At 39.3% G+C, this 57671-nt stretch carries 54 protein-coding genes (2 of these 54 only partly in view); 42 read left to right on the plus strand and 12 right to left on the minus strand.

Features of this window, described 5'->3' with window-relative positions; genetic code table 11:
- Positions 1-329: the 3' portion of a toxic anion resistance protein gene (locus IHV09_RS15100; RefSeq protein ID WP_197132441.1), read on the plus strand. The gene continues 844 nt to the left of window position 1, outside the view; 329 of the gene's 1173 nt are visible here — the last part of the coding sequence; its start codon lies beyond the left edge, outside the window; its stop codon occupies positions 327-329.
- A gap of 38 nt (positions 330-367) precedes the next feature.
- On the opposite strand, the gene IHV09_RS15105 is transcribed toward IHV09_RS15100, so the two are convergent.
- Entirely contained in the window at positions 368-937 is a 570-nt protein-coding gene (locus tag IHV09_RS15105; protein WP_231618341.1) for a GNAT family N-acetyltransferase, read from the minus strand.
- A 144-nt stretch (positions 938-1081) separates the two neighbouring features.
- Between IHV09_RS15105 and IHV09_RS15110 the strand changes: the two genes are divergently transcribed.
- Positions 1082-1828: a L,D-transpeptidase family protein gene (locus tag IHV09_RS15110; protein ID WP_197264869.1), complete on the plus strand. Its 747-nt coding sequence runs from the start codon at positions 1082-1084 to the stop codon at positions 1826-1828.
- Positions 1829-1971: 143 nt separating this feature from the next.
- Positions 1972-4779, plus strand: coding sequence for a DEAD/DEAH box helicase (locus IHV09_RS15115; RefSeq protein ID WP_197264870.1), 2808 nt, complete (start codon positions 1972-1974; stop codon positions 4777-4779).
- Between the two features lie 26 nt (positions 4780-4805).
- Here IHV09_RS15115 and IHV09_RS15120 read toward each other — a convergent pair whose 3' ends face one another.
- Positions 4806-5198 (minus strand): (deoxy)nucleoside triphosphate pyrophosphohydrolase, encoded by a 393-nt coding sequence (locus tag IHV09_RS15120; RefSeq protein WP_191754472.1) that lies wholly within the window; start codon positions 5196-5198, stop codon positions 4806-4808.
- A gap of 200 nt (positions 5199-5398) precedes the next feature.
- Here IHV09_RS15120 and IHV09_RS15125 point away from each other — a divergent pair, with 200 nt between their 5' ends.
- The 16 genes from IHV09_RS15125 (at position 5399) to IHV09_RS15200 (ending at position 19948) form a co-directional block, all read left to right on the plus strand.
- The gene (locus IHV09_RS15125; protein WP_197191891.1) at positions 5399-6211 is read left to right on the plus strand and encodes an ABC transporter ATP-binding protein; all 813 of its coding nucleotides are present in this window, start codon (positions 5399-5401) and stop codon (positions 6209-6211) included.
- A gap of 66 nt (positions 6212-6277) precedes the next feature.
- A complete protein-coding gene (locus tag IHV09_RS15130; RefSeq protein ID WP_197264871.1) occupies positions 6278-7228 on the plus strand; it encodes an iron-hydroxamate ABC transporter substrate-binding protein in 951 nt (316 codons plus the stop codon).
- A 29-nt stretch (positions 7229-7257) separates the two neighbouring features.
- A complete protein-coding gene (locus tag IHV09_RS15135) occupies positions 7258-8301 on the plus strand; it encodes a FecCD family ABC transporter permease (RefSeq protein ID WP_197264872.1) in 1044 nt (347 codons plus the stop codon).
- Positions 8298-9305, plus strand: coding sequence for a FecCD family ABC transporter permease (locus tag IHV09_RS15140; RefSeq protein ID WP_197132451.1), 1008 nt, complete (start codon positions 8298-8300; stop codon positions 9303-9305). Before IHV09_RS15135 ends, IHV09_RS15140 begins: the two co-directional genes overlap by 4 nt.
- 105 nt (positions 9306-9410) lie before the next feature.
- Positions 9411-9932, plus strand: a complete 522-nt coding sequence (locus IHV09_RS15145) for a sigma-70 family RNA polymerase sigma factor (RefSeq protein WP_197264873.1) — start codon at positions 9411-9413, stop codon at positions 9930-9932.
- Positions 9925-11235: a DUF4179 domain-containing protein gene (locus IHV09_RS15150; RefSeq protein ID WP_197264874.1), complete on the plus strand. Its 1311-nt coding sequence runs from the start codon at positions 9925-9927 to the stop codon at positions 11233-11235. Before IHV09_RS15145 ends, IHV09_RS15150 begins: the two co-directional genes overlap by 8 nt.
- An 89-nt stretch (positions 11236-11324) precedes the next feature.
- Positions 11325-11744 carry a VOC family protein gene (locus tag IHV09_RS15155; RefSeq protein ID WP_153238175.1) on the plus strand — a complete coding sequence of 140 codons (420 nt, stop codon included), beginning with the start codon at positions 11325-11327 and terminating at the stop codon, positions 11742-11744.
- A 91-nt stretch (positions 11745-11835) separates the two neighbouring features.
- Positions 11836-12792: a heme-dependent oxidative N-demethylase family protein gene (locus IHV09_RS15160; RefSeq protein ID WP_197264875.1), complete on the plus strand. Its 957-nt coding sequence runs from the start codon at positions 11836-11838 to the stop codon at positions 12790-12792.
- A complete protein-coding gene (locus IHV09_RS15165; RefSeq protein WP_197264876.1) occupies positions 12789-13244 on the plus strand; it encodes a hypothetical protein in 456 nt (151 codons plus the stop codon). Before IHV09_RS15160 ends, IHV09_RS15165 begins: the two co-directional genes overlap by 4 nt.
- A 12-nt stretch (positions 13245-13256) precedes the next feature.
- Positions 13257-14216 (plus strand): PDR/VanB family oxidoreductase, encoded by a 960-nt coding sequence (locus tag IHV09_RS15170; RefSeq protein WP_197264877.1) that lies wholly within the window; start codon positions 13257-13259, stop codon positions 14214-14216.
- A gap of 14 nt (positions 14217-14230) precedes the next feature.
- On the plus strand, positions 14231-15406 hold the full coding sequence (locus IHV09_RS15175) for a hypothetical protein (protein WP_197264878.1): 1176 nt from the start codon (positions 14231-14233) through the stop codon (positions 15404-15406).
- Between the two features lie 123 nt (positions 15407-15529).
- A complete protein-coding gene (locus IHV09_RS15180) occupies positions 15530-16702 on the plus strand; it encodes an MFS transporter (protein WP_197264879.1) in 1173 nt (390 codons plus the stop codon).
- Positions 16703-16792: 90 nt separating this feature from the next.
- Positions 16793-17023 carry an excisionase family DNA-binding protein gene (locus tag IHV09_RS15185; protein WP_197132473.1) on the plus strand — a complete coding sequence of 77 codons (231 nt, stop codon included), beginning with the start codon at positions 16793-16795 and terminating at the stop codon, positions 17021-17023.
- A gap of 41 nt (positions 17024-17064) precedes the next feature.
- Positions 17065-17898 carry an STAS domain-containing protein gene (locus tag IHV09_RS15190; protein ID WP_197132476.1) on the plus strand — a complete coding sequence of 278 codons (834 nt, stop codon included), beginning with the start codon at positions 17065-17067 and terminating at the stop codon, positions 17896-17898.
- 126 nt (positions 17899-18024) lie between these two features.
- A complete protein-coding gene (locus tag IHV09_RS15195) occupies positions 18025-19365 on the plus strand; it encodes an FAD-binding oxidoreductase (protein WP_197264880.1) in 1341 nt (446 codons plus the stop codon).
- Positions 19366-19411: 46 nt separating this feature from the next.
- A complete protein-coding gene (locus IHV09_RS15200) occupies positions 19412-19948 on the plus strand; it encodes a M15 family metallopeptidase (RefSeq protein ID WP_197264881.1) in 537 nt (178 codons plus the stop codon).
- A 204-nt stretch (positions 19949-20152) separates the two neighbouring features.
- Here IHV09_RS15200 and IHV09_RS15205 read toward each other — a convergent pair whose 3' ends face one another.
- The gene (locus IHV09_RS15205; protein ID WP_197264882.1) at positions 20153-21814 is read right to left on the minus strand and encodes a glutamine--tRNA ligase/YqeY domain fusion protein; all 1662 of its coding nucleotides are present in this window, start codon (positions 21812-21814) and stop codon (positions 20153-20155) included.
- A gap of 126 nt (positions 21815-21940) precedes the next feature.
- Between IHV09_RS15205 and IHV09_RS15210 the strand changes: the two genes are divergently transcribed.
- The 6 genes from IHV09_RS15210 to IHV09_RS15235 all read left to right on the plus strand — a co-directional run bounded on the left by IHV09_RS15210 (position 21941) and on the right by IHV09_RS15235 (position 26627).
- Positions 21941-22870 carry a dipeptidase gene (locus IHV09_RS15210; RefSeq protein WP_197264883.1) on the plus strand — a complete coding sequence of 310 codons (930 nt, stop codon included), beginning with the start codon at positions 21941-21943 and terminating at the stop codon, positions 22868-22870.
- Between the two features lie 200 nt (positions 22871-23070).
- The gene (locus tag IHV09_RS15215; RefSeq protein WP_197264884.1) at positions 23071-23751 is read left to right on the plus strand and encodes an SIMPL domain-containing protein; all 681 of its coding nucleotides are present in this window, start codon (positions 23071-23073) and stop codon (positions 23749-23751) included.
- A 29-nt stretch (positions 23752-23780) separates the two neighbouring features.
- The gene (locus IHV09_RS15220) at positions 23781-24134 is read left to right on the plus strand and encodes an ArsR/SmtB family transcription factor (RefSeq protein ID WP_231618351.1); all 354 of its coding nucleotides are present in this window, start codon (positions 23781-23783) and stop codon (positions 24132-24134) included.
- Between the two features lie 23 nt (positions 24135-24157).
- Positions 24158-25084, plus strand: a complete 927-nt coding sequence (locus tag IHV09_RS15225) for an ABC transporter ATP-binding protein (protein WP_197264885.1) — start codon at positions 24158-24160, stop codon at positions 25082-25084.
- On the plus strand, positions 25081-26178 hold the full coding sequence (locus IHV09_RS15230) for an ABC transporter permease (RefSeq protein WP_197264886.1): 1098 nt from the start codon (positions 25081-25083) through the stop codon (positions 26176-26178). The genes IHV09_RS15225 and IHV09_RS15230 overlap by 4 nt, the downstream gene beginning before the upstream one ends.
- A 26-nt stretch (positions 26179-26204) precedes the next feature.
- A complete protein-coding gene (locus IHV09_RS15235) occupies positions 26205-26627 on the plus strand; it encodes a DUF6526 family protein (RefSeq protein ID WP_197264887.1) in 423 nt (140 codons plus the stop codon).
- A 252-nt stretch (positions 26628-26879) separates the two neighbouring features.
- Here the strand turns inward: IHV09_RS15235 and IHV09_RS15240 are convergent, their stop codons facing one another.
- Positions 26880-27842 (minus strand): LacI family DNA-binding transcriptional regulator, encoded by a 963-nt coding sequence (locus IHV09_RS15240; protein ID WP_197264888.1) that lies wholly within the window; start codon positions 27840-27842, stop codon positions 26880-26882.
- A 91-nt stretch (positions 27843-27933) separates the two neighbouring features.
- On the opposite strand from IHV09_RS15240, the gene IHV09_RS15245 reads away from it, so the two are divergent.
- The 12 genes from IHV09_RS15245 to IHV09_RS15300 all read left to right on the plus strand — a co-directional run bounded on the left by IHV09_RS15245 (position 27934) and on the right by IHV09_RS15300 (position 41863).
- Positions 27934-28095 carry a hypothetical protein gene (locus IHV09_RS15245; RefSeq protein ID WP_197264889.1) on the plus strand — a complete coding sequence of 54 codons (162 nt, stop codon included), beginning with the start codon at positions 27934-27936 and terminating at the stop codon, positions 28093-28095.
- Between the two features lie 142 nt (positions 28096-28237).
- Positions 28238-28999 carry a threonine/serine exporter family protein gene (locus tag IHV09_RS15250; protein WP_191754508.1) on the plus strand — a complete coding sequence of 254 codons (762 nt, stop codon included), beginning with the start codon at positions 28238-28240 and terminating at the stop codon, positions 28997-28999.
- 15 nt (positions 29000-29014) lie between these two features.
- Complete coding sequence (locus IHV09_RS15255; RefSeq protein ID WP_137791495.1) at positions 29015-29470, plus strand: threonine/serine exporter family protein; 456 nt, start codon at positions 29015-29017, stop codon at positions 29468-29470.
- 365 nt (positions 29471-29835) lie between these two features.
- On the plus strand, positions 29836-31257 hold the full coding sequence (locus tag IHV09_RS15260) for an alanine/glycine:cation symporter family protein (protein WP_197264946.1): 1422 nt from the start codon (positions 29836-29838) through the stop codon (positions 31255-31257).
- Positions 31258-31547: 290 nt separating this feature from the next.
- Complete coding sequence (locus IHV09_RS15265) at positions 31548-32546, plus strand: cation diffusion facilitator family transporter (protein ID WP_197191872.1); 999 nt, start codon at positions 31548-31550, stop codon at positions 32544-32546.
- A gap of 134 nt (positions 32547-32680) precedes the next feature.
- A complete protein-coding gene (locus tag IHV09_RS15270; protein WP_197264890.1) occupies positions 32681-34438 on the plus strand; it encodes an ABC transporter ATP-binding protein in 1758 nt (585 codons plus the stop codon).
- Positions 34404-36203: an ABC transporter ATP-binding protein gene (locus IHV09_RS15275; RefSeq protein WP_197264891.1), complete on the plus strand. Its 1800-nt coding sequence runs from the start codon at positions 34404-34406 to the stop codon at positions 36201-36203. Before IHV09_RS15270 ends, IHV09_RS15275 begins: the two co-directional genes overlap by 35 nt.
- Positions 36204-36321: 118 nt before the next feature.
- Positions 36322-37590: an ATP-binding protein gene (locus tag IHV09_RS15280; RefSeq protein WP_197191869.1), complete on the plus strand. Its 1269-nt coding sequence runs from the start codon at positions 36322-36324 to the stop codon at positions 37588-37590.
- 43 nt (positions 37591-37633) lie between these two features.
- On the plus strand, positions 37634-37804 hold the full coding sequence (locus IHV09_RS15285; protein WP_186320649.1) for a hypothetical protein: 171 nt from the start codon (positions 37634-37636) through the stop codon (positions 37802-37804).
- A 278-nt stretch (positions 37805-38082) separates the two neighbouring features.
- Positions 38083-39579: a phytoene desaturase family protein gene (locus tag IHV09_RS15290; protein WP_197264892.1), complete on the plus strand. Its 1497-nt coding sequence runs from the start codon at positions 38083-38085 to the stop codon at positions 39577-39579.
- Positions 39576-41015 carry a phytoene desaturase family protein gene (locus IHV09_RS15295; RefSeq protein WP_197132550.1) on the plus strand — a complete coding sequence of 480 codons (1440 nt, stop codon included), beginning with the start codon at positions 39576-39578 and terminating at the stop codon, positions 41013-41015. Before IHV09_RS15290 ends, IHV09_RS15295 begins: the two co-directional genes overlap by 4 nt.
- 5 nt (positions 41016-41020) lie before the next feature.
- Positions 41021-41863, plus strand: coding sequence for a phytoene/squalene synthase family protein (locus IHV09_RS15300; RefSeq protein ID WP_197264893.1), 843 nt, complete (start codon positions 41021-41023; stop codon positions 41861-41863).
- Between the two features lie 398 nt (positions 41864-42261).
- On the opposite strand, the gene IHV09_RS15305 is transcribed toward IHV09_RS15300, so the two are convergent.
- The 5 genes from IHV09_RS15305 to IHV09_RS15325 all read right to left on the minus strand — a co-directional run bounded on the left by IHV09_RS15305 (position 42262) and on the right by IHV09_RS15325 (position 47831).
- Positions 42262-42765 (minus strand): GNAT family N-acetyltransferase, encoded by a 504-nt coding sequence (locus tag IHV09_RS15305; RefSeq protein ID WP_197264894.1) that lies wholly within the window; start codon positions 42763-42765, stop codon positions 42262-42264.
- Between the two features lie 110 nt (positions 42766-42875).
- Positions 42876-44375, minus strand: coding sequence for a phytoene desaturase family protein (locus tag IHV09_RS15310; RefSeq protein WP_197264895.1), 1500 nt, complete (start codon positions 44373-44375; stop codon positions 42876-42878).
- The gene (locus tag IHV09_RS15315; RefSeq protein WP_370568984.1) at positions 44372-45481 is read right to left on the minus strand and encodes a glycosyltransferase; all 1110 of its coding nucleotides are present in this window, start codon (positions 45479-45481) and stop codon (positions 44372-44374) included. Before IHV09_RS15315 ends, IHV09_RS15310 begins: the two co-directional genes overlap by 4 nt.
- 2 nt (positions 45482-45483) lie before the next feature.
- The gene (locus IHV09_RS15320) at positions 45484-46323 is read right to left on the minus strand and encodes a carotenoid biosynthesis protein (RefSeq protein ID WP_197264896.1); all 840 of its coding nucleotides are present in this window, start codon (positions 46321-46323) and stop codon (positions 45484-45486) included.
- 2 nt (positions 46324-46325) lie between these two features.
- Positions 46326-47831, minus strand: coding sequence for a phytoene desaturase family protein (locus IHV09_RS15325; RefSeq protein ID WP_197264897.1), 1506 nt, complete (start codon positions 47829-47831; stop codon positions 46326-46328).
- Positions 47832-48090: 259 nt separating this feature from the next.
- On the opposite strand from IHV09_RS15325, the gene IHV09_RS15330 reads away from it, so the two are divergent.
- From IHV09_RS15330 to fni, 3 genes are read left to right on the plus strand one after another with little or no spacing between them, the layout of a single operon-like run.
- Positions 48091-49194: a glycosyltransferase gene (locus tag IHV09_RS15330; RefSeq protein WP_197264898.1), complete on the plus strand. Its 1104-nt coding sequence runs from the start codon at positions 48091-48093 to the stop codon at positions 49192-49194.
- Positions 49195-49740 carry a glycosyl-4,4'-diaponeurosporenoate acyltransferase gene (locus IHV09_RS15335; protein WP_197132571.1) on the plus strand — a complete coding sequence of 182 codons (546 nt, stop codon included), beginning with the start codon at positions 49195-49197 and terminating at the stop codon, positions 49738-49740. It abuts the gene before it with no gap.
- Positions 49700-50743 (plus strand): type 2 isopentenyl-diphosphate Delta-isomerase, encoded by a 1044-nt coding sequence (gene fni, locus IHV09_RS15340; RefSeq protein WP_370568986.1) that lies wholly within the window; start codon positions 49700-49702, stop codon positions 50741-50743. Before IHV09_RS15335 ends, fni begins: the two co-directional genes overlap by 41 nt.
- Positions 50744-50783: 40 nt before the next feature.
- On the opposite strand, the gene putP is transcribed toward fni, so the two are convergent.
- Positions 50784-52259 (minus strand): sodium/proline symporter PutP, encoded by a 1476-nt coding sequence (gene putP / locus IHV09_RS15345; RefSeq protein ID WP_197132578.1) that lies wholly within the window; start codon positions 52257-52259, stop codon positions 50784-50786.
- 418 nt (positions 52260-52677) lie between these two features.
- Here putP and IHV09_RS15350 point away from each other — a divergent pair, with 418 nt between their 5' ends.
- Positions 52678-54585 carry an ABC-F family ATP-binding cassette domain-containing protein gene (locus tag IHV09_RS15350; protein WP_197264899.1) on the plus strand — a complete coding sequence of 636 codons (1908 nt, stop codon included), beginning with the start codon at positions 52678-52680 and terminating at the stop codon, positions 54583-54585.
- A gap of 270 nt (positions 54586-54855) precedes the next feature.
- Positions 54856-55833, plus strand: coding sequence for a nuclease-related domain-containing protein (locus IHV09_RS15355; RefSeq protein ID WP_197132584.1), 978 nt, complete (start codon positions 54856-54858; stop codon positions 55831-55833).
- A 41-nt stretch (positions 55834-55874) separates the two neighbouring features.
- Here the strand turns inward: IHV09_RS15355 and IHV09_RS15360 are convergent, their stop codons facing one another.
- Both IHV09_RS15360 and IHV09_RS15365 read right to left on the minus strand, forming a co-directional pair.
- Positions 55875-57431 carry an ABC-F family ATP-binding cassette domain-containing protein gene (locus tag IHV09_RS15360; RefSeq protein WP_197132586.1) on the minus strand — a complete coding sequence of 519 codons (1557 nt, stop codon included), beginning with the start codon at positions 57429-57431 and terminating at the stop codon, positions 55875-55877.
- A gap of 140 nt (positions 57432-57571) precedes the next feature.
- A protein-coding gene (locus IHV09_RS15365) for a hypothetical protein (RefSeq protein WP_186320646.1) crosses the window boundary here: on the minus strand, positions 57572-57671 show its 3' portion. The gene runs 62 nt beyond the window's last position; only the last 100 of its 162 coding nucleotides appear in the window; its start codon lies beyond the right edge, outside the window; it ends in the stop codon at positions 57572-57574.

Here is a 57671-nt window from a genome sequence, read left to right on the forward strand (position 1 = left end):
GGAAGAACCAAGTCGCTATTGCATTAACGTTAATCAGGCAGCGTAATGCAGTAGAAGCTCAAAAACAAGTTTCCAAAACGACGAACGAGCTTTTACTAAAAAATGCAGAGATGTTAAAAACCAATACGATTGAAACCGCAAAAGAAAACGAACGCGGCTTGATTGATATTGAAACGTTAAAGAAAACGCAGGAGAATCTTCTTTCAACATTAGAAGAGACACTCCGTATTCAAGAAGAGGGACGAGTAAAGCGACGTCTTGCAGAAGAAGAGCTAGCTACGATGGAAATCGGTTTAAGGCAGAAGCTGCTTGAGATTAAAGGTGAATAAACAAAAGAAGGTACCTGTTTAAATGCAGGTACCTTTTACTATAAAATCAACCCCATCATTACCGTGTTCTGATAGGTTCCATTAATAAAGTTATCTTGCTTCAGCAAACCTTCCTCGTCAAAACCGAACTTTTTATAAAGGTCGATTGCCTTCGTATTATGCTCGTTTGTTACGAGACTAATCTTTCTAGTGATTCCATTTTGTCTTGCCCACACTATAAGTTCATTCATCAATGCTTTGCCTAAACCCAACCCCGCATAGTTTTTAGAAACAACAATCCCCAATGTTCCAACATGTTTGGTTCTTTCCTTCTGCGATGAGTTAATGGTTGCAATCGCAATAATCTCTGAACCGATTGTCGCAAGCAGCATGATAGAGTTCGATTCATTTGAGACAGAGACAATGTAATTACTATAATCCTCTATTTCTCGTTTGAATTCACCAGCTCCAAAGGATAAAAAATCACTTTCACCGCCAACCACATTATAAAAATCGATGATGTTCACTGCATCATCACTTACAGCTTCGCGAATTTCCACTCTATGAGTGTTCTTTAACATAACATTTCGCATCATTCCATCTTCTTTCTGTTCATATGTATAAGACAAATATAACCTACCAGTCTATTCATCGTACAAGCTTATTATTCATGTTTTTTTGATTAAATTTTTAACAAAAGTAGTAATGCATCTCCTATACCCTCGCATAGAATATGAGGATTTGTTATTTCAATAAAGAATAGGAGAGAAGGAATGAAAACGAAAAAGATACTAAATGCATTACTGATGTTTGGTTTCATGTTCTTACTCGTTCAACCAGCAAAGGCAGCAGCTTCATCATTTATCGTCATAAATAAATCAACAAACCAGCTAGCGTATTTTGAAAATAATAAATTATCGAAGGTTTTCAAAGTGGCTACAGGTAAACTGCCATCTTACACACCAGAAGGTAAGTTTAAAATTGTAAACAAAATCACGAATCGGCCTTATTATACAGGTAATATCCCAGGTGGAGATCCGCGCAATCCCTTAGGAAACAGATGGTTAGGCTTAAACGCAAACGGAACATGGGGCACAACGTATGCCATCCATGGAAACAATAATGCAAGTTCCATAGGTAAGTATGTAAGTGCAGGCTGTATCCGTATGTACAACAACGAGGTGCAGTGGTTATATGCTAGGATTTCGGTTAATACCCCTGTTGTGATCACAACTTCAGGTAAATCATTCCCTGCTCTAGCAGCAGCGAATGGATACAAGGTAACAAACAGTTCGACGGTGCCTGTCTTCTCAGTCGTTAATCTAAAAAAGGGTAGCCGTGGTGCCGAAGTCATGGAGCTTCAACGTAGGCTTACGAATCTAGGGTACAGCACAAAAGGAATCGACGGTATATTTGGCGCCAACACTGATGCTGCCGTTCGTAAATTTCAAAAAGCTAAGAAGCTCACAGTTGATGGTGTGGTAGGTCCAGCGACTAAAAAAGCGCTCGGAATGTTTTAATAAGGTGTATTGATTAAAAGAGCTCTTTATAGAGTTCTTTTTTATGTAGAAATTACTGTTTGCAAAATGATCTTTTTATTAAGCAGTACTTATAGTAGTATGTCTAAGTAATAGAAAGAAAATTATGGTATTAGGGGATTATTATGGACTTTGAGAAGAAGTTAATCGTCAACTCAGATAAAGAAAATTTGCTAGGCGAGCTTGTTCGTTCAATGAATGAGTGTATCTCATTTTATTTTAGTGTGGCTTTTGTGAATTTTAGCGGTCTTCAGCTTTTGCTTGATCCTTTGAAAGAGGCGCAAGAAAAAGGCGTAAAAGGAAAGATTATTACTTCAACTTACCTAAACTTTACAGAGGCTAAGGCATTAGAAAAAATTAAAGAATTTGATAACATAGAACTAAAGGTTTTCGTTACAGATAAAGAAGTTGGATTTCATACAAAGGCTTATATATTTGAATACCAGGATTCATTCAAAGTTATTATCGGTTCATCAAATATTACTCAGAGTGCCCTCAAAAGTAATATTGAATGGAATGTTGAGGTTATTGCTAAAGAGGATGCAAATTTTATAAAAAAAGTATTAAAAGAATACAATTCGTTATGGGAATTTAGTGCTGAAGCTAATAATGATTTTATTCAAGATTATGAAGCATTCTTAAAGAGTATTAATAAAACACCAACACAACAAGTTATCTATGAAAATAAAGGCTATATTGTACCTAATCGGATGCAGAAGCGAGCCATAGAAAATCTAGAGAGACTCCGACATTTTGACGAGAAAAAAGCGCTCGTAATTGCTGCTACAGGAACGGGTAAAACATACATGTCAGCTTTTGATGTAAAACGGTACATGCCAAGAAAATTATTGTTCATCGTACACAGAGAAGAAATTCTTAAAAAAGCTAAAGAAACATTTGAAATACTTTTACCTAACGAAGGTCTTACGTTTGGTTTATTAACGGGTAATTACAAACAGAAAAATGTAGATTATGTTTTCGCTACCATTCAAACCCTATCTAAATGCTACCGGGAATTTGATAGAAATGAATTTGAATATCTAATTATTGATGAAGCCCACCACGCTACCAGTCCATCCTATCGAGCGGTCTTAAATTACTTTGACCCTAAATTCACTTTGGGCATGACTGCAACACCAGAGAGAAGTGACAGTGGAAATGTATTTGATCTTTTTGATAATAACGTGGCTTTAGAAGTGAGATTGCATGAGGCTTTAGAGGATGAACTTGTAATTCCTTTTCATTACTTTGGAATAACAGACATTGAAAGTGTAGATCTTAGTGATGTTCATATTGATGACATAGCTGAAATTACTAAAAGATTAAAGGTTAACGAACGTGTAGACTTCATAATTGAAAAGATGGACTTTTATGGTCATGATGGCGATAAAAGAAAGTGTTTAGGATTTTGTGCAAGTATAGAACATGCGCAATATATGGCGGCTGAATTCAATAAAAGAGGCTACAACAGTGTTTGTTTATTGGGAGAGCACTCTCCCTATCAACGAGAAATGTATATTAATAGATTAGAAGAGGACACAGATGAATTAGAATTTATATTTACCGTTGATATCTTCAATGAGGGTGTTGATATTCCTTCTGTTAACTCTGTTTTGATGTTAAGACCAACAAATTCTCCTATTGTTTTTATTCAACAGTTAGGGAGAGGACTTAGAAAGCATGCTAACAAAAGCTTTCTTACAGTGTTAGATTTTATAGGTAATCATAATAAAACATTTTTAATTGCTTTGGCTCTGAACGGAAGTCGGTATTACGATAAAGAGAGTTTAAAGATTGCGCTAGTTACTGGCTTTGCTAATATACCAGGATGTACGCATATCCAAATGGATAAAATCTCGCAAGAAAGAATACTAGAACAAATCGACAAAGAAAATTTCAACTCTATGAAGTATCTAAAAGAAGAATACTTTGAATTTAAGAATTTAAATCAAGGGCATATCCCATACTTATTAATCGATTATCTTAAATATGATGGTGCACCTGATCCTATCAAATTTATTAGTAAAGAAAAATCCTATTTGCAATTTGTAGCAAAAGTAGAAAAGGATGAAAAACTAAAGACACTTTTGTTAAATGATGTTTTTGAGTCTACTTTAAAAGAGCTATCTAGTCACCTTCCACTTAAGAGGGTTTATGAGTTTGTCATTATAAATTATTTATTAGATCATGAGGAAATTAATATTGGGAAGGCAAAAAATGAAATACTCAAATTGATTAAAAATGTAGATGGAGATAGTATTCTACATGCTTTTGAATGTCTAGATCAGAAATACTCCGACAGTGGACAAAAGAAAAGTAAGCCGCGATTATTTGTTTTAGAAGACGGTAAGTTGACTAAAACTGAACTTTTTACGAGAGTTTTAGAAAATAACGAATACAAAAAGTTCTTAGAAGATATTGTGACTTATGGTATTTTTAGATATGAAAAAGAATACAAAGAAGAATACTATGGTGTTCCGCATTTTAAACTATATGAGCAATATCAGATGATGGACGCTGCATTTCTTTCTAATTACAGAAAAACTCATAGTTCCTTTAGAGGCTCTGGTCTATTGGCAAATGGTAAAGAATACTTTTTGTTTATTGACTTACACAAAGAAGAAGATATTAAACAAAGTATTAAATATAAAGACAAATTTCTTAGCGAGCAACTCTTTCAATGGCAATCAGTTAACAGTACTACACAACTTTCTGAAAGAGGACAAAATATTATTAAGAATAAACAAAGAGGAGTTAACCTACATCTATTTGTCAGGAAGTATAGAAATTTAGATGGAAAAACGGAACCTTACATTTATATTGGCAAAGGGGACTCGATTGATTACAAAGGTGAAAAGCCGATAACTGTAAAGATTAAACTTGAGAATGAAGTACCTGCTAGTTTATATAATGAATTTACGATAAAAGTATAGACTTCTCAGATGAGAAGTCTATACTTTTATTCGTTTATGAGTTGTTCTACCGCTGGAATATCGGCTGGTGCCCAAATTAATGATGATAAATTTTCTCTCTTTAACCAAATTAGTTTTGAATGTTCTTTAGGGATTGGATTTCTATCAATAATTTTACTTTTGATTGTAATTAGGTTAATCGTAAAATTCTCATATTCATGGGTATGATCGTTAAAGAGAATCTTCGTCTCAATTAAACACCCTAATTCTTCACTAATTTCCCTTTTTAAAGCAGAATATAAGTCCTCTCCTTGCTCTACCTTTCCACCAGGGAACTCCCACATATTTGGTATTGCCATGTTAGGAGATCTTAAAGCACATAAGATTTCATCATTATCATTTTCAATTATAGCTGCAACTACTTTAACGAGCTTCTTCAATGTTCTCCTCCGTAAATTTTATAGTTAAGATTATCATAACATTTTAGGTTATCTAATTCTTCACTAATGAATTTCAAAAAAATCCCGTTGACACACTCCTCGATATCCAATAAAATGAGAACGAGATTGATAATCATTTTCAATTAAGTTCAGTGCTTTAAATATATTTCAAATTACTGTTATAGAGGAGGGCGAATAAAGTGTCTAGACTGTATGCTGAGCATTTGCAAATCTCATATGGTGAACGAGACATCGTAAAGGATCTTAACATTTCCATTCCAGACGGTAAAATCACGACAATCATTGGACCTAACGGGTGTGGGAAGTCAACGGTTTTGAAAACGTTGTCGCGCATTCTAAATCCTAAATCCGGTGTGGTTTATCTAGATGGTAAAGCCGTCAGCAAAGAATCTACGAAAAAGATTGCTCAAAAGATGGCGATTCTTCCTCAGTCACCAGATTCACCAGAAGGACTTACGGTCGGTGAACTTGTTTCTTACGGAAGATTTCCTTATCAAAAAGGCTTCGGAAAGCTTACGAAAAAAGATTTTGAAGTAATAGATTGGGCATTAGACGTTACAGGTGTCCTTGAGTTCAAAGATCGTTCTGTAGACGCGCTTTCAGGTGGGCAACGCCAGCGGGTATGGATCGCGATGGCATTGGCTCAGGAAACGGATATTATCTTGTTGGATGAACCGACTACATACTTGGATTTGTCTCATCAATTGGAAGTTCTAGAGTTGTTATACCAGTTGAACCGGGACGAGAAGAGAACGATCGTAATGGTCATTCATGATTTGAACCATGCCGCTCGCTTTGCTCATCATATGGTCGCGATGAAAGACGGATCTATTTTAAAAGAAGGTACGGCTGAAGAGGTAATGACACGTACGGTCCTACGCAATGTATTTCATATTGATGCAGAGATCGGTGTTGACCCGAGGACGAGAAAACCTGTTTGTCTTACGTATGATCTGATTAAGAATGTAAAGTTAGTTGAGAACTTGGCGTAAATTCGCCTTTCTTTTTTACAGTTAATTGAGAATGATTTTTATTGTCAAATATAGGGGGATAACAAAATGAAAAGAACATCAAAACAATTACTCGTTAGCTTTATGGCATTACTTTTAGTGTTTGTACTAGCCGCATGCGGAAACAAATCAGAAGAAGGCGCAAGCACTAGTGAGAAGGAATCGTCGAAAAAAGAAACGAGAATCTATAAAGACGAAAAAGGTAAAGAGATTGAAGTGCCAGCTGAACCGAAACGTGTTGCGATGATGGCTGCAACGTATGCAGGTAACTTGCTAGACTTAGGGATCACACCAGTAGCAGTAAATGAATACCCAAAAGCAAACAAGTTTTATGGAAACAAATTAGACAAAGCTGAAGTGGTAACTGCTGATTCATATGAAAAACTTCTAGAATTAGATCCAGATCTAATCATTACGTATTCTGATGACAAAAATATTAAGAAATATGAAGAGATTGCTCCAACGGTTACAATGACGTATGACAAGTATGACTACATGGAACAGCACGTAGAGATCGGAAAGATGGTTAACAAAGAAAAAGAAGCAAAATCATGGGTAGAAGAGTGGAAGAAGAAAGCCGCTGATGCTCGTGAAAAAGTAAAATCGGCAATCGGTGAAGACAAGACGTTCATGGTTATGGAAGCATACGGAAAAGACATGTATGTATACGGTGAGAACTGGGGCCGTGGTACAGAAGTTATCTATCAAGCGCTAGAACTTAAAGCTCCTAAGAAGTTAGAAGAAGATGTATTTGGCCCAGGCTGGAAAGCCATTTCAACCGAAGTGATCCCAACATACGCTGGAGATTATATCTTTGTAGGAACAGGAGCAGGAAATCCAGATAACTCATTCATGGAGTCAGATGTGTGGAAAGAATTGCCGGCTGTGAAGAACGGTAACGCAATTAAGTTTGATTCAGAGTCATTCTATTTCAATGACCCGATTTCACTAGAAAAAGAATTAGATATTATCGTTGAAGAGTTAACGAAAAAGAAATAATAAGCACTTTATAAAAAGGGACAAACGCTATGTTCAAAACAAAAACCAAGCTTATAAAAGAGAATAAAGTGTTTTCTAGGCCAGCGGTAGGGACAGCGATTTTATTGCTAGGGTTCGCACTTCTTTTGTTGAGTATCGTTCTTGCGATATCTGTGGGAGCCGCTAAGATTCAGTTTCTGACAGTTTGGAACGCTGTGATCAACTATGATCCTACTAGGGAAGCTGACCGTATCATTATGAGTCTACGATTACCGAGAGAGCTTGGTGCAGCAATCGTCGGTGCGGCGTTTGCTGTAAGTGGAGCAATCATGCAAGGGATGACTAGAAACCCGTTAGCAGACCCTGGTCTACTTGGTTTGAACGCGGGAGCAAGCCTTGCTCTCGCTTGTGTGTTCGCTTTTAATACAGAAGCGAACTATCTTACCGTGATGATTCTATCTTTTATAGGTGCAGGAATAGGTGCGATGCTAGTATTCGGGCTTGGCTCTATGAGCCGAGGTGGATTGACCCCAATCCGGATTACGTTAGCAGGTGCAGCAGTTTCAGCACTGCTTTCTTCCTTAGGAGAAGGCATTGCGTTATATTTTAAGCTTTCTCAGGACCTTGCGTTTTGGACGGCAGGTGGTGTATCAGGCACAAACTGGGCACAGCTGAAAATTATCGTACCTGTCGTGTTGGTTGGAATCATTGTAGCTGTCATGTTCTCAAGGCAGTTAACTATATTAAGCTTCGGTGAAGAAGTAGCACGCGGCCTTGGTCAACGAACTCTATTTACGAAAATCGTTCTCATGACGGTGGTGTTGATCTTAGCGGGTGCTGCCGTTTCACTCGTTGGTGCTATTGCATTTGTAGGTCTTATGGTTCCGCATATCGTGCGGTTCTTAGTTGGAACGGACTATCGGTGGATCATTCCATGTTCCGCGATCTTCGGGAGTGTGCTCATGGTGCTAGCAGATACGTTTGCCCGAACGGTAAACGCTCCTTATGAAACACCAGTTGGTGCAGTAGTCGCTATGATCGGGGTACCGTTCTTCCTCTACCTTGCAAGAAAGGGAGGGAGAAAACTATCATGATGAATGCACACCAGATGAAGAGAGTAAGAGTAACGACGATTGCGGCGATCTTGTTGCTGATAGCCGTTTTTATTATAAGTGTTGCAACTGGTTTTGCTTCATTAACACCTTCAGAATTATTTCGAACCATAATGGGGCAAGGAACACCGAGAGAGAATCTTATTCTTTTTGAGTTCCGTTTACCACGTATCATCGTTGCTATTCTTGCGGGGATGGGGCTCGCTGTATCTGGTGCCATCCTCCAAAGTATCACGAAGAACCCGCTTTCAGACCCTGGTATTTTAGGAATAAATGCTGGTGCTGGTCTGATGGTTGTGGTGTATATCATGTTTTTTACAGTGGAAACCACAAGCTTTTTATACGTACTGCCGTTATTTGCCCTATTTGGCGGTATGCTAACAGCGTTTGTGATCTACATCATGTCTTACATCAAAGGTGAAGGTGTTGAACCGACCCGGCTCGTCTTAGTCGGTGTAGGTTTAGCAGCCGCCTTATATGGAGCAACATTGACACTATCTACGAGATTAGATATGGAAGATTATTCGTTCATGGCGAACTGGATGGCAGGCAGGATTTGGGGCGATGATTGGACGTTTGTTTTATCATTGCTGCCATGGATCTTGCTGCTTATCCCTTATACGATGTTTAAATCCAATGTATTAAATACGTTGAATTTGCACGAGAACGTATCTGTCGGTGTAGGTGTGAATGTAAGTAGAGAACGAATTTCTTTGATCATGATCTCGGTAGCACTTGCGTCAGCCTCTGTTGCAGTCAGTGGTGGTATTGCTTTTGTAGGATTGATGGCTCCACATATCGCACGCTCACTAGTCGGCCCGAGACACCAAGTCTTCCTTCCCGTTGCAGCATTAATCGGAGGCATCTTACTCCTGGCAGCTGACACGATCGGAAGAGTAGTATTAGATCCAAGTGGGATACCAGCAGGAATCATTGTGACCATCATTGGTGCTCCGTACTTTATGTACCTGCTTGCAAAAAAATAGCTCATGAAATCAGTCTTTGTTAAAAAGGCTGATTTTTTTATTTTTTATAAAACTTTTTTTACTTTCCACGGTCTAATATATAGGTAAGGGTCAGGAGGCTAGAAATTGGAGACAGAACAGCTAGTGAAGGAAGCGATAAAAGGAAACGACGAGGCGTTTTTGAAATTGATTCAAACGTATAAAGTCGATTTATATAAGACAGCTCTATCTTTTTTGCGTAATGAAGAAGAAGCACTCGAGGCAATTCAAGAAGTTACGTATCGTGCTTACAAAAACATAAAAAAGTTAAAGAACGAGTTCTATTTCAAAACGTGGTTGATTCGAATTATGATCAACTATTGTAATGATCAGTTGAAACTAAAAAAGCGAGTCGTCATGAATGAAGAAATGTTGAATTCGTTAGGTATTTCAGAGGACCATATACAATTAGAGCTGAAGGACGCGATGTTAGATTTAGACGACAGGTCACGCGAAATCCTTACCTTGAAATATTTTAATGACGTAAAGATTAAAGATATAGCGATCATGATGCAGTGTCCAGAAGGTACAGTTAAAACGTGGCTGAATAAGGCATTACGAGCATTAAGAGAAAAGCTAGATGAGAAAGGAGGTAATCTACATGTTTGAAAGAGAGAAAGCACAACTAAACAATTTGAAGAAAGAATATGAAAATATACCGATTTCACTAGATTCTATTGATCAGGCGATATTAAGTGGATTTCAGAAGGCAAAAACAGAAGAACGAAAATCTAGAATTAAGAAGAAGAGAAGTGCTTTTGGTTTTATAGCGGCAGCTCTTTTACTCATTGGATTATTTTCTTCTATTAAGATTTCACCGGCTTTAGCTAATTACATTTCTGAAATACCAGGCATGGAAAAAATAGTGAGTATGATCCGTGATGATAAAGGAAGAATAGCAGCTGTTGAAAAAAAATATTATCAAAAACAAGGCGTATCAGATGAAAAAGATGGGTTGAAAGTTACTATCGATGGAACGATAGCAGATGAGATGGGCATGGTGCTTTTTTATTCGATTGAATCCAAAGAAAAAATAAAAGAGGTTATGTTTGATGATGTAAAGATCAGAGCAAAAGACGGTACCGTATTAGATGAAGCGTATAATTCATTCGGTGATGCCCATTCAACAGATAAAGGCGAGACTAAGTTTAGTGGAGAAATTGAATATTTCTTTGAAGAGCCTATTGAAGCAAAAGAATATATTGTAGATCTCAAAATAAAGGATATGAATTTTACAATCAATTTAAAACTTAATGAATTTAAGAAGAAAAAAGAATATGCAGTCCAACAAACGATGGACTTAGAAGGTCAAAAAATCAATATTGAGAAGGTAACCATCTATCCATTACGAGCTGTTGTGAAATTAAAGATGAACGATGAAAATGAAAAATACATCCTGCAACTTGATGACCTACGATTAGTTGATGAAAACAATGAAGTGTGGGGGAATATAACAAATGGTATTACCGGTTCGGGCGATAAAGACACTGAGAGGGAAGTTTATCTGCAAAGTAACTATTTTAAAGAACCAAAAGAATTGTATCTGGTCTTAAATAGTGCTCAAGCCATAGATAAAGAGAATGCAGTCATTGTGGTGGATACAGAAAAAATGAAGATTCTAAAACAGCCTAATGGAAACAAGTTAAGAAATCTAAGGAAAGAAGATGGGCAGCTCGTCTTTGATCTGCATACAAAAAAACCTTTCCGTTCGGCGATCTTTAGCACAATAACTGATGCACAAGGTAAAGAAATTGAAGTGAGCTCACAGTCCATGGGTACTGAAGAAGAAAAAGGCACAACCCGACTAGGAATAGAGCTACCTCAAATAGATCGCTCCCAAAATCCTCTAACCATTGACTTAAGTTTTTATCCAGAGTGGATCAAAGGTAACGAAAAAATTAGAATTAAATAATCTATGAAGGTGGTCCTTTCAATAAAGGGCTATCTTTTTGCTTAAATCCCTACTACCCTCTATAATGCTAGTTAAATGAGGTGAACGTGATGAGACTAGACCATACCGGAATTGCCGTGAGACGAATAGATGAAGCCATTGAATTTTATACGAATGTACTAGGCGGAAAGCTAACTGAACGATATACAAGTGAGAAGCCTGGAGTAGAAACCCACATTGCCGTGATTGAGCTTGAAAATCAGGTAATTGAACTTCTTGAACCTACGAGTAAGACATCTCCAATCGAGCGGTTCATTAGGCAGAAGGGAAAGGGTGTGCATCACCTGGCTTATGAAGTGGACGATCTTCTTCAAACGATTGATGACTTTGAAGCTAGAGGGTATACCTTTTTAAAAGATACGTATCGGACAAATCCTTTTGGCAGAAGGTTAATTTATATGAACCCCGCACATTCACAAGGGCAGATTATTGAGCTGTGTGATTATCCGGACAAGAAGAAGGAGAGCTGACTTGTTAAAAGTCGGCTCTCTTTTTTGTCTTTCCAAAACAATAGATTTTCTTTACAATTAATTATAAGAATATTCTGTAAAGGGTGAAGGTATGAAATGGACAGGTGATCTTGCACATTTTCCTTATCCGTTTAAAGATTCAACGTATCGTTATTCCAACAATTCAATCCCCATGAAACAGCCTTTTTGCATAGAAGTTACCCCGAGCTACAAAAAAGAGATGCTATTAAAGCGGAAATTATTAAGTGATCACCCCGAGCGTTGTTATCAATCGCTGCCACATTCTATTATAGGGCAGTGGGAGATTGTTGAGCTCGTGATCGATCACTTAGTTTCACAATACCCACAACATTTTTCAGTAGAGAAAGAGAATAATAGTTGGATTTTTTTCAATAAGATATTGGACGAAAAAGTAGAATTTATCTTTGGTGATGAAAACTCTCTTTCATGTGAACCGTTATTCTTTATTAGTCATCATGTGCAAGAAGATCTTATTTATATGAGACAGCGTGACGATGATCTGTATTTGGATGCAGGACAGCTCTGTTTTCCTGCTAACTGGTCTCTCGTTTTTAACATAGGAATGAAATTTAAAAACATTCATCATCCTATCCCTCGGTTTAAGGAAGAGGGGCTAGATCAACGAATTCTACAATTTCTAATGAGGCTTGAAGCCGGAACACCTTGGGAACGTTTGAATTGGTCGCTTATGGCAGGTGATCGACTTGATACATCTCTTGAAACCTTTTATCAGTGGGGTAAGCTGCGCAAACACGTAACGAGGGAGAACGCAGGTGAGCTTGTTCATATACGAGTAGAGGTGCAGAAGTTATTCAGACTGCCAAGAACGAATAGCATCCTCTTTTCCATTCACACACATTTGCTGTCCCTTGAACAACTATCAACAAACAGAGAATGGCTGCAGCAATTTTACGAAATCATGTCCGAACTTCCCTCTCATATTGTTGAATACAAAGGAATCTCTGCTTATAAAACAGCTGTGTTGGAGTATTTAGAAGGTCAGCTCCAACAGCTGAAGACGTTATGAGTATGGATGCGGTCTTCATTGAAGGAAAAAGAAAATATATATTTTGTTCAGATAAGTCTGGATTAAGAGTTTTAAGCAGTGTGTTCGAACACGTGAAGAAAGAGAAGTTGGCTTATGAGTGGTATCATTTTTCTGCTGAAAATAGAGATTGCCTAGAAGAATTTCTAAGACAGCAAAAGATGGGAACTTTTCTATATGTGGTGCTGCCTTATTCTGAACTTCATAGCGTACAAACGATGACAGCTCGTATCGGTTTTTCGAGTGATGAGTCACTATTTATTGGTTATGGCGAGAAGTGGATAAGTATATTCTGTTGCCGTTGTCATGAACTGAACAGAGCGGAAGAACAACTTACCGAATTAACTTGCCATCAATGTGAATTAAAGCTTAAAGTGTCAGACCACTATTCTGAACTGCACCATGCATTTTTAGGCTATCCAGCTACAAGTTAGGAGGGAGTCTATTTGTCTATTGAACCTAATTTATTTGTACGGGTTTCATCTATAGAAAAGATAACGAAGCAGGTTAAGAAGTTTACGCTGTCCCAAGAAACGGGAAAGGGACTTCCAAGATTTAGTGGAGGTGCGCATATTTCAACCTACCTAAAGACACGATCAGGACTTATTGTGAGACAATACTCTTTAATAAGTCATCCAGACGATCGTACGAAATATGAAATTGCTGTGCGATTATGTGAGGATTCTAAAGGTGGTTCACTCTACTGGCATCAGGGAATGAAAGTCGGTGATCGACTTCAAATCAGTTACCCCAAGAATCATTTTTCTCTTAGCTTTAAAGCGAGACATCACGTATTTTACGCGGCAGGCATCGGGATTACCCCATTCCTTTCTATGATGCAGGATTTCTCAGTTAACGGACAAACCTTTGAACTTCATTACGCCTCTAAATCTGAGGATAACTGTGCATTTTATACATACATAAAAAAACACTATCCTAATCAAAGCCACTTTTACTTTTCCGATCAACAACAACGTTTGCAAACCGCCTCCTTAGAAAACCATCCGATCGGAACGCATGTTTATCTTTGTGGACCTGAAGGGTTTATTGAGCAGTTTAGGACATCCGCAATAGAGATGGGCTATCCGCATTCATGTGTTCATTTTGAACGTTTTAGCCCGCCAAAGCCTAAGGTCTTAAATGCATTTCAAGTTAAGGTTCTTAATGGAGCTACGATAAACGTATCCAAAACGGAAACGATACTAGAAGCGCTCCATAAACATGGTATCAATGCTCCATATTCCTGCCAAATTGGTCGTTGTGGCACTTGTGAACTCTCTATGATAGAGGGAGAAGTTCATCATTATGATTCATTTCTCAGTGATGAACAAAAAGTCGCAAATAATTGTTTGATTCCCTGTGTATCACGTGCGAAATCAGATAAACTGGTCATTGAGATTAAATAGTATAGGAGGTAGCAATGGAGGTTAACGGTAAGAATGGGAAATATACGACAAGATTGAGTCAGGCGGGGAAAGAAACGACTATCCATCTAACGGTATTTCTTTCCTTCTTTTTAATCATTTGTTTGTATTTTGTAATTCGTAATTTAAAAGAAGATCCTGTCGTATCGTTTGTAATGCTTGTACCAGTTGTCATATTAACTGCACTCATAGTTTTTATTATTAAGGAAACAAAGTCACAAACCAGTATTGTTAGTGATTCAGAGCTTACAGACACAGGGTATGTGACAACTTTTATCGACACCAATACACTAAAATCATTAAAAGTAGAAATTCTATATTCAGATATGGAAAAGTGTTTACTTTCGCCTCATTCCATCATTCGCCCGTCTGCAATAGAATCATTTGAAACGATTTACAATAAGCATATAACTTTTAATATTTTGTTTCGAACGGGTAAGGGCAAGTTGGAAGTGATGAAATTTACGCATCATGACGAAGAGGAAATACATCTATGGCTTAGAACTTTGAGGGAGAACGAAATTCCCCTTGAAATCACGGATTATGATTTAAGGTATGTATCTCAAAAAGACTATCTTAGTGTTGTTATGGATGAAGTAGATAGAAGACCGTATTTTTATAGATATTCTATAGAAGATTTAAATGTAGGGGTAACTAGGGAAAAACCTAATGATTATACTTTACCAGAAACAAAGGAAAAACTAGCTTCTAACAAATTGGTGAAATTTAGAATCCCCAAAGTGGCAATCTATAGTGTTCAATTTCTAGCGATGACGTTATTTATTTATTTCTTACATAATGAATATACATCGGATGAAATGTTGACATTAACTTCTCGTATTTATTTCTACACAGGATTCATACTGTTTTTCTCAATTTATATCTACATGATTTCTCACATCAATATTAAGCATTGTATTCAATATGCGTTTGTTACAATCTTTTCATGGATAGTGGCAACATATACAGTAGATGGTCTTATTAGTAAGGTTTCAGAGAAGTTTACACTGGCTTTATCGTTTGAAATTTTCTTTTTCAGTTTTCTGTCACCGGTACTTATCTTCTTGCCAGTAATTCTTAGAGAACTTAAACCGGCCATTTATCATGAAAAACACCGAAAAGATATTGAAAAGATGAATGAATCGGAAGAACAAGATACGCTAACACCCTGAATAAGCTAAATCTTATTAAAAGTGCTTCACAAGGTGTATAATTTAAAAAGTTAATGTAAGGGAAGTCTGACTGAATTTTTTCAGCAGACTTTTTTATTTTATAAATGTTAGGAGTTTTTATTTGTGAAGCACCGCAGATTGTTAGTCTACCTTGTTGCACTTGCTGCGTTTCTCGGTCCTTTTTCTCAAACGATCTACGTACCTCTTATTCCTGAAGTGACGAAAGAACTTCATACAACATCTTTCTTGGTTAATTTTTCGATCTCGATCTATACGATTTTCCTGGCTTTGATGCAGATGGTCTATGGACCACTTACGGATTCGATCGGACGGCGTAAAGTGATGCTAACAGGTATCCTGATTTACTTAGCGGCTACGATCGGATGTTATTTTTCTTCATCCATTGAATTTCTTTTAGTGTTTCGCTCTATGCAAGCCATCGGAATTGCTGCGGGTTCTGTTGTAGCAGTAACTGTTATTGGGGATCTGTTCGAAGGGAAAGATCGGATTCAGCCGATGGGAACATTTCAGATGATGGTTTCGCTTGGCCCTGTTTTAGGTCCTGTAGTTGGTGGCTTTTTAAGTGCTTCGTTCGATTTTCATATGATTTTTATTGCGTTAATGTGTGTTGGATTTATTATCTTTGCAGGAAATTTTATCTTTTTGCACGAAACAAAACCAAGTACGTCAAAGAAGCAGAACTTTAGGTTTTCAGATTTCCTTACTATTTTGCAAAACCGTATCGGTTACACTGTGATCGGCTTAGGATTCATTCAGTATTACGCTCTGTATAACTTCCTAGTGTTCCTACCTGCTATTATGAGTGAAAGGTACGAATTGTCTGTAGAACAAAAAGGTCTAGTATTTCTACCATTATCTCTCGGCATCGTAGTGGGCAGCTTTATTGGCGGCAAAATGAGAAAATACAATGAACGAAAAGTGATCGTATACTCTGCCTTTTTAAACGTCATTTCTTTATTGTTGTTTATCCTAGTCTCAAACGTCTCGCTCATCTTATTGATCATTTCGATCTCATTCGTTGGTCTATTCTTAGGTATGTCATTACCCGTACAGACAGCTCTCCTTACACAAGAGTTCCAAGCCAATCGTGCTACAGCAATTGGTGCTTATAACTTTTTCAGATACATGGGGATGTCGATCGGACCCCTGTTAGGCAGTTTTCTCTATCATCTTGGTAGTTACGGTTTGGTATATGGATTTGTAGATGTACTCCTACTCCTTTTTGTCATTTTAATGAGAAAACATTTAATACAAAATAAAAAATCCTTCAATTAGATTTTAGAAGCTATTATTTAGGGTATATTGAATCCATACCGTACTTGCTGTAAGCTAAGATTAAACAAAAGTTAGACAGGATGTATGAGTATGTATCTTACAATAAAAGAAACGGCTGAATATTTATCGATGCCTGAAGCGGCAGTTGAAAGCTTAGTTCAGCAGAATAAAATCCGTACCATTTTTGACGGTAACCAGCATCTTATTAACAAAGAACAGTTCAATACTCATTTTGAACAGTTAGAAAAATATAAGAAAATGGTTGAGGAGTACTTGAGTGAACCCATTCCAGAAGATTGGGATGCAAAAGACGAAGATTAGAGCAATGATAAATTAGGGTAGATGGGGAGAGTGGAAAAGAGATGCATAGAGATAAGGCACTGCATTCTTTTTTAATTGAAAAAACATGGCAGTTGACGGAAGATTGGTACCAATCAATTGATAAATCAAAGGCCACGGGGGTATACGCTTCCACAAATCCCAAGACGATCGAAACGCTTAAACAGCAAAATCATGAATTTCATGAACATTTTTGTGAGGTTTTTGTTACAGAAGAAAGTAAATTTCTAAAAGACTTTGAAAGATGGGTGCTTATGATTGCTCAAGATGATGAGCATTTAAACACACCTGTTACAGTGATCATGAAAGAATTCTTCAATGTACAAAAACAGTATTTAAATCTGGTTCAAGAATTTGTTAATATTCATCAAGGTGAATATCCTCAAACCATCATCGATGCTTGGAACGAGATTATTATTGAAACATTTAATAAAATTGTGACATGGTTTGTTGAAGAAAACCAAAAGTATAGCGAAGAGAAATTAATCGCGCAGCAAGAGATGATCAACGAGCTAAGCTCACCTGTCATCGCACTGAATAATCATATGGGCCTGTTGCCATTAATTGGTGTGATCGATACACAAAGAGCAAAGTACATTGTTGAAAATACGCTCGAGCAGTGTACCGAAAAAGAGATTACACATCTTTTTATCGATCTCTCTGGTGTACTAATTATTGATACGATGGTCGCTCAGCAGATTTTCTCTCTTATTGAAACGCTTGGCCTTATCGGAGTAAAGTCAACCTTGTCTGGCATCCGACCTGAAATTGCAATGACCGCTATTCAATTAGGTTTATCCTTTGAGAAAGTTTCCATTAAATCGAACCTCGCTCAAGCGATCGGTTCACAACAATAACGAATACATGAGTGAATGAAGACCAGGGGAACCTGGTCTTTTATTATTTTCGTATATCAGAATTGGGCCATGCCACCTTCTCATAAACTTTAAAATGTAATTCATTTTCTTAAAAGGGTGTTGAGGATGGATATCTTTCAAGGTTTAACGGGGGAAATAATTTTACCGAATGATCCGCAATATGACACTGCACGTCAAGAATGGAACAGAGCCATTCAAAAATTTCCTAGTGTTATTGTCTATTGTTCTGAATATGGAGATGTGAGCTCTGCCATTCTTTGGGCACAAAAGTATTGTAAAGATATTCGAATCCGATCAGGAGGTCATCACTATGAAGGTTATTCGACGGGTAATGGTGTTTTGGTCATAGATATCAGTCGATTAAATGGTGTGGCTATTAATGAAGAGGAAGGAACTGTTACCGTTCAAGGAGGGATTCAGAACAAAGATCTCTATCAAGCGGTAGGTTCTAGAGGATACCCTTTTCCAGGAGGAACGTGTCCGACTGTAGGCGTAAGTGGTTTTGTACTTGGTGCAGGATGGGGTTTTTCTAGTCGATTATTCGGTTTAGGTTGTGACAGCTTGGTGGAACTAGAGTTAATCAACTACAGAGGTGAAATTTTAAAAGTGAATGAAACAGAAAATAGTGATCTGTTTTGGGCATGCAAAGGTGCAGGAGGAGGTAACTTTGGAGTTGTCGTTTCTATGACGTTCAAACTGCCACCTAAAATTGAACAAGTGACATTGTTTGAGCTATATAAGCCCAGTGCCACAACAAAAGAGCTAGGCAAGTTCTTGCGAATATGGCAGAAGTGGCTTGTAAATTTAGATGAACGAATGTGTTTGAATGCTAGCATGTATAACGCTGTGTCTGAGGGACTTGCTATCTTTGGTAGGGGATTTTTTTATGGAACGAAGGAAGAAGCATTGAAACTGTTAGATGTATATAGAAAAATAGAAGGATTTCAAATCAATGCTAAATCTTTAACATTTTTAGAAGCTGTCACGGAGGTACAGTCTACCTATCCGCCATATGAAAAGTTTAAATCGACCGGACGCTTCGTATACAAGGAATACGATCGAGAAGAAGTGGAAGCGATCGTGAATCTTGTGAAAAAGCGTGCGGAAGGTTCCGTGTTTGCAGCACTCACTGTGTATGCGATGGGAGGTCAGATTCGAAATGTTGGTAAAACAGAGTCTGCTTTTTATTACCGAAAAGCACGTTATATCTTAGGCATTCAATCCGTATGGGAAGATCCGGCCGTCGCAGAAGAAAATAGAAGATGGGTGGAAAAAAGGTTCAGATATTTGAAGACCATCACGAAAGGGTCATTTGTTAATTTTCCATACAGCGAACTGAATGACTATGAAAAAGAGTATTTTGGCAGAAATGTGGAGAGACTTCAGCGAATCAATCAAAAATACGATCCTAAAAGAGTGTTTGCTTTTCCGCAATCCATTCGTTGATATAAAATGTAGGTAGAGTGCTGCATGACAAAAGGAGTTTGTTTCATTGAAAATATTCAAAAGTATACTGTTTCTCGCGATCCTTGCATCTATCTTTTATCTGATCACATTGGAATGGAAAAAGAAGAATACACCACTGCCTACTGAATTGCATCCGATCGTGGCAGAGAACCGTGATTTTTTAATACAAAAAGCGTCCGAAAAAGGAATTAATATTGTAATAACCGATGATTTTCGATCCGCAGCAGAACAGGATCGGCTGTATGAACAAGGCCGTTCAAGAGAAGGAACCATTGTGACTCATGTAGAAGGTGGCGAATCTTATCATAACTACGGTCTAGCGATTGATTTTGCTCTTAAACTGGATGATGATTCTGTCGTCTGGGATCTTGAACGAGATGACAATGGGAATGGGCAGTCGGATTGGATGGAAGTAGTTACGATTGCCAAAGATTTAGGTTTCGAGTGGGGTGGAGATTGGGCTGGTTTTAAGGATTACCCGCACCTTGAGATGGACTTTGGGTTGAGTATTCGGGAGTTGCAGTATGGGGAAAGACCACCCAACAATAAAAAAGTTCAATGAGCTAAGCTGGGAATTAAGTAATAATTGAGGTTATTTGTCGAAAAGCCTATAAATTAATTTCAAGGACTATAAATATCTTGTAACGGCCTATAAAAATTTATGAAGGCCTAAAAATGGATTTGAAGGGCCTATAAACTCATTTTTAGGGCCTAATAAGAAAAGAAGGGTCTCCACAGCTGGAAGCCCTTCTTTCATTATTATGATTTAAAGCTTAAACGAACTCTTCAGTGAAACAATTTCGTTAAACACAATTTTTTCATCAGTTGTATGCTTCGGATCAACATTGAAGTAGCCATGACGGAAGAACTGGAACTTATCTTGAGGTTTCGCGTCCTTCATGTTTGCTTCAATAAATCCTTGTTTTACGATAAGAGAATCTTTGTTCACGTAATCCAAGAATGTCTTGCCTTCGCTATCTTCTTCCTTTTCCATATCTTCATCAGAGATGAGTGGCTCATAAATACGGAATTCTGCAGGTACGGCTTGTGTCGCTTCAACCCAGTGAAGTGTACCTTTTACTTTACGGCCTGTAAAACCTGAGCCGGATTTCGTCTCCACATCATACGTACAATGTAGTTCAACGACATGACCGTTTTCATCTTTTATGAAATCTTCGCATTTAATGAAGTAAGCATGCTTTAAGCGTACTTCGTTACCAGGGAAGAGACGGAAATACTTTTTCGGAGGATCTTCCATAAAGTCTTCACGCTCGATATAGATTTCACGCGAGAACGGAATCTGACGTGATCCCATTTCAGGATTCTCTGGGTTGATCTCAGCATCTAACATTTCAACCTGTCCTTCAGGGTAGTTTGTGATGACCACTTTTAATGGATCAACAATACCCATCGTACGAGGTGCTTTTACCTTAAGATCTTCACGGATGAAGTGCTCAAGCATCGCTGTGTCGGTTACACCAGACCCTTTAGAAACACCAGCTGCTTTTACAAACTCAACAATTGACTCAGGCGTGTAGCCTTTACGGCGTAATCCAGAGATTGTCGGCATACGTGGATCATCCCATCCATCTACATAGCCTTCGTCTACCAGCTGCTTAAGCTTACGTTTACTCATTACCGTATTCGTCAATCCTAGGCGGCCGAATTCGATCTGCTGTGGTTGGCTTTCCATCTCACACTCTTCCACAACCCAGTTGTAAAGAGGGCGTTGATCTTCAAATTCTGTTGTACAAAGCGAATGTGTAACGCCTTCGATCGCATCCTCAATCGGATGAGCAAATGCATACATCGGATAGATGCACCACGTATCACCTGTATTGTGATGAGTTGCGTGAGAGACACGATAAATGACTGGGTCACGTAAGTTAATATTAGGTGAACTCATGTCGATCTTCGCACGAAGTACTTTTTGACCGTTCTCGAACTCACCTTTACGCATGCGATCGAATAGATCTAAGTTCTCTTCTACAGAACGGCTACGGTGAGGACTTTCTTTCCCTGGCTCTGTCAACGTTCCGCGATACTCACGAATCTCATCAGCCGTAAGGTCATCCACATACGCTTTTCCTTTTTTAATTAAAAGCACAGCGCGCGCATACATCTCTTCAAAGTAATCGGAAGCAAAGCGAAGGTTCTCCCATTCAAACCCAAGCCACTCGACGTCGTTCTTAATCGCATCAACGTATTCTTGGTCTTCTTTTAATGGGTTCGTATCATCAAAGCGCAGATTTGTTTCTCCGCCAAACTCGTCCGCAAGTCCAAAATTGATTACAATTGATTTTGCATGTCCAATATGAAGATATCCATTAGGTTCTGGAGGGAAACGAGTAACGACTTTCTTATGCTTTCCGGATTCCAGATCGTTTTGGATGATTGTTTTAATAAAATTAGAAGAACTATTCTCCATCCCGTATCAAGCCTTTCCTTATATGTAAACTAAGATATACTTTACATTATAACAAAAATAAATTTCAACTAAACGTATTCTTTTAGGGATACGGAGATTATTTATCAAAGAAATGGTGGGATCAACATGAATGTCATTGACTTGCATTGCGATGCATTATTGAAACTATGGGAAACGGACGGCAGGCTCAGTTATGCGGATGCGCCACAGCTTGCTACAAATAAGAAACGACTGCAAAAAGGAAAAGTGAACGTTCAGTTCTTTGCGATTTTTATTGAACCCTTTATTCCAAGTGATCAAAAGTTCCAATCTGCTCTTCAACAAGTGGATTATTTTTATAAAGAGGTTCTTGGTAAAAATCCAGAGATGAAGCATTTGAAGAACTGGAATGACTTTCAAGCATTGAAGGATGGAGAAATTGGAGCAGTGCTTACGCTTGAAGGAGTGGACGCGATTGGGGACGATCTCACGAAGTTAAGCATCCTGCATCAACTCGGTGTTCTTTTGATCGGTCTAACATGGAATCACGCAAATCTTGCAGCTGATGGTGCACAAGAACCGCGTGGAGCTGGTCTGACGGTGTTTGGAAAAGAAATTGTAGCGTTCAATAATAAAAATAAAATTTTAACCGATGTATCTCATTTATGTGATCGCGCTTTTTGGGATGTGATGGAAATTGCCGATTATCCGCTTGCCAGCCATTCTAATTCACGCGTATTGTGTGACCATCCGCGTAACCTGACCGATGAGATGGCAAAAGAGATGTTTGGTAAAGGTGGAGTGGTGCACGTTGTGTATAACCCGCCATTTACGAAGAATGAAGGATCAGCAAGTATTGTTGACTTAATTAAGCACATCGACCATTTTTGTGGACTTGGCGGGGTAAGACAAATTGGGCTCGGCTCTGATTTTGACGGCATCTCGCAACTTATTACAGGTTTAGAAGATGCATCTATGACTCAAAACTTAATCAATGAGTTATTGAAGCATTATTCTGAAGAAGAAGTCCGTGGATTTGCGTCTCAAAACTTCTTGAATTTTATTTCTAAAATATAGTTTGTAAGGTAAAGCTGGCTTTCTTCTTGGATGTCAGCTTTTTTCTATGGAGAATCTGCGAACGATCATAAAACCACACGACCGAGCATAAGTCATCTTTACCTAGCAAAACTTCCACAAAAGCCCACTTCATATGCTCTTCTTTTCTCCTATAAACTCTCATAGCTTATATAGAACAAGTAAGCGGAAGGAGTCTGTATATGTATTACAATCATCCAGGTTTTCAAAATACAGGAATGAGGCAAGACGACCTCACAATGATGAATCGCCTAATTGTATCGGGTGAAGGCTCTGTTTCTGCTGTGCCAGATCGAGCTCTGCTTACAATAGGAGTCATTACAGAAAACCAAAATTTAAGTGTGGCTCAAAAGGATAACGCTGATAAAACGGCTTCTGTTATTCGAACACTGATATCACTAGGTATTTCTCAAAGCGATATTCAAACAGCTAGTTTTCGAATTGAACCTCAATATAACTATGAAAATGGACAGCAACAATTTAGAGGATATCGTGTAGAGCACCAGCTGCAGGTCACGGTAAAAGATATTCGGCAAACAGGTCAGGCGATCGATCAAGCGGCAGCGAACGGAGCTAACTCTGTATCGTCCATTCAATTCACCGTTTCAAACCCAGATGCCTTTTATAATCAAGCGTTGTCACTAGCAATTCAAAATGCTCAACAAAAAGCTATTTCGATGGCAAGGGCATTACAAGTTACACTTCGGCCGGTACCGATAATCGTTCAAGAAGTATCTCAGTCACTGCCCCCTAGACCTGTTCCGTTTCAAGCCGTAATGTATGCACAAAGTGCGGAAACCCATATACAGCCAGGCGAGAATAAGATCACAGCCTCTGTCAAGATCCAATACACGTATAGTTAGGAAGGACAGGTGTAAATTGACAGGTGAATATGTGTCACATTATACTTAACCAAATGGTTAAATATAACGCGGATAATTTAAATGATGTATTTTCAGTTCTATCTGATTCGACTCGGCGTACGATCATCGAGCAGCTATCAAAAGGAGAAAGGAGTGTGCAAGAGTTAGCCCAGCCTTTTGATATGTCGCTGCCTGCGATCTCGAAGCATTTGAAAGTTTTAGAGAATGCAGGTCTTGTCACACACCGAAAAGAGGGACGTTATCGCTATTACGCGATAAAACCGGATTCAATGGATGAAGCATGTGAATGGATTTCTACGCTTAAAGAGCTTTGGACAAAATTTGAAGGTATGTTTTGCTGCAGCAAGCAAAAAAAGCAGTGAAACGTATGCTTGGAGAGTGAACAATGGAAACGCAGGATGAAATAATAAAGGTGCAGAAGATTGTGAAACGATATGGAGATTTCACTGCCGTGGATGGAAGTGAATTCTCTGTACATAATGGAGAGGTGTTTGGTCTGCTGGGCCCGAACGGAGCGGGGAAGACGACAACACTTGAGATGTTAGTAGGTCTTCGTAAACCAGATGAAGGAACAGCGATCGTTGGTGGATTCGATATTACAAAAGAGCTTGATAAAGTAAAAGAAGTAATCGGTGTACAGCTTCAATCTACAACTCTTTTTGAGCTATTGACCGTAGATGAGATCCTTCATCTTTACGGCAGTTTTTACCGCGAACATATTTCGATTCCTGAACTAATTGATGACATGCTTTTAACAGAGAAAAAGAATAGCAGAATAAAAGGTTTGTCTGGTGGTCAAAAGCAGAGACTTGCGATCGCGCTTGCACTCGTGCATGATCCGCAGATTATTTTCTTGGACGAACCTACGACTGGACTCGATCCACAAGCACGCCGTACGTTATGGGACATTGTTTTACGATTGAAGGAACGTGGCAAAACCGTTGTACTGACGACTCATTACATGGATGAGGCACACGTGCTATGCGATCGTATCGCCATTATGGACCAAGGAAAGCTAATAGCTCTCGATACGCCTAGTGAACTTGTGAGAAATCTTCAGTCGGATAGCGCAGTTGAATTTAAGTTTAACGATGAAGTAGATATTGTTTTATCAGAGATTGACGGAGTGAAGCAGGTGGGCAGTCAGAAAGATGTACACGTTCTCTATACAGATGATCTACAGAAGACTTTAACGAGTTTAATCGCTATTGCTTCTGAAAAACAGTTGAAGCTTGTAGATCTCCAAACGAGAACGGCAACACTTGAAGATGTGTTTATCCATATGACAGGAAGAAGGTTAAGAGAAGGATGAAATCATACTACTTACTAACACTCGCGCAGCTTCGCATCTTCCTTAGAAACAGACAAGTACTGTTCTGGACCCTTGCCTTTCCGATCGTACTGATGGTTATGTTAGGTTCATTCTTAGGAAACGGTAATGGCGTTTCCATTACGGCAGCTGTTGTTGATCAGGATAAGAGTGAACAGTCGAAGAACTTAGTAAAAGAAATAGAAAAAAACGAAGCGGTATCTCTTGAAAAAAGTTCAAACGAAAAAGATGTGTTAAGTCAGCTAAAACAAGGTGACCTAACGCTCGTAGTTACTATTCCAAAAGGCTATGGTGAAAATCTTTCTGCTGGAAATAAAGCAGATCCGTTCAAACTGCCTGTTTACTATAATGAAACGAACATGGCGATGTCCCAAGTTGGTCTTCAGCTTGTCAATAATGCGGTTGACACGATCAGTAAAAAATCTGTGAATTACGAGCCTGTTGTTGTAACAGAGTCAAAAGGTGTAGAAGCACTGAACCTTCGTTACATCGACTTCCTAGTACCGGGAATCGTGGCGATGATGATCATGAGCAACAATATGAATGGTGTGGCAGGCCAGATCTCGTCATGGCGTGAACGAGGAATCTTACGTCGTATGCAAGGAACAACACTAAAAGCATCTACATTTATTGCGGCGCAAATTACCGCTCGTTTTATGCTGAACGGTTTGCAAGCGATGATTGTATTAGCTGTCGCTTGGGCGGCGTTCGGCATTGAAGTGAGAGGTTCGTGGTTAACCGTAATTGCGTTTGTAACCCTTGGGACGTTAGCCTTTATGGCAATCGGTTTTATCATCGCAGGTATTGCCAAGACTCCTGAGAGTGCTGGACCGATTGCTGGTTTTCTATCGTTTCCGATGCTGTTTTTAGGAGGAGTATTCTTTCCGATACGAGACATGCCCGAGTTTTTGCAGCCGTTTGTACAAATTCTTCCGATCGCTCACTTAAGCCATGCTCTTCGTGAGACGATGAACGTTGGAGCTTCGTTCTTAGATCTCGGTATGGAAGCGCTGATTCTAGGAGGCTGGTTAATCGGAGCGTTTATCGTAGCAAGTTTTACGTTTAAGTGGGAATAGATAAATAACAGAAAGAGGAGAACGAAATGAATACACAAAATTATAACAATCATGCACGGATGCATCCCATCTATCATTATGTACTTTCATTGCTTGTGCTTGGAGGTCTCATCGCAAGCATTGTTTATGTGTTTAAAGCAGAAGATAAGTTACTAGGCGTAATATTAATCGTGATGTCTCTCAGCCTGTTAGTGACGTTTGCTTTACTTCGCATGTACCCATTAAAAGCTCAAGATCGAGCAATCCGTGCAGAAGAGAACTTGCGCTATTATGTTTTAACAGGAAAGTTGTTGGATGGAAGACTTACTGCAGGGCAGATCGTAGCCCTTCGATTCGCACCAGACGAGGAACTTCCACTTCTGGCTGAGAAAGCAGCAGCTGAGAACATGAAACCAAAGGAAATAAAAGAAGCGATTACGAACTGGAAAGCCGATTATTATAGAATCTAGTAGAAAAACCTGCAGAAGTTGTATAACTTCTGCAGGTTTTTCTATTTGAGTAATGGTGTAGTGAATAGGATTGAACACTCAGAAGACGTTTAGCAATATAGAGAATTACAGTTAGGAAAAATTGCCGATGATGTAAACTACTAAATGGTATATCCAGAAGTTGTTTCAATGAATAGAGAAAATCGAACTGATCTTTCACCGATAAAAGTACTATTACAATAGAAAGAATAAAAGCATGGAGAATTATTCCCTTTAAACCGTCTTCCTCTCGATCAATCGTACCTGGATCTCTTCATGCGAAACTTCCTGACCGTTCAATGCTTGCTGAAAAAGTTTTTTGCCGACTTCAACAAAAGGTATTTCAAGTGTTGTAATATGCATTACTTTTGAGATGGGTTGATTATCAAAGCTCATGATTGCGACGTCGTCAGGTACAAACAAACCGTTTTCTCTGCATGCTGTTAAGATTCCTGCAGCTACTTGATCACTCGTGACAAGTAAAGCGGTCGGACGATTTTTCATATCCAATAAATTCTCTACCACACTGACCCCATCTTCTACATCGAAACGGCTTGTGAAAATATAATTTGGTTCATAACGTAAGGAATACCTTGTTAGAAATTCTTTATAAGCAGCATCTCGTTGCTTGCTGTTAGTTCCAGTCTGTCTCCCAATCGTGTAGCCAATATGGTGATGCCCTTTTTTGTACAGATAATCTAGAGCCATTGTAAATGTTTTATAGTGATCAATAAATGTAGAGGATATCTTATCGTTTCTTGAATCTTCACAAAGGACGATTGGTCCATACTTTCTGTAACTTTCAATGACGTCCCACTCACAGATCCTAGAGCAGATGATCAGTGCATCAATCTGCTTATCTTCAAGCATCCTTAAAGCGTCCATTTCTTTCGCTTCTTCATAATTGGTTTGAATAAGAGCAAGCTTATAGTTGTGGTTCAATGCTGCGTTCGCGATTCCCTCGATCAATAAACCAAAATAAGGGTGGTTAGAGAAAGGAACGACTACACCTATCAAGTGCGTCTCTCCTCTGCTCAGATGAACGGCGTTAATGTTACGGTGATAATTGAACTTTTTCATAGCAGCTTTAACGGCTGATACTTTATCCTCACTTACATACGGATGATTATTGATCACACGGGAGACTGTCGTAACAGAAACACCGGCCATCTTTGCGATATCTCTTATATTGGTCATGCCTTCACCTTTTCTTTTAAAAAAGTTTTTCTTGCTCTGAAACGCGTTTCATACCATACCCTTTGTATATATCCAAAAGGAGGTATGCCGTATGGTGATTTTAACTGGCATTGTTAGTCTTAGTTTTATGTGCATCTCAGTCCTGTACCTGTCTTCGTTTACAGTTTCACTTCAGGAAAAATGCGGACTGCCCCAAAAGAAAAGGGATAAAAAGGATCAGTTCAGTTATTTGTTTGATGTGTATGGTGACTAACCTATTAAATTTATTGTAGTAACATCTGTAAACTTGTTCAACTCCATTGCCGAAATTAGTCACAATCAGTTAAACTGTAAAAATATTAACGCTCTACTTTTGGGTAGAATGAAGGTAAGTAATTAATTGGAGAGTATGCTAAATGGAAATGGAGAAACAAGAAACCTACGACATAATGGCAGTTTGTCTACTAGCAGGCAAAATTATGCTGCAAAGCGGAGCTGAAACGTACCGTGTGGAGGATACGATGATGCGTATCGCTTCTTCTTTTGGTGCTTATCAGTCGCACCCTTACGTAACACCAACAGGAATTCTTTTTTCTGTAGAAGGTGATGAGCCTACAAAGACGAAGCTGATTCGAATTGTCGAACGGACAACAGATCTAGAGAAGGTCGCACAAGTGAATGGTATATCGCGTAGAATCAGCGCTGGTGAATTTACAATCGAAGAAGCATATAAAGAGCTAAAAATGATTAGTGCATCAGGTTCTCCTTATTCTTTGTGGATTCACGTATTAGCAGCAGCTGTCTCTTCAGGCTGTTTCCTAATCATGTTTCAAGGGGAATGGAGAGACTTTTTGCCCGCTTTTATCACAGGTGGACTAGGGTTCTTGTCCCTACTTTATTTTCACCAGCTAGTTCCTATAAAATTTTTCTCGGAGTTTTCTGCTTCCCTTTTAATTGGATTACAAGCTCTCTTCTTTGTTTCGACAGGAATTGGTGGTGAGTTGGACAAAATTATTATTGGGTCCGTTATGCCTTTGGTACCGGGTTTGCTGATTACGAATGCTGTTCGTGATTTAATGGCAGGACACCTTATCTCGGGCCTGGCTAAAGGCGCAGATGCTTTTTTAACAGCTTTTGCAATAGGTGCAGGAATCGCTGTTATCTTTTCATTTTTTTAAGAAGGAGCGTTCACGATGACAATTGTTGAACAGATCATTACAAGTTTTATAGCGTCAGCAGCGTTTGTTATCATTTTTAACGGTCCGAAGCGCTCCCTGTTTCACTGTGGATTAGTAGGAATGATCGGATGGATTTTCTATTTTTTATTAGAAACAAATGGTGTAGATATGGTATTAGCAACGGTTATCGCATCGTTTACGATCGCTATCGCTTCACAATACTTTGCCAAAAAGTACAAGACACCCGTTATCATATATAGCGTAGCTGGCATCATTCCTTTAGTACCAGGCGGTATTGCATACAATGCAATGAGAAGCTTCGTGGAGAATGATTATAATCTTGCAATTAATCTAGCTGCTAAAGCCTTTATGATTTCAGGTTCTATTGCGATCGGTCTTGTTTTCTCTGAAGTCATCAACCAGATTATTCGGAAATCAAAGCTTAAGACGATTGTAAACAAAACACACTAACCCTAATAATAGTTATGTAAAACCATCTGATGATCAGGTGGTTTTTTTTATTGCACATTTATTCATGCTTATATTCTACTATTTTTTTCTAAATATTTGAGATTCAACTAGGAACTGTACACGACAAAAGATACAAATGTCCATACTGGAAAGAATTTTATATTGTTTTCTTACCATGACTAACTTCATAATAGGTAAAAAACCGTAAATGATTTTGGCGTTTCTAGTCACAATTTGTATTCATATATGATTTATCATATAATTACAAATAGAGAAAATTTTCAGTCAAATACAAGGGGGTAAAGTTTTTGAACAGCTTTGAAACGTTTGTAGGAGATGCAGTGGCGATTCTGTGGAGTCAGCCGATGATTTATTTTTGTTTAGGTGTAGGGCTATTATTTTCAATTTTAACGAGATTTTTGCAAGTTCGTCACTTTAAAGAAATGATCAAACTCATGTTAGAAGGAAAAAGTTCGAAAGCGGGAGTCTCCTCTTTCCAAGCTTTGGCGATTGCGTTATCAGGCCGAGTAGGAACGGGTAACATCGCAGGAACAGCAACTGCGATCGGGTTTGGTGGACCTGGTGCGGTTTTCTGGATGTGGATGATCGCATTTATCGGTGCTTCTAGTGCTTTTGTTGAATCAGCACTTGCTCAAGTGTATAAAGTGAAACAGGACGGGGAATATCGTGGTGGCCCTGCGTATTACATTGAAAAGGGTATAGGTTGGAAATGGTACGGGATTATATTCGCCATATCAGCTTTAGCTGCTATGGCACTACTGATGCCGGGGATTCAGTCTAACTCGATTGCTGCTGGACTTGATAATGCTTTTAACATCAATCCGTCCGTAACGGGTATTTTCTTAATTGTTATTTTAGCCGCTATCATTTTTGGTGGTGTTAAAAGGATTGCCAATGTAGCGCAATATGTGGTTCCGTTTATGGCAATTGGCTATGTGCTTGTTTCATTAATCATTGTTGCTTTCCATATCCCTCAGATTCCTGAAGTACTTTCTCTAATTTTCAGGAGTGCGTTTTCTTTTGATTCTGCATTTGGTGGAATTGTAGGTTCTGCGATCATGTGGGGCGTTAAGCGCGGAATCTATTCAAACGAAGCGGGGCAAGGTACTGGGCCTCATCCAGCTGCAGCAGCTGAAGTATCGCATCCTGCTAAACAAGGACTTGTACAAGCGTTCTCTGTATATATTGATACATGGCTTGTATGTACAGCAACAGCGTTCATGATTCTTTTTACAGGAATGTACAATGTTCAAAATGAAGCAGACAAGTCGTTTATTGTTGAGAACCTTCCTAACGTAGAAGCGGGGACTGCTTTTACTCAAGAGGCGATTGAATCTGTTCTTCCTGGGTTCGGTTCTGGCTTTGTCGCTGTATCATTATTCTTCTTTGCATTCACAACGATTATGGCGTACTACTATATTGCAGAAACGAATATCGCATACCTTATGAGAGGCCGTAACAACAAAATTCCTATGTTCTTGCTTAAGATTGTAATGTTAGGAACGACGTATTACGGAGCAGTGAAAACAGCAGACTTAGCTTGGGCACTAGGAGACCTCGGCCTAGGTATCATGGTTTGGCTGAACTTAATCGCTATCCTGATTTTAGCTAAGCCAGCACTTCGTGTATTAAAAGATTACGAGGAGCAAAAGAAAGCTGGGCTTGATCCAGTTTTTGATTCAACCAAACTGGGCATTAAGAATGCTGAGTATTGGGAAGGCGGATATAAAGAGTCACAAGGTAATAACGAAGAAAAAGTATCATAGTGAACGATTATGAACAGGCTGTTTGTAGCAGCCTGTTTTTTTATTGTGGTTTAAATAAGAAGCATTACAGGAATTCTTATTAAAAAGATGTTTTCATATCCTTTGTTGTTTTTGGAAGTATTGTTCCCGTTTCCAGATACTTGCTTTCTAAGGAGAGGCAAAAGCTTCCTAACCCAATTAGCTATTGATGTGGACACGCAATACGTTTCGCTCACGTAGTCAATAAGGATAAATGAAATACCTGACTATTTTTTTATGTTAAAAAACAAAACAAGAGTGGAGGCAGACCTTTGATTGAACTACTTAAAAAAGGAAATAAGTCGTCTGGCATTGCCGCATTAGGAAACACAGTACTTGCTATTGCTAAAGGAATTGCTGCCGCAGTCAGCGGAAGTGGTGCTATGTTTGCGACAACTCTGCACTCGGCTGCAGATGCATTAAACCAGGCATTTGTATTTTTCGGAAGTGCTCTTTCTGAAAAAGAACCGACTAAACGATTTCCAGCAGGGTTTGGCCGTGTTGTGAATTTGTTCGTACTGGTAGCTGTTATCGTAGTTTCGATCATGGCGTACGAAACGATATTAAAAGGGTGGAAACTCATACAGGATCCACAATCTTCAACGAATCTATTATTAAATATATCTATCATGATACTAGCGATCTTAGTTGATGGCTTTATCCTCATAAAGGCGATGAAGGAGATTGTTCACGAGACAAGAAGTGATGCAAAAGGATTCGGGATCGTAAAGGAGTCTTTTAAGAATGTTGCTTTAGCTGCACCACCTACACGCTTAGTCTTTTACGAAGACTTAATCGCGACTTCTGGTGCTTTGTTAGCCCTTATATCTATCGTATTAGCCGACCTAACCGGAGCGTACATATTAGATGGTATCGGTACGTTATTGATCGGAATCCTTTTGGTCGTTGTAGCATTTAAGTTAGGAATTGAAAACACACGAGGGCTGATTGGAGTCGCAGCACCAAAAGTAGTTGAAGATCGAATTGCGAATGTGATTCTTTCAGACCAAGATGTCGTGGACATAAAAGAGCTAAGAATCCTACAAGAAGGTAGAAGGTATCACGTAGAAAGCTATATTGAATTAAAGGAAGGATTTACTTTGGCTGATGCTGATGATATTAAGTATCGGGTGAGAGATAAGCTTTTAGAAGATACCGACATTGGTGATGTTACAATGGGGATCTTAGAAACTGACCATGTAAAAACATGGCCAAAGAAAGCAGAAATTGAAGTGAACGGAAAAGAAGATAAGGTGGAGAAGACTCGCTAAGCATATTGGCGGGTTTTTCATTTAGAAAAAAACTGGATAAGAAGTCGAAATAGTTAAATATTTTTAAGAAAAAGGATAATATAATGATAGATGGTTAAGTTTGTTAAACATCGGTAATGTTCGGGGGATAAATTATGTGGAAAGTATTTTCGTATTTAAAAGCGTACCGTGTCGCGATAGGTGTTGCTCTTTTTTTAACGTTAACTGAACTTGGAGTTGAACTTCTGCAGCCGTTAATTATGGCGAAAATTATTGATGATGGTATCTTAAAAAGTGATTTAAGCGTTGTTAAGTATTGGGGAGCTGTCATGTTTGGGCTTGCTCTAGTCGCATTTGCAGCCGGTATTGCGAATTCGTTCTTCTCAGCACATGTTAGTCAGAACTATGGTTTTGATATTAGACGGCGTGTTTTTGAGAAGGTGCAGTCTTTTTCTTTTGTGAATTTCAATAAGTTCCCTGCCTCGTCGTTAATAACACGAATGACAAATGATGTGACGCAGCTTCAGAATACAGTATTTATGAGTTTGCGGATCATGCTTAGAGCACCTTTGTTACTAGCAGGTGGCGTGATCATGTCTTTAATCGTGAACTGGAAACTGGCTCTAGTGCTAGTTGTTTTATTACCGTTCTTGTTATTTTTCTTAAAATGGGTTCTCCAGACTGCGGGCAGTATGTTTAGGGATGTTCAAGACAAGCTAGATGGCGTGAATCGTGTGATGCGTGAAAATCTGATGGGAATGCGTCTGATTAAAGCCTTTTTACGAAGAGATTTCGAGAAAAATCGCTTTGAACAAGCGAGCGGAGAATTGAAGGAAAAGACAGTCTCATCTCTTCGCTTAATTGAGGTATCAATTCCTGTCTTATTGTTTGTCATGAATATTGGGATTTTGTTCATCCTTTGGTTCGGCAGCAGACAGGTGAGTATGGGGTCAATTGAGGTAGGAGAAGTGGTAGCGATCGTAAACTACTCATTCCGTATTTCCTCTGTACTGACGATTATATCGTTTATTATTATGGCTTTCTCCCGTGCAAAAGCATCTGCACAGCGAATTGGAGAAGTCCTAGATACAGAGATAGACCTCGTTGAATCTCAAGATACAGATCACTCTCTGAAGATAGGTAACGGATTAGTCGAATTTAAGAATGTTTCTTTCCACTATCCAGAAAGCGATATACCTGTTCTTCGAAATCTCACTTTTTCTGTAAATTCAGGACAGACGTTAGCGATTCTTGGTTCAACAGGTTCTGGTAAGACTTCACTCTTTCAACTCGTACCTAGGCTTTATGATGTAACAGAAGGTGAAGTACTTGTTGATGGGATAAATGTAAAGAACTATCCGATTGAAACGCTTCGAAAAGCAATCGGTGTTGTCCCACAAGAAGCCGTTCTTTTTACTGGGTCCATCTCAGAGAATATTGGATGGGGAAAAGAGGGAGCTACTTCTGATGAAGTTGTATCAGCGGCAGTCGATGCACAAATTCATGAGACTGTAGAAAAATTGCCGAATCAGTATGATACCCGAGTGGGGCAGCGCGGTGTCAACCTCTCTGGTGGACAGAAACAGCGTTTGTCTATTGCAAGAGCACTACTTCGCAAACCTAAGATACTTATGCTGGATGATAGTACGAGTGCATTGGATTTGAAAACGGAAGCAAAGCTGTTAAGAGCGCTAAAAACGTATTCTTGCACAACGTTTATTATTACGCAAAAAATCAGTACTGCGATGGAAGCGGATCATATTCTGCTCTTAGACGATGGAGCAGTTGAGGCATGGGGAACACATACCGAATTGATGAATACCTCACCATTGTATGTAAAAATCGTTCAATCACAGTTTGGGGAGGAGGACTTTCAGCATGTCAAAGGATTCAAACAGACCTCATCCACATAATCATTTTTTTGGAAAAAAAGTAAAACCTAAAAATTGGGCAAGTACGATCAAACGGATCGGAAGTTATTTTTCTGATCAAAAATTCCTTCTGAGTCTAGTGTTGCTCATGGTCATCATAAGCTCGGCTTTAAGCTTACTCGGTCCTTTTTTGATCGGGATGGCTATAGATTCGTATATCGTAAAAGAAAATATAGATGGATTAAACAAACTTTTATTCGGTCTTATCTTTGTATTTGTAGGTCAATCTCTTTCGACTTGGCTGCAAAACTATTGGATGATCGGCATCGCACAAGATACCGTATTAAGAATGAGAAACGATCTGTTTAACCAGTTTCACCGATTATCGATTTCCTTTTTTGATAAACGGCAACATGGTGAACTGATGAGCCGGGTGACGAATGATATAGAAAATGTCAGCTCCACGTTGAACAGTTCATTTATTCAAGTATTCTCAAGCATACTCACCCTTGTTGGAACAGTCGGTGTCATGATCTATTTAAGTCCCATACTAACGCTGATCTCTTTATCTATCGTTCCACTCATGTTCTTTGGTCTAAAGTGGATTACAAAAAGAACAGGTGCGCGGTTTAAAGAGCAACAAAGAAATCTGGGTGAGATCAATGGATATATCGAAGAGATCACTTCTGGTCAGCGTATCGTAAAATCCTTTTCGCAGGAAAAAAGAGTGATGGAAGAATTTATGGTTAAGAATGAGCGGTTGAAAGAGTCTGGTTATTGGGCGCAGACCTTCTCCGGTTTTATACCGAAATTGATGAACGTGCTCAACAATGGAAGCTTTGCATTAATTGCTGGAATCGGTGGCATGCTTGCTCTAGAGGGAAAAGTTTCAATCGGTGTAATCGTTATATTTGTTGAGTATTCGAGACAATTTACGAGACCACTCAATGATTTAGCCAACCAATTTAATACGTTACTATCTGCGGTTGCTGGAGCAGAGAGAGTCTTTGAAATCCTTGATGAATCCCAAGAAGAGAAGGATGAAACCGGGGCTGCTGAACTGCCTTCTGTAAAAGGAAAAGTAGAATTTAAAGATGTTTCGTTCTCTTATGAAAAGGATGAAAAAACCGTGAGTGGATTGAGTTTTTCTGTGAAAGAGGGGGAGACGGTTGCCTTGGTCGGTCCGACTGGTGCAGGAAAAACTACCATCGTAAATCTGCTTTCTAGGTTTTATGAAAGCGATAGTGGTCAGATCTTAATCGATGGACATGACATTAAAAAAGTGAAAAGAAGCTCGCTCCGTAGTCATATGGGGTTTGTTCTTCAAGATTCTTTTTTGTTTGAGGGAACAATCCTTGAGAATATTCGGTATGGACGGTTGAATGCGACGGATGAAGAAGTAGTAAATGCTGCAAAACTAGCGAATGCTCATTCTTTCGTTCAGAAGCTGCCTAAAGGATATCAAACGATACTGAACCAAGAAGGCAGCGGCATTAGCCAGGGACAAAAGCAGCTTTTATCTATCGCAAGAGCGATATTGGCAGATCCGTCTTTACTGATTTTAGATGAAGCGACTAGCTCCATTGATACGATTACTGAGATGAAGATACAAGAAGCTCTGCAACGTCTTATGCAGGGTAGAACGAGCTTTGTGATCGCACATCGATTGAACACGATTCAACAGGCTGATCAAATTTTAGTCCTTCACGATGGTGGTATCCTAGAAAAAGGGACACACGGAGAGCTGCTAAAAAACAAGAAATTCTATTATTCTCTTTATCACAGTCAATTAAAACAAGATGCATGATAAGTGAATATGATTGGTGAATGAGACTTTAGTCATAACAAAAGGGCGATTCTTGAAGGAATTGCCCTTTTTTTGTCGTATTGATAAAACATAAGACACTCGGACTAAGGAGTATAGAATGATTGTTGAGAAGCTGCTTTTACATGTTTTAATTGTTCTTGCGCCCGTATTGAGCTATAGCTTTTTGTTCGAACATCGGAAAATAGGCAGGTCACCATATTTCTTAGGCTTATTATATGGTTCGGCCGCATCGCTTTGTATGTATTTTGCCTATTATGATTCTTCACTGTACTGGGATCTAAGGTATGTTCCAGTCGTCCTGTCTATTTTTTATGGTGGTCCGATTTCTGGAATAATAACGATAGCTGCTCTTATGCTGACTAGAACAGCTATGGGTGGCGAAACCCTGTTCTTAGCGTATATCGTAGCAGTAATTGCTTGCTCAGTCCCTTTTTTCATCTATAAATACTTCTGGAAATCCACCCCGAAGAAGAGGGTTCATCTCTCAATAATAATAGGGTCATGGCCAGCGCTTGTTCAGTTGATCATCCTGTTGATCTATCTGTCTTTTAATCAGGATTTTTTAGTGTTTGATCAAAAATTAGTACTATACATAGGTGTGTTTGGCACCATTCAGATCTTAGCAGTTGTTTTCGCAGCTGTTCTTAATGAATCTGTCATTGAAAGAAACTTGATGAAAGATGAGATCCGTCGTTCTGAGAAGCAGCATACGCTTGGAGAGCTCGCAGCATCCATCGCACATGAAGTTCGTAATCCACTAACTGTTGTAAAAGGGTTTCTTCAGTTGATGGAAGGTGAAGACGAGAGACATAAGCATTACTATCCACTCATCCTTAGTGAACTAGGAAGAGCTGAAAATATTATTAGCGATTACTTGAATTTTGCAAAACCTGAATTTAAAAAGATTGAGACATTCCCTCTTCCCTTATTAGTAATGGAATTAAGCATTCTATTAAACCCTTATGCGTTAAAGGAAGGAATTTCGCTCACACACACTATTGAATCAGACGCTGTCATAACTACGGACCGCAATCAGTTAAAACAAGCACTTATAAATATTTTGAAAAATGCTGTAGAGGCAACACCGAAAGAAGGACGCGTGACTATAAAATTAATAGAAGAGGATGATAGCGTAAAGATTATTGTGAGGGATACAGGTAAAGGAATGACGAAAGAACAGCTTGCACGGGTGGGTTCACTTTTCTTTTCCACGAAAGAGCAAGGAACCGGTTTAGGAACGATGGTATCTACGCGAATCATTGAATCAATGGGTGGAAGAGTAGATTATACGAGTAAGTTGGGAAAAGGGACGAAAGTTAGTGTTACACTGCCTCTTACTCACCTTCTTAGTAGAGAAACGGTTTAAAAACCGTAAAAAGGGGGAAAATGCTGAGAAGAGGTGAAGCAGCATGGATAACTTTATGTCTGAACTCTTTAAGTTTTTTGGAGGCTTCTTAAATGTCAGCTTATTGTTAGTTGTCATTATTGTTATATTAATCGTGCGCCAAGCTAGAAAGAAAAAACCAAAAAATGAAGAAGAAGACTATCTTAATCACAAAGAAAAACATTCAAAAGAATGATGTTCAGAAAGCCTGTAGAAGCTACAGGCTTTTTTGGTAATTTGTCATATTTTATGTTTTATGTTTAAAGTTTATTTTATTTAAACTTTTGGGAAGGTTTTCTATTTCTTACGTCGAAGTTACATACACATCATATGTGAAGAAGCACACATCAACGAAACTTTTTTGAGTGTGCTTTTTTATATCTTTTAAATTTGCCAATCATAGAACACGCATCGTATAATTTTTGTATAATATTTTGTATAAAGTTTGTAAAAGTAGAAGGTAGGTATGTATGTATGAAATCTGTAGCTGTAATTGGTGCGGGTCCTGGTGGTCTAACAGCGGGCATGCTATTAGCCAGTAAGGGATATCAAGTGACAGTATACGAAAAACAACCGTTTATCGGCGGGCGTACTTCTGCTTTTCATCAAGATGGTTATACGTTTGATCGGGGTCCGACCTTTTTAAATATGCCTCACATCTTGGAAGAAATGTTTCAGCTTGCGGATCGACGCTTAGAAGATTATATCGAGTTAAAAAAACTTGAACCAATGTATCAACTAAAATTTAAAGATGCAACGATTGATTCAACAACAGACCAATCCGAGATGTATAAGAATATTGAGACAGTCTTTCCTGGAAACGGCGAAGGATATAGACGTTTTATGAAGAAAGAAAAAGAAAAATTTGAAGCGCTCATGCCCATTCTACAAAATAAGCATGACTCTCTGTTGGATTATTTGCAGTTTAAGTTTATTAAAGCACTGCCAAAGTTAACGATAACCGATTCATTGCACGATCAGCTCTCAACGTATTTCTCTGATGAAAGGCTGCGACTTGCGTTTACGTTCCAAGCAAAATACTTAGGGATGTCTCCATGGGAATGTCCTGGTGCGTTTACGATTCTTTCTTATATGGAACATGCTTACGGGGTGTACCATCCTGTAGGTGGTGTTAACAAAATTACAGAAGCAATGGTTAAAGTAATTAAAGAATATGGTGGTGAAGTAGTAACTTCATCAGGAGTAAAAGAACTTATTATCGAAAAAGGAAAAGTGAAGGGCCTTCAACTGGATTCAGGCGAAAAGGTATTTGCGGATGAAGTAGTGATTAATGCGGACTTCGCTCATGCGATGGAAAAGTTGATGCCTAAAGGATCTACTAAAAAGTATACGAGCGATAAATTGCTGAAGAAGAGCTATTCTTGTTCTGCTTTTATGCTATACGTGGGTGTGGATAAGAAATACGACCTTCCGCATCATACGATCGTTTTTTCTGAAGATTATCGTAAGAATGTTGAAGAGATTACGAAGAAGAAGATTTTGTCTCAAGACCCTTCTATCTATATTCATAATCCTTCTGTAACTGATCCGACCCTTGCACCTGAAGGAAAGTCTGCTCTTTACATCTTAGCTCCTGTTCCTAACAATTTTAGTTTGATCGACTGGGAACATCATAAGCATGCTTTTAAAAAGCTTGTTCTAGAGCAGCTTCAAGAACGGACGGATTTTAAAGACTTGGAACAGCATATCGAAACAGAATATATGTTTACACCGCTTGATTGGGAAAACGAACTCTCTGTATACAAAGGTGCAACGTTTAACCTTGGGCATCAATTAACCCAGATGATGTACTTTAGACCACATAATAAGCAAAAAGAGATTGAAGGGTTGTGGCTCGTAGGCGGAGGTACCCATCCAGGAAGCGGCCTTCCTACGATTATGGAATCTGCCCGTATCACAACTACGATGATGGCAGAGAAACATAGCTCGATGGAGGTTCGATCCGTATGAATGCTGGAATTGTTGGCGGAGGTATAGGTGGCTTAATTACAGCACTCTACTTAAGAAAACAAGGTAAAGAGGTTACAATCTACGAGAAAAGTTCCAGACTTGGCGGCAGGCTGAACTTTTTTGAAAAAGAAGGATACAAAATTGATAGCGGACCTACAATCGTGCTGCTTCCTGAAATGATCTATGAAATTTTAAGTGAGGTTGGCATTGAGCGCGATGAGCTAGAGCTGATCTTATGCAGTCCAATGTATAAGCTGAATTATCCAGACGGATCTCATTTTTATAAAACGAGTGACCTGCCTGGACAGTTGAACGAGATCACGAGAATGTTTCCAGGTGAAGAGCAAGGATTCTTACGGTACGTTACGGATATGTACGAGCGTTTTCACCAGGGGAAAACAGCATTCTTAGATCGTTCTTTCGTAAACCGAAGGGATTTCTGGACACCGAAAAATCTGCACACACTTACAAAACTAAAAGCTTATCAATCTGTAAAAAGATTAGCAGAAGCATATTTCAGCCATCCTAGAATGCAGGAAGCTTTTTCGTTTCAAACCTTATATATCGGAGGTTCACCCGAAAACTCCCCAGCCATGTATTCGCTAGTGCCATTTAGTGAACATGCTCATGGGATCTGGTATGTAAAAGGTGGGTATGGAAGTGTTGTAGACTTGCTGCAAAGAAAGTTAGTCGAGCAAGGGGTGGAGATTCGATTGAGTACCCCAGTAGAAGCATTATCGTTACAAGGCAATTTCTGTAACGGGGTGGTGACAGAAGAAGGCACTCACCTGCATGACATGGTCATTTATAATGGTGACTTTCCTGGTATTCACCATCTCATTCCAGGACCAAAGCCGGTCAAGAAAAACTACGAATCTTCTTCTGGCTGTTTCCTTTTATATCTTGGTCTAGACAGAATGTTTGATGAGGCGGATGTTCATCAGTTCTTTATGACTGATCACTTCGATGAACATATGCGAGAAGTGTTTTTACAAAAGAAGTTGCCTCAGGATCCAGCTATTTATACGTTCTATCCTTCAAAAATAGATCAGACACTCGCACCAGAAGGGAAAAGCGTTTTGTACGTACTTGTTCCAGTTCCATCAGGAGACACAGTAGATTGGGAGTCTGAAAAACAAGCTTATGCTGATTTTATTATTGATTCTTTGGAAAAAAGAGGATATCCAGGTCTGAAGCAGTCTATCGTGTGGAGCGAAATCCGCACACCTAATGATGCACTCACTGATGGGTTGTACCAAGGTGGCAGTTTTGGTATCGCGCCGACTCTCAAACAATCTGGCGTCTTCCGGCCTCAGATCAAACCTCTTCCATACGAAAATCTGTACGCGGTCGGTGCATCCATCCATCCAGGTGGTGGCGTTCCCATCGTTATGCAGAGTGCAAAACATCTAGCCAAATATCTTGAAAGGGCGTGAAACAGTTGGTAACGGTTCAGGAATCTTATTCTTATTGTGAAAGTATCATTAAAGTTCATTCTAAAACCTTTTATAAAGCATTTTCATTTTTACCGGAAGACAAGCGACGTGCCGTTTGGGCCGTGTACTCATTTTGCAGAACGGTAGATGACATTGTAGATGAGGGAGATAGCCCAAAGGAAGAGCTAGCTGTCTTTAAGGCAGAGTTCAACCAGTTTCTTAACGGCGTGATTCCTGCAGCCGAGCCAATGTGGATCGCACTGCAGGATGTTTTTCAAAACTTTGAGATGGATCATCAAGCCTTTTTAGATATGATTAAAGGTCAGGAAATGGATCTATATAAGACCCATTATGATACGGTGGAAGAGCTAGAATACTACTCGTATCATGTTGCTAGTACAGTTGGCTTGATGTTGTTGCCGATATTAGCTCCTGAACAAAAAGATCTGCTTCGCGAAGGAGCGATTTCACTAGGCATCGGTATGCAGTTTACGAATGTACTGCGGGATATCGCAGAAGACTTAGATCGTGACAGAGTATATGTTCCAGCGAAAGTGATGACTGAACACAGCTATACAGAAGAAGATCTGAAAAAGGAAATCGTTGATGATCGCTTTATTGCGGCATGGGAGAGTATAGCGATTCGTGCGGAAGTCTTTTATGCAAAATTTAATGAAACACTAGAACACTATCCGATCGAATCAAGAATGCCTGTGCAGCTAGCAGCGATCTATTATCGCGAGATTCTAAACAAGGTTCGTAAGCAGAATTATAAAGTGTTTAGCGGAAGAGTGTTTGTATCAAGTGCTGAAAAAGGGGATCTGTTGAAGCAGATTGCTGTGAAATAACCTTTATACTTGTAAAAGAGCTGATAAACAGGTCGTTGCCTGTTGTCAGCTCTTTTTAAATTTTATTTTGATCTTAGCTTCTGTTTCAGTTGCAACAGGTTTCTCGGTAGAGGTGCTTCAGGTTTCTCAGCAAAGGGGTATAAAGCTATGTGTTCGGAGTCGAATAATGTCGACTTGCCGATATATGTGCAAAACTCGCCGTATTCTGGCCGAATCTCGCTGTATTCATTCAGTTATTTCAAGAATTATAGCTGAAATTTACTGAATATAAGTGTGGTATACCCCTACTGGTATAACTTCAAAGGATATGCGAGTGCAACAACAGTACACATTTCATGAATCAAAGTGACGAAGACAGATTAATTCTTAAACATACTCTCTTAAAACTTATAAAATCACTATAAAAACAACACCATGTGTTCTTCGTCGTGAAACTGACCATCTACTTTAAGTGCTTTTTCTTCATATCCGTATGATTTGAATCCAAGTGATGTATAAAGGTTTTTTGCTTTTTCATTTTTTGCTTCTACCGTTAAGTTCAGTTTTTCAAGCACTGGTATGGTTTTTGCGTGTTCGATAACTGCTTTCATGAGGGAGCGGCCTACGCCAGCTTTTCTGTTCTCAGCGCTCACATACATGGCATAAATGTTGCCGCGGTGCTGCATCTTTAACACTTTTTCTTGTACTAAAGTAACGTTGCCGATCAGGTTCCCTTCATTAAACATACCGAACGTATAACTGCCTTCTTCTTGTAATCTGCTCGCTACTTCTTTGATAGGCTCTTTTCTTTGGATTGCTTCTTCATAACTCGAAGCAAACGCTTCGGGGTTTGATTTCAATGCCTCTAGTCGAAGCTCCCAATATGCTTTTGCGTCATCAGGTTTTAAGAGTCGGACTTCCATATGATATCCCCCAATATTTTTAAAAATTAGTGTACCACAAAATGGAAGTAATATGAAAGATGAATTTAAAAACGAGCAAACGCCTAGGGTGTTTGCTCGTTTTTATTGATTTATGATAATTGTTTGGGGACTGACCCCTTTAGTCCCTTCAGCAGTTCGCGGGCGACGTTGCGCCCGCTCATGATGACCATTGGGGAGCCGCCACCAGGATGGGTTGTACCTCCAGCGAAATACAAATTGCTGATGTCTTTAGAGCGGTTAGAAGGGCGTAAAAACGTGTTCTTACGTTCATTCGCTGAAATACCATATAATGCCCCTTTAAAAGCTCCAAATTTAGCTTGTATGTCGTGAGGGGTTATCATCTTCTCATGCATGATATGCGGCCTTAAATGTAGACCGAACGACTCTAGACGGTCGTATACTAAATGTTTGTATTGCTCATACGCATCAAGACTTTTAGAAGCAGCAGCTTTTATAGGCGGTGCGTTAACTAATATAAAAAGGTTATCTCCTTCAGGTGAGACGGATGAATCGGTTACAGAAGAATTTGAAATATAGATGGTTGGATCATCGGGATAATCTCCGTTGAATAACGTTTCGAATTCTCGTTTGTAATCGCTCGAGAAATACACTTGATGATGCAACAGATTATCTAAACGTTTGTTTAGTCCTACTAAAAGAACAAACGCAGAAATCGAAGGAGAGTAGCTCTCGACCTTTTTATTTTTCATAGAAGGTCTGTAGCGTTCTTCTACGAGCTTAGGATACGCTTCGAGCAGATCTCCGTTCATTACGACAGCATCGAACGTAACTTCTTCTCCGTTTGAAAGGATCAGAGATTTTGCTTCAGCATCCATAACGCTTATTTTTGTAACTTCTACCCCTGCATGTAAATGAACCCCAAGCTTTTTTGCTAGGCGGACCATACTTTCAGCAATCTTCACGTTGCCGCCTTTTACGTAAAAAACGCCTTGAACCATCTCTAGATAAGCGATCAAAGAGAATGTAGCAGGTGCCTGAAAGGGGGATGAACCTATGTAAGTGGCATACCGGTTAAAGGTTTGCAGCAATAGCGGATGCTTAAAATATTTACGATGAAAGCTGTCCATAGATTGCAGTGGCCGCACTTTTGTAAAAGCATTAAAAAGTGAGGGTGAAAGATAGTCTTTCATACTCGTAAAAGTCCTAGGGAAAAACTCTTTCTCTGCTAGATGATACAAACGAGTCACTTCTGCAAGGTAATCTGAATATCGCTGTGCCGCATAGGGATCAAGTTCTTTTAATTGATTCATTACATGATCTACATCGGTCGACATCTCAAAAATTTCCCCGTGGCTGCTAATATTTCGAGTATGCGTATCTAATTTGATCCATTCAAAATAGTTTCTAGGATCCTCATCAGCATCCAGAAACACTTCGTCAAATATTTGAGGCATCGTGATGGTGTTCGGTCCGAAATCAAACGTGTGAGTACCTAAACCTACCGGCATCAGCTTCCCGCCAAAATGCTCGTTTTTTTCATATACATGAACCTCACAACCGTTACTAGCAAGAGAGATACTTGCAGATAATCCGCCAAGGCCGCCTCCGACAATTGCGATTTTTCTCATTGATAAGAACGTCCTTTCCATTCGTAGCCTTGCTTTTTCAGTGCTTTCCACATCGATGCATTCACAAGCACGACCAAACCGATTGCAGATAACGGCATAGTGAAGGCAAGGTAAGCTTTTTGTCCCGTGAAGAGGTCGACATAAGCTTTTTGGATGACCGTGATCAAATAAGGAAGCAGCCATAAAAATTGCACAGTGAGTATGCCGTATATGAAGAAAAACAAAGGTGCTATGTAAAATACGGTGTAAAAAACAGATAAAAAAATTACAAGAAAGATGGAACGACCTAATCCAGGAAACAGGTTTTTTGTAAAGCCGTTCCATACTTCTTTATTACTGTGATACATGAAACACGATACATATTTCGTTACGTTCGCGAGTACAACTTCATGACGCCCTCGCTTCATAGCTTTAGCCAAATCCACATCATCAACTAAAGAGTTTTTTATGCTAGCATGACCACCAATCGCGTGGTAATCCTTACTCTTAAACAACATGAACGCACCATGTGCAGCTGTTGCGGGTGGCCATTTTGTAAAGTTCGCAAAAAGAAGCGGAAGATGAAAAAGGATAACAAAATGCTGTAGAGGAACAATCAGCTTCTCAAAAAACAAAGTTACAGGAAACTTTGGAAATCCAGACAATAGACTAGCTTTCCGCTTTTTTAATAGTGTCAGTGAAGTCTCGATCGTATGAGGATGGAGGCGAACGTCCGCATCGATAAACAAAAGGTAATCACCTGTGGCACTTTGACTAAGCTGGTGACAGGCATGAACTTTACCAGCCCAACCGGCAGGAAGTTTCTTTCCTTGTAGAACGGTAAAACGGTTGTCGTTATCAATGTGCTCCAACAGCAAGTTATAGGTTTCATCATCTGAATGATCATCCAATATGGTAAAAGATATAGGATGATGAGTCAGTCCTTTTAAAGTGCTAACAAGACCAGCTACGTTATTCTCTTCATTACGCATCGGTACAAAAACAGCAACCCTCTCTGAATGAGTAGCCCGTAAAGAGGGCTTTTTTAGAGAGGGTAAAAAGAGACTATTTAATAGGGTTGCCGCTAAAAAGAGAATGGCAGCTGCAATAAATAAGAGAACCATCATTATCACCTTTTCCCCGGGCTATAAGCTATACTGCGATTTAGAGAAAGTGGTTTATTGTTAATGCGATATAAACTCAACAAGATGATACTAGCGAGAGTCACACCGATTGAAGCTAGATACAGCTCTGATGTTAATCCTAGTACCACAAACATGCTCGTGACCATTAAAAACACAGCGACCGTACGAGAATGCCAATAAGGATGCGGAATGGTTGCTGTTTTTTTTGTAATGTTCAATCCTGTAACTAAAACGATATGAAAGAAGCTAGCCAAAAGAAACCAGCCAACAAAATTCTGCAACGGTATTCCGTAATACATCCCTGAGCCATCCCAGAACCAGTAACCTTTAACAAGGTAAGCGACAGGATCGATAATCCCATCCATGACAACAGCGATCAGACCACCTGTAACGACATAGAGTGGAAGTTTTATCGCTGTTTGACCTTTATATGGATTAACGATTCCACCAGCGATCGCGTGTGAGACAGCGATAATCATCACCCACGCGAATCCGATGGCAACAGGAACACCCAACCATTGTAAACCGAGCTGATCGCTATAATTATAGTGGCCGAAAATCAGGCCGGTTTTAACGCCGATACTTTCAGCTACGATACTTCCAAACAGAACAAATAATGTAAAAACAGCGCCAAAGTTACCGTAAGTTCGATAAAAGTAAAATCCTCCAAGAACACCGCATGCGATTAGAAACACGCTGTTTGCCCACTCCAGAGAAGGAGGAAGAATATCAAAAACAAGAAGTATTAATCCTACGCTGTACCAAAAGATAAAGAACCGAAAAAGTACTTTATCGATGGTGCCATGCTGCTGTGCTGGTTGCAATATTACCCGATCTCCTTTGAAACATTTTTTAAATCTTCCCCTATTAAATCAGCTGTCAGCTGTCCAGATAGTGTTACCATTGGAACGCCTCCGCCAGGGTGTGTAGAACCGCCTACAAAATATAGATTTGTAAACTGATTGCTTCTGCTCGGAATCTTAAATCCGCCGTTCATCTTACGGTCTGTTCGAATGCCGTAGATAGATCCTCCGTTCGGTCCGTACAGTTCTTTTAAAGTGTCAGGTGTAAACGTGTATTCCCACTCCACGTGCTGCCGTAAGTCTTTAGCTCCCATGCGCTCAAGTTTGTTCAAGACAAGCTCACGGTAGCTTTCAAGGTTGCTTTCCCACGTTTCGCCTTCTTTAAGAGGTGGTACATGCGTTAGGACGAACCAGTTATCTTTACCTTCAGGTGCTTGAGTTGGATCGGTTTTTGATGAAATCCCCACATAAACGGTTGGGTCGTCTGCAAGAATACCAGTGTTAAAGATTTGATCGAATTCCCTTTCCCCACTTTGAGAGAAGAAGAAATTGTGATGCGCAAACTCATCGTACTTCTTATCAACTCCAAGCAATAAGACGAGACCAGAAACAGTAGGTTCGTATTTACTTAGATCTTCTGCTGCTTTTTTAGCTTGCGGATGATTTGAGAGAAGTGACTTGTATGCTGGTATCGCTTCTAAGTTAGAAACAACAATATCTGCATACATCTCTTCGCCGTTCTCAAGCTTTACTCCTTTAGCCGTAGTGCCTTCTGTTAAGATACCTACTACTTTTTGATTCGTTCGAACATCAACGTTATATTCGTTTAAAACACTTAAGATCGATTCAGCAATTTTGTACATTCCGCCTTCCACATAATAAATACCAAGGCCTAGCTGAACGTGTATCAACTGAGAAAGAACAGCTGGTGCCTGATAAGGGGAGGAACCGATATACATGATGAAGAAATTAAATAGTTGTTGAAGGTGTTTGTCTTTAATGAACTTTTTCGTTGCTTGGTCCATTGATTTTACAGGATCCATCGCAAGAAGCTCTTTAAAGCTGTGAAGAGTGCGCAGATCGTTTAATCCAGTTAAACTTTTCTTATAAAAACTCTTCATGCTAAGTTCGTACATTTGGCTGCAATAATCCAGATATTTAAAGAACGAAGCAGCATCTTGCGGATTTACTTTACTGATTTCTTTCAGCATCTCTGGCAGGTCGCTCGTCACATCAATAACCGTGCCATCTTCAAAGAACGTTCTCCACTGTGGCTCGATACGCTGAATGTTTATGTAATCGTGGATGTTCTTTCCAGCAGATTCAAATAGCTGTTCAAGCACCCATGGCATGGTTAAGATGGAAGGCCCTGTATCAAAGGTATAGCCTTTTCCAGAACGCTGATTCAATTTGCCGCCAATACGTTCATTTTTTTCGAGTACAGTTACCTCGTGTCCATCAGCTGCTAATCGAAGAGCTGCTGATAGTCCTCCAAGTCCGCCGCCTACAACTAACACTTTTTTCTTCATCAAAATCCTCCTCGGTATTGGGAATGAAAGGTTAAGGTTGTTTCTTAGCTGTTGCTGTACGACTGTTCCTCTGTATTGTATAGTTTATGTACAACCATTGTAAAATTATTGAACGCTTTTTCAACATATTCAGAAAGTCATTCTTTATTTTCAGTTCTTGACTGAATATAAAAACTCCTCTTTTTTTAAGAATTGTTTGAAAAAAGAATACAAAGCCCAAGCTGTAACTACAACTTATTTTCTAAAGGAGACAGTCGACATGCTTTCTACCATTTTGTATCTATCAATCATGTGGCTTTGTGGATGGTTCATGCTATGGAATATTCGCACTCTAAGTGATAAAACTCCTTATGAACCACACTCTGTTTCAGTTATTATTCCCGCAAGGAATGAGGAAGCAAACTTAAAAAATTTATTGCCGACGTTGAGTAACCAAAGTATGAAACTTCATGAAGTAATTGTTGTTAACGATGATTCTGATGATCGAACAGAAGAAGTCGCTCGGGAATTCGGTGTAACTGTTGTGAAACCAGAGCGTCTTCCGATCGGTTGGCTTGGAAAACCATGGGCATGCTGGAATGGAGCAAAATATGCAACAGGTTCTCTATTGTTATTTTTAGATGCAGATTTAGAAATTGAGAGAGACGGAATTGAACGCTTATGTGGTGAATGGGAAAGAAACAGGGGATTGATCAGTGTCCAGCCTTTTCATCAGATGAAGAGTGCACGAGAAAAATTATCTTCTCTATTTAACATTATCGTAATGGCGGCCATGCAATGCTTTACACTATTTCGTAAAAAACCTGCTGGTGCGTTTGGTCCGTGCTTAATGATCGATAGAAAAACCTATACAGAGATTGGTGGCCATGAAGGGATTAAGCACCAAGTTCTTGAACATATGGAAATGGGAAGGGTGGCTATGAATCAAGATGTAAACGTTACTTGTTTCTCAGGATACAAGGCGGTTTATTTCAGAATGTATTCAGAAGGTCTAACAGCATTATTTTTCGGATGGTGTAAAAGTTTTGCACTTGGTTCAGCCAAAACGCCTCTCCTGCCCTTAGTGCTGACAGTAGCATGGATAACAGGCGGAATAAGTCTAGCCATTCAGCTTCCTTTCTTGTTGGTTCAAGAAATCAACGAAGTTTTGATGTGGGGAATCTTCTATCTGCTTTTTGCGATTCAGATTAAGACCTTAATGAAGAAAATAGGAACGAATTCAATACTTTCAGCTCTATCACACCCGTTTCACTTCTTGTTTTTTTCTTTAGTGTACATCTGGTCTTTTATTTTGAGTATGATCAAAAAAGAAGTAAAGTGGAAAGGTAGAGAAATCTCGGTTTCTGAAAAAGGAGATGCGTAAATGCTGATTGAACTTTCTCCGTTTTGGACGGTAACGATCAATATTCTTGCCTGGCTCATCTTTCATTTAACTGTAGCTTATATCATTCATCGAATTCCTTTTTCTTCCTTCACGAAAGAGAGTAGATGGGATACGGCTTTTGGCTGGGAAAACAGTGGAGGATGGTATGAAAAAATAGGAATACGCAAATGGAAAACGATACTGCCTGATGGTGGAGATTTTTATCGGGGAGGTTTCGCGAAGAAAACACTAGAGGGGGATTCCCTAGAGTATCTAGCCCGTTTTTTAGCAGAAACACGTCGTGCAGAACTAACGCATTGGCTTTCCATGCCACCAGCTTTGTTATTTTTCTTATGGAACCCTGTTTGGATCGGCAACATCATGATTCTGTATGCCGTTCTGTTCAATCTTCCTTTTATATTTATCCAGAGATATAACAGGTTCAGGCTGATTCGAATCCTGAACCTTAAGAACAAAACGCTTGAACGAAAGAGGAGGAAAGTTGTTGGATATTTCGAAGGACCTTACGGAAAAGCGGAAAACTGAACATATTAGAATTAGCTTGAATGAAGATGTGGAAGGTAAGAACATTACGACAGGGCTTGAAAGCTATCGGTTCGTACCCAACGCACTGCCTGAATTATCATTCGATGAAATTACGCTTTCAACTACATTTTTAAATAAATCGATGCGGACGCCTTTTTTGATTTCTTCCATGACTGGTGGAACAGATACCGCCTATCAAATCAATCAACATTTAGCTATGGCTGCCGAAGAAAAGGGATGGGCGATCGGCCTCGGTTCAATGAGAGCAGCGGTAGAGAACGAGGATCTTGCCTATACGTTTCAGATTCGAAAGTATGCTCCTAATATTCCGATTATCGCGAACATCGGAGCGGTTCAGCTGAATTATGACTTTGGGGCAGTTCAATGTAAAAAAGCGGTGGAGATGGCTGAAGCAGATATGCTTGTACTGCACTTAAACACGTTACAGGAAGTGTTTCAGCCAGAAGGAGATACGAATTTCTCGAAATTGCTTTCTAAAATTGAAGAAATCGCAAATTCTCTTCATGTGCCGGTCGGTGTGAAAGAAGTAGGAATGGGTATCGATGATAAAACGGCAGATCGCCTTACATCCGCTGGTATTCAGTTCATTGATGTAGCTGGAGCAGGTGGAACGTCATGGATACAAGTAGAAAGTTATCGTTCAAACGACAGCATTCGAAAAGAAGCTGCTGAAGCTTTTCTAGATTGGGGACTGCCGACTGCTGAAAGTATTCTTGCTGTGAGAAAGAACAATTTTGATATTCCCTTGATCGCAAGTGGAGGACTAAAAAACGGTGTTGATGCTGCAAAAACGATTGCTCTAGGTGCTAATCTTGCTGGTTTTGGAAGGCTGCTACTGCCATCAGCTGTAGAAAATGATGTTGAAGCGTTGCTCATACAGATGGAACGAATCGAATTTGAGATGCGTGCGGCTATGTTTGGTATAGGTGCTAGTCGTATAGAAGAACTTGCACATTCAGATCGACTCATAAAGAAAATTTAAAAAAGCGCTCCTGAGTAGTCAGGAACGCTTTTGTTTGTATTTATTTTAATTCATCAAGTGTTTCTTCCATGTCATCAAATTGGTTTTGAACCTTTTTAGATGGATTTTTCGTTAATAAGCTTACAATAATAATGGCGATTAAGCTTAAGAAGAATCCAGGGATCATTTCATACACTTGTTCTTTTAAATCAGGGAACTGAACCCAAGTAAGAACTGTTACAGCACCAACGATGATACCTGCTAGAGCTCCCCACTTCGTCATCTTCTTCCAGAACAGGCTTAATAGGACGAGTGGTCCAAATGCTGAACCAAATCCTGCCCATGCATAGCCTACAAGGCTAAGAATAGTATCACTAGGGTTCAAGGACAACAATACTGCAATTACAGCTACAATTAGTACCGCAATACGTCCGATCATAACAAGTTCTTTCTGAGAAGCATTCTTCTTTAAGAATTGCTTGTAAAAGTCTTCTGTCACAGAAGACGAAGTTACTAACAGCTGAGATGAGATGGTACTCATGATTGCAGCTAGTATGGCAGCTAATAAGAAACCAGTAATAAGCGGATGGAATAACAGATTCGCAAATTCGATAAATACTGTTTCAGGATCAGCAAGTTCTCTTCCTTCTCTAGCAAACCAAGCTACACCAATCAATCCTGTAAGAGAAGCACCGATAAGAGAGATGATCATCCAGCTCATACCGATTCTTCTTGCTGTTTTAATGTCTTTAACAGATGTGATAGCCATAAAACGAACAATAATATGTGGTTGACCGAAGTAACCTAATCCCCAAGCTAGTAAAGAGATTAATCCAAGAGTGGTCAATCCTTTTGATACTTGAAGAAGGGATGGATCAACACCGCGAATTGTGTCAATTACTGTTTGTGAGTCACCAATGTCTGTAAATGCAACGATTGGCACTAAGATTAAAGCGATGAACATGATACAGCCTTGAACGAAATCCGTCCAACTTACTGCAAGGAATCCACCAAATAGTGTATAAGCTACAACTACCCCAACCGTAATTAACATACCAGTTAGATAAGTTGTACCGAATGCACTTTCAAACAGCTTACCACCAGAAACAAGTCCGGCAGATGCATAAAGTGTGAAGAAGATAATGATAACGAGCCCTGAAACGATACGTAGAATTTTCTGTGTATCATTAAAGCGATTCTCAAGATAATCAGGAATCGTAATGGAATCATCCGCAACTTCTGTATACGTACGAAGACGGGGTGCTACTAGAAGATAGTTTAAATATGCACCAATCGTGAGTCCAACAGCGATCCAAATACTGCTTATTCCGTCAGTGAACATCGCACCCGGAATACCCATCATCATCCAACCACTCATATCAGATGCGCCAGCTGAAAGTGCAGTAACAGCAGGACCTAGTCCTCGTCCACCTAACATGTAGTCATTTAAATCAGATGTTTTTTTGTAAGCCCAGTACCCGATATAAAGCATACCGGCCATGTAAATAACTAAAGAAATAATAACTCCTGTTTGCATGTAAAAATTTCTCTCCTTTTCTTTTTTCATGAAATGGGTCATGTTAGTTTGCTCAACGGATGACTTGTTTATGAAAAAGTTGGCAGGTTGTTTCTTAGAGCTTTTTATTTGCAAAAAGAGCTTGCGGGGAATAGCAGAAAAAACTTGAAGTCAAAAGCGCGGTCGAAAAACGCATTTAAAAAACTTGCTGGATTAAATAAACCCAGCATCAACTACAAGAAAAAAGCAAAGCCGATGTGTGAATTGAAAATAGGTGGCATCCGTTTTGAGCAAAAAACGTGCCCACTTCTTTTCAGAACATGTTTATCACTATAACAAAAATTCCGAAAAGAATGCAAATCATAACCGAGAGATGCTATTCTGACACGGTTAAGATACAATAGAAAACAAAGACATTAGCCTAAGGAATGATATGGTTTTGAGTATTTTATTAGTTGAAAATTTATATAAAACATATGGTGAAAAAACGCTGTTCGACGATATTACTTTTTCGATAAGCGACAAGCAAAGAATCGGACTCATCGGACCGAATGGAACAGGTAAGTCCTCATTATTGAAAGCGATAGCTGGATTCGAACCTGCCGAACGAGGAACGCTATCACATGCGAATAACTTTCAGATTGAATATGTGGCACAAGAACCTGAACTAGACGAAGAATTATCCGTTTTAGATCAAATTTATTACGGAGATTCTCTCATCATGAAAACGATGCGTGAATATGAACAAGCCTTACTCGATCTGGAATCGGATCCGTCCAACGAAAAGAAGCTGAAGCGTTTGATGAACAGTCAGCAAAAGATGGATGAAAATGAGGCATGGGAAGCAAACACCATCGCAAAAACAGTGCTTACTAAGCTTGGTCTTCGTGATTTTTCTCGTCAATTGAAGCATTTAAGCGGTGGACAAAAGAAGCGAGTAGCGATTGCAAAAGCACTCATTCAACCTGCTGATTTGCTCATTTTGGACGAGCCAACAAATCATCTTGATAACGAAACAGTTGAATGGCTAGAAACATTCTTAGGAAACTATAAAGGCGCCTTACTGATGGTTACCCATGACCGGTATTTTTTAAACCGCGTAACTAACAATATCTTCGAGCTCGATAATGGGAAGCTATATTTATATGAGGGAAATTACGAAACATACTTGGAGAAAAAAGCTGAACGAGAAGAAATCGCTCTGCAGAACGAAGATAAGCGGCAAAATACTCTACGCCGCGAATTAGCCTGGTTGCGCCGTGGTGCAAAAGCACGAACGACAAAACAAAAAGCCAGAATTCAACGCGTGGAAAGTTTACAAGAAGAAACAGGACCTACAGCAAAGGGCTCTGTTGAATTTGCGATCGGGTCTCAACGACTTGGTAAAAAAGTGATTGAAGTTGAAGGGTTGAGTAAAAGTTTAGATGGAAAAGAGCTAGTTAAAAACCTCGACTATCTGATCGTTCCTGGTGAACGACTTGGAATCATCGGGCCAAATGGAAGCGGAAAGACGACTCTACTAAATATGTTAGCAGGGAGAATGACACCTGATTCCGGTATCGTTGAAGTAGGGGAAACGGTTAAGATTGGCTACTACACACAAGATCACGAAGAACTCGACGGCAACTTGCGGGTTGTCGATTATATCAAAGAAACTGCACAGGTCATCACGACAGTAGATGGCCAGTCGATTACAGCTGAACAGATGCTCGAACGTTTCCTGTTTCCTCGCTATATGCAATATACGTATATTCGGAAGTTATCAGGTGGAGAGAAACGCCGCTTATACATGCTCAAAGTGTTAATGGAAGAGCCGAACGTTCTGTTTTTGGATGAGCCTACAAACGATCTGGACATTCAAACGTTAGGAATTTTGGAAGAGTATTTAGAAAATTTTCCTGGTGTAGTGTTGACGGTTTCTCATGACCGCTACTTTTTAGACCGGGTTGTCGATCATCTTCTCGCATTCGAAGGGAACGCAAATGTTGTAAGGTTTCAAGGCAGCTATACGGACTACATGGACGAGAAAAAAGAGCGTGATGAAATGGCTGCTGCGGTGAAGAAAGAAGCCTCTGAAAAACCGACGGAAACAGTTGGACAGCATCGCAAAGAAAAGAAGAAGAAGCTGTCGTACAAAGATCAGCAAGATTGGGATACGATTGAAGAACGTATCATGAACTTAGAAGAGAAAAAAGAGCAGATTGAATCTGAGATCGTCGCTGCTGGCAGCGATTTTGGGAAGATCAGCGAGCTTATGGCTGAGCAGAAAAAAGTAGAGAACGAGCTTGAAGCTGCGATGGAACGTTGGGAAGTGCTTTCTCTATTAGTGGAAGAGTTGGATAGTTGATTGGGTGGGCACCTCTTGCTGTTAGCAGGAGGTGTTTTTTTGTGGGAAGGGGCGGCGGTTGGCGTTATTTGTCGAAAAGCCTATAAATGATTTTGAAGGCCTATAAAATTACTTGAAGGACCATAAAATTTTTTGAAGGCCCATAAATAGAAAATTACGGCCTATAAAACCAAATTTAGGGCCTATAAAAATATCTATTACTAAAAAAGGATTCTACACCATAGTTAGCGAATCAACTGTTCATGTCCAAGTATAAGAGGGAGAGATAAATTGATTAAAAAACCTAGAACGAAACCGCTTAAACTATTAAAATTTGAAGTTTTACTAGAAAGAATTCTCCCAAGTCAAACGCAGAAGCAACTGATTGAGACCAACTATAGAAAATACCTAGCAGGCTTTAGAGGAGAGTTAACGCTAGATTATTTCCTTTCTGAATTACCACATGATGATTACCACATTTTCCACGATTTGCGAATCCCCAGATACGATAACAACCAACTTTATTTCCAACTAGACGCATTAATTCTCCACCCAAGATTTTGTATCATAATTGAAATTAAGAACTTAATAGGAAATTTGTATTTTGATCATCAATATGATCAGATTGTACGTACTAGAGAAGGGATAGATGAAACCTTCCCAGACCCTATAAATCAAGTTGAAATACAAAAGAAACATTTGTCTAAATGGCTATTCAGACACAAATTTCCTCTAATGCCGATTCATACCCTAGTTGTAATCACGAATCCAAAATCTTATATTCGAATTTCTCCAAAGTACGGATCAAACGCAAAAAAAATTATAAGAGGTAGGACCTTACCTAACAAAATAAAAGAAATTGAAAAGTTAGAATCTGAAGTTATTCTTCAAAAGCGAGATATAAAAAGAATTTCTTCTCTGCTCTTAAGAGAACATACTTCGCATAATCCTGACATTCTAAAATTGTTCAATATTTATCGCCATGAAATTTTAACAGGCGTTTTTTGTCCGAACTGTACGCAGGTCGCATTAATTAGAATAAAAAGAAACTGGTTGTGTACAAGGTGTTCCAAAACTTATATGGATGCTCATAAAAAAGCAATCATTGATTATGCACTTTTGTTTAGTCCTGTGGTCAAAAACAAAGATCTACGCTCGTTTCTACACATGGAATCACAATCATCCGTAAAAAAACTCCTGTATAGTATGAAACTGAAGCCCAACGGCTCAAGAAAAGCCGCAACCTATACCATCCCTCTGCCCAAATAATCTACATAATAAAAACCCCCACCAATGTGAGGGTCTCAGAATTAAAATACTTTTGTAGTCCAGCTTTCACAGTTCCAGACGTCATTAGCCACTTCTTTATAAAATTCAGGTTCATGGGAAATCAACAGCACACTGCCTTTGAAAGCTCTCAGTGCACGCATTAACTCGTCTTTCGCTTCTACGTCTAGATGGTTTGTCGGCTCATCGAGAACGAGAACATTGTTTTCATGGTTGATGAGCTTACAGAGACGAACCTTCGCTTTTTCTCCACCGCTCAGCACTTCTACTTTACTCTCGATGTGTTTTGTCGTTAGACCACACTTCGCAAGAGCAGCACGAACTTCATGATGAGAGAAGCCAGGAAACTCGCTCCAGATTTCATCAATACATGTGTTGTAGTTCGCTGACTTTACTTCTTGCTCGAAGTAACCGATCTCCAGGTTTTCACCGCGCTCAACGGAACCTGAAACAGGCGTGATCTCACCAAGAATGCTTTTTAGCAATGTCGTTTTACCGATACCGTTCGCACCGACTAAAGCAATTTTTTGACCGCGTTCCATACGAAGGTTCAACGGTTTAGAAAGTGGCTCGTCATAACCGATAACAAGATCTTTCGTTTCAAAGATCAGTTTGCTTGGCGTGCGAGCTTCTTTAAAGTTGAACTCTGGCTTTGGCTTTTCTTTGGCTAGTTCAATAACATCCATTTTATCGAGTTTCTTCTGTCGAGACATTGCCATGTTTCGAGTGGAAACACGTGCTTTATTACGTGCAACGAAATCCTTCAATCCGGCAATCTCTTGCTGTTGACGCTTAAATGCTGCTTCCAACTGAGATTTTTTCATCTCATGAACGGATTTGAAGTGATCGTAATCTCCTACATAACGGTTTAATTCCTGATTTTCCATGTGATAGATCAAGTTGATTACGCTGTTTAAGAAAGGAATATCATGCGAAATTAAGATGAACGCATTTTCGTACTCCTGCAAATAACGCTTCAGCCACTCGATATGCTGTTCATCCAGATAGTTTGTTGGCTCATCCAGCAATAGAATCTCTGGCTTTTCTAATAAAAGCTTAGCAAGCAATACTTTCGTACGCTGTCCACCACTTAAATCATGTACGTCACGATCTAAACCGATATCATCAAGACCAAGTCCGCGCGCGATCTCTTCAACTTTTGCATCGATCACGTAAAAGTCGTTGTTTGTTAATGTATCTTGAATGACACCAACATCTTCAAGCATCTTTTCAAGCTCTTCAGGTGTTGCTTCACCCATTTTTTCGTACATGCTGTTCATTTCGTTTTCCATGTCGAGCAAGTATTGGAATGCACTTTTCAATACATCGCGAATCGACATGCCTTTTTGAAGGACCGTGTGCTGATCAAGATAGCCTACACGTACTTTTTTTGCCCACTCTACTTTACCTTCATCAGGCTTTAATTTACCTGTAATAATATTCATAAACGTTGATTTACCTTCACCGTTCGCACCAATCAATCCGATGTGCTCACCTTTAAGCAGGCGGAAGGAAACATCATTAAATATGGCACGATCGCCGAAACCATGGCTTAAGCCTTGCACCGTTAAAATACTCATCTATATAACACCTTTTCTGTCAGTAATTTGTACCCTCTTGATTATAGTATTGAATGGGGAAGGAACTCAATAGGTGCATGCGTAATCTTATAAAAGAAAAAGCACCCATGGAAGATTTTCCAAGAGTGCCATGATGCGATCTATTCTTGTTCACCAGTTCGGTTCTTGAATGCTTCTTTTGTTGCAAGGTTTACTGAATCTGTTTCATCAGACTTTTCAACCAGGCGATTTTGAAGGGTG

The sequence above is a fragment of the Fictibacillus sp. 23RED33 genome (assembly GCF_015903925.1).
Classification (GTDB): Bacteria; Bacillota; Bacilli; order Bacillales; family Fictibacillaceae; genus Fictibacillus; species Fictibacillus phosphorivorans.

Excerpts from the sequence above, each read along its gene's own strand:
- IHV09_RS15240 (WP_197264888.1), bottom strand. The coding sequence starts at position 27,842 with ATGACCAATATAAGAGATATCGCAAAGATGGCCGGTGTTTCTGTTACG.
- IHV09_RS15285 (WP_186320649.1), top strand. The coding sequence starts at position 37,634 with ATGGATAACTTTATGTCTGAACTCTTTAAGTTTTTTGGAGGCTTCTTA.
- IHV09_RS15205 (WP_197264882.1), bottom strand. The coding sequence starts at position 21,814 with ATGGAGAATAGTTCTTCTAATTTTATTAAAACAATCATCCAAAACGAT.
- IHV09_RS15260 (WP_197264946.1), top strand. The coding sequence starts at position 29,836 with ATGATTTATTTTTGTTTAGGTGTAGGGCTATTATTTTCAATTTTAACG.
- IHV09_RS15295 (WP_197132550.1), top strand. The coding sequence starts at position 39,576 with ATGAATGCTGGAATTGTTGGCGGAGGTATAGGTGGCTTAATTACAGCA.
- IHV09_RS15335 (WP_197132571.1), top strand. The coding sequence starts at position 49,195 with ATGCTGATTGAACTTTCTCCGTTTTGGACGGTAACGATCAATATTCTT.
- IHV09_RS15280 (WP_197191869.1), top strand. The coding sequence starts at position 36,322 with ATGATTGTTGAGAAGCTGCTTTTACATGTTTTAATTGTTCTTGCGCCC.
- IHV09_RS15155 (WP_153238175.1), top strand. The coding sequence starts at position 11,325 with ATGAGACTAGACCATACCGGAATTGCCGTGAGACGAATAGATGAAGCC.
- IHV09_RS15250 (WP_191754508.1), top strand. The coding sequence starts at position 28,238 with ATGGAAATGGAGAAACAAGAAACCTACGACATAATGGCAGTTTGTCTA.
- IHV09_RS15140 (WP_197132451.1), top strand. The coding sequence starts at position 8,298 with ATGATGAATGCACACCAGATGAAGAGAGTAAGAGTAACGACGATTGCG.
- IHV09_RS15215 (WP_197264884.1), top strand. The coding sequence starts at position 23,071 with ATGTATTACAATCATCCAGGTTTTCAAAATACAGGAATGAGGCAAGAC.
- IHV09_RS15175 (WP_197264878.1), top strand. The coding sequence starts at position 14,231 with ATGGAGGTTAACGGTAAGAATGGGAAATATACGACAAGATTGAGTCAG.
- IHV09_RS15190 (WP_197132476.1), top strand. The coding sequence starts at position 17,065 with ATGCATAGAGATAAGGCACTGCATTCTTTTTTAATTGAAAAAACATGG.
- putP (WP_197132578.1), bottom strand. The coding sequence starts at position 52,259 with ATGCAAACAGGAGTTATTATTTCTTTAGTTATTTACATGGCCGGTATG.
- IHV09_RS15160 (WP_197264875.1), top strand. The coding sequence starts at position 11,836 with ATGAAATGGACAGGTGATCTTGCACATTTTCCTTATCCGTTTAAAGAT.
- IHV09_RS15165 (WP_197264876.1), top strand. The coding sequence starts at position 12,789 with ATGAGTATGGATGCGGTCTTCATTGAAGGAAAAAGAAAATATATATTT.
- IHV09_RS15270 (WP_197264890.1), top strand. The coding sequence starts at position 32,681 with ATGTGGAAAGTATTTTCGTATTTAAAAGCGTACCGTGTCGCGATAGGT.
- IHV09_RS15195 (WP_197264880.1), top strand. The coding sequence starts at position 18,025 with ATGGATATCTTTCAAGGTTTAACGGGGGAAATAATTTTACCGAATGAT.
- IHV09_RS15135 (WP_197264872.1), top strand. The coding sequence starts at position 7,258 with ATGTTCAAAACAAAAACCAAGCTTATAAAAGAGAATAAAGTGTTTTCT.
- IHV09_RS15130 (WP_197264871.1), top strand. The coding sequence starts at position 6,278 with ATGAAAAGAACATCAAAACAATTACTCGTTAGCTTTATGGCATTACTT.
- IHV09_RS15225 (WP_197264885.1), top strand. The coding sequence starts at position 24,158 with ATGGAAACGCAGGATGAAATAATAAAGGTGCAGAAGATTGTGAAACGA.
- IHV09_RS15315 (WP_370568984.1), bottom strand. The coding sequence starts at position 45,481 with ATGATGGTTCTCTTATTTATTGCAGCTGCCATTCTCTTTTTAGCGGCA.
- IHV09_RS15305 (WP_197264894.1), bottom strand. The coding sequence starts at position 42,765 with ATGGAAGTCCGACTCTTAAAACCTGATGACGCAAAAGCATATTGGGAG.
- IHV09_RS15255 (WP_137791495.1), top strand. The coding sequence starts at position 29,015 with ATGACAATTGTTGAACAGATCATTACAAGTTTTATAGCGTCAGCAGCG.
- IHV09_RS15185 (WP_197132473.1), top strand. The coding sequence starts at position 16,793 with ATGTATCTTACAATAAAAGAAACGGCTGAATATTTATCGATGCCTGAA.
- IHV09_RS15360 (WP_197132586.1), bottom strand. The coding sequence starts at position 57,431 with ATGAGTATTTTAACGGTGCAAGGCTTAAGCCATGGTTTCGGCGATCGT.
- IHV09_RS15230 (WP_197264886.1), top strand. The coding sequence starts at position 25,081 with ATGAAATCATACTACTTACTAACACTCGCGCAGCTTCGCATCTTCCTT.
- IHV09_RS15275 (WP_197264891.1), top strand. The coding sequence starts at position 34,404 with ATGTCAAAGGATTCAAACAGACCTCATCCACATAATCATTTTTTTGGA.
- IHV09_RS15150 (WP_197264874.1), top strand. The coding sequence starts at position 9,925 with ATGTTTGAAAGAGAGAAAGCACAACTAAACAATTTGAAGAAAGAATAT.
- IHV09_RS15115 (WP_197264870.1), top strand. The coding sequence starts at position 1,972 with ATGGACTTTGAGAAGAAGTTAATCGTCAACTCAGATAAAGAAAATTTG.
- IHV09_RS15110 (WP_197264869.1), top strand. The coding sequence starts at position 1,082 with ATGAAAACGAAAAAGATACTAAATGCATTACTGATGTTTGGTTTCATG.
- IHV09_RS15290 (WP_197264892.1), top strand. The coding sequence starts at position 38,083 with ATGAAATCTGTAGCTGTAATTGGTGCGGGTCCTGGTGGTCTAACAGCG.
- IHV09_RS15325 (WP_197264897.1), bottom strand. The coding sequence starts at position 47,831 with ATGAAGAAAAAAGTGTTAGTTGTAGGCGGCGGACTTGGAGGACTATCA.
- IHV09_RS15245 (WP_197264889.1), top strand. The coding sequence starts at position 27,934 with ATGGTGATTTTAACTGGCATTGTTAGTCTTAGTTTTATGTGCATCTCA.
- IHV09_RS15220 (WP_231618351.1), top strand. The coding sequence starts at position 23,781 with ATGTGTCACATTATACTTAACCAAATGGTTAAATATAACGCGGATAAT.
- IHV09_RS15330 (WP_197264898.1), top strand. The coding sequence starts at position 48,091 with ATGCTTTCTACCATTTTGTATCTATCAATCATGTGGCTTTGTGGATGG.
- IHV09_RS15210 (WP_197264883.1), top strand. The coding sequence starts at position 21,941 with ATGAATGTCATTGACTTGCATTGCGATGCATTATTGAAACTATGGGAA.
- IHV09_RS15235 (WP_197264887.1), top strand. The coding sequence starts at position 26,205 with ATGAATACACAAAATTATAACAATCATGCACGGATGCATCCCATCTAT.
- IHV09_RS15310 (WP_197264895.1), bottom strand. The coding sequence starts at position 44,375 with ATGAGAAAAATCGCAATTGTCGGAGGCGGCCTTGGCGGATTATCTGCA.